This window comes from Chitinophaga jiangningensis, from assembly GCF_900142605.1.
In the GTDB taxonomy this organism is placed as follows: Bacteria; Bacteroidota; Bacteroidia; order Chitinophagales; family Chitinophagaceae; genus Chitinophaga; species Chitinophaga jiangningensis.
This window is the reverse complement of the sequence record NZ_FRBL01000004.1, coordinates 461,372-519,042: the sequence shown is the minus strand read 5'-3', so window position 1 is coordinate 519,042 and position 57,671 is coordinate 461,372. Positions and strand designations below refer to the sequence as shown.

At 47.2% G+C, this 57,671-nt stretch carries 51 protein-coding genes and 1 pseudogene (2 of these 52 running past the window's edge); 37 read left to right on the top strand and 15 right to left on the bottom strand.

Annotated elements, in window-relative coordinates:
* Positions 1-1,273: the 5' portion of an acyl-CoA carboxylase subunit beta gene (locus BUB18_RS12375; RefSeq protein ID WP_073081151.1), read on the bottom strand. The gene continues 266 nt to the left of window position 1, outside the view; the window shows 1,273 of its 1,539 coding nt (coding positions 1-1,273); its start codon is at positions 1,271-1,273; its stop codon lies off the left edge, out of view.
* 144 nt (positions 1,274-1,417) lie between these two features.
* Positions 1,418-1,864: a hypothetical protein gene (locus tag BUB18_RS12370; RefSeq protein WP_073081149.1), complete on the bottom strand. Its 447-nt coding sequence runs from the start codon at positions 1,862-1,864 to the stop codon at positions 1,418-1,420.
* Between the two features lie 150 nt (positions 1,865-2,014).
* Between BUB18_RS12370 and BUB18_RS12365 the strand changes: the two genes are divergently transcribed.
* Both BUB18_RS12365 and BUB18_RS12360 read left to right on the top strand, forming a co-directional pair.
* Positions 2,015-2,998, top strand: coding sequence for a LuxE/PaaK family acyltransferase (locus BUB18_RS12365; RefSeq protein ID WP_073081148.1), 984 nt, complete (start codon positions 2,015-2,017; stop codon positions 2,996-2,998).
* A gap of 56 nt (positions 2,999-3,054) precedes the next feature.
* Positions 3,055-3,912, top strand: coding sequence for a hypothetical protein (locus BUB18_RS12360; RefSeq protein WP_143159924.1), 858 nt, complete (start codon positions 3,055-3,057; stop codon positions 3,910-3,912).
* Here BUB18_RS12360 and BUB18_RS12355 read toward each other — a convergent pair.
* Positions 3,887-4,606 (bottom strand): hypothetical protein, encoded by a 720-nt coding sequence (locus BUB18_RS12355; RefSeq protein ID WP_073081145.1) that lies wholly within the window; start codon positions 4,604-4,606, stop codon positions 3,887-3,889. The two genes, BUB18_RS12360 and BUB18_RS12355, sit on opposite strands and share 26 nt — an antisense overlap.
* 229 nt (positions 4,607-4,835) lie before the next feature.
* On the opposite strand from BUB18_RS12355, the gene BUB18_RS12350 reads away from it, so the two are divergent.
* The 5 genes from BUB18_RS12350 to BUB18_RS12330 all read left to right on the top strand — a co-directional run bounded on the left by BUB18_RS12350 (position 4,836) and on the right by BUB18_RS12330 (position 7,754).
* Positions 4,836-5,423: a sigma-70 family RNA polymerase sigma factor gene (locus BUB18_RS12350; protein WP_083549846.1), complete on the top strand. Its 588-nt coding sequence runs from the start codon at positions 4,836-4,838 to the stop codon at positions 5,421-5,423.
* Positions 5,423-5,686, top strand: coding sequence for a hypothetical protein (locus BUB18_RS12345; RefSeq protein WP_073081144.1), 264 nt, complete (start codon positions 5,423-5,425; stop codon positions 5,684-5,686). Before BUB18_RS12350 ends, BUB18_RS12345 begins: the two co-directional genes overlap by 1 nt.
* 96 nt (positions 5,687-5,782) lie before the next feature.
* Positions 5,783-6,127, top strand: a complete 345-nt coding sequence (locus BUB18_RS12340) for an HvfA family oxazolone/thioamide-modified RiPP metallophore (protein WP_073081142.1) — start codon at positions 5,783-5,785, stop codon at positions 6,125-6,127.
* A 63-nt stretch (positions 6,128-6,190) separates the two neighbouring features.
* Positions 6,191-7,018, top strand: coding sequence for an HvfB family MNIO-type RiPP peptide maturase (locus tag BUB18_RS12335; RefSeq protein ID WP_073081141.1), 828 nt, complete (start codon positions 6,191-6,193; stop codon positions 7,016-7,018).
* Positions 7,002-7,754, top strand: a complete 753-nt coding sequence (locus tag BUB18_RS12330; RefSeq protein WP_073081140.1) for an HvfC/BufC N-terminal domain-containing protein — start codon at positions 7,002-7,004, stop codon at positions 7,752-7,754. The genes BUB18_RS12335 and BUB18_RS12330 overlap by 17 nt, the downstream gene beginning before the upstream one ends.
* A gap of 60 nt (positions 7,755-7,814) precedes the next feature.
* On the opposite strand, the gene BUB18_RS12325 is transcribed toward BUB18_RS12330, so the two are convergent.
* A complete protein-coding gene (locus BUB18_RS12325; RefSeq protein WP_073081138.1) occupies positions 7,815-8,570 on the bottom strand; it encodes an NAD(P)H-dependent oxidoreductase in 756 nt (251 codons plus the stop codon).
* Positions 8,571-8,662: 92 nt separating this feature from the next.
* Here BUB18_RS12325 and BUB18_RS12320 point away from each other — a divergent pair, with 92 nt between their 5' ends.
* From BUB18_RS12320 to BUB18_RS12310, 3 genes are all read left to right on the top strand, one after another.
* On the top strand, positions 8,663-9,520 hold the full coding sequence (locus tag BUB18_RS12320) for an AraC family transcriptional regulator (protein ID WP_073081137.1): 858 nt from the start codon (positions 8,663-8,665) through the stop codon (positions 9,518-9,520).
* A gap of 247 nt (positions 9,521-9,767) precedes the next feature.
* The gene (locus BUB18_RS30095) at positions 9,768-9,896 is read left to right on the top strand and encodes a hypothetical protein (RefSeq protein ID WP_262487681.1); all 129 of its coding nucleotides are present in this window, start codon (positions 9,768-9,770) and stop codon (positions 9,894-9,896) included.
* Between the two features lie 99 nt (positions 9,897-9,995).
* Entirely contained in the window at positions 9,996-10,538 is a 543-nt protein-coding gene (locus BUB18_RS12310; protein ID WP_073081134.1) for a GNAT family N-acetyltransferase, read from the top strand.
* Between the two features lie 229 nt (positions 10,539-10,767).
* Here BUB18_RS12310 and BUB18_RS12305 read toward each other — a convergent pair whose 3' ends face one another.
* Positions 10,768-11,133: a DoxX family protein gene (locus tag BUB18_RS12305; RefSeq protein WP_073081133.1), complete on the bottom strand. Its 366-nt coding sequence runs from the start codon at positions 11,131-11,133 to the stop codon at positions 10,768-10,770.
* A 115-nt stretch (positions 11,134-11,248) separates the two neighbouring features.
* On the opposite strand from BUB18_RS12305, the gene BUB18_RS12300 reads away from it, so the two are divergent.
* Positions 11,249-11,623 carry a winged helix-turn-helix transcriptional regulator gene (locus BUB18_RS12300; RefSeq protein WP_073081131.1) on the top strand — a complete coding sequence of 125 codons (375 nt, stop codon included), beginning with the start codon at positions 11,249-11,251 and terminating at the stop codon, positions 11,621-11,623.
* A gap of 176 nt (positions 11,624-11,799) precedes the next feature.
* Here BUB18_RS12300 and BUB18_RS12295 read toward each other — a convergent pair whose 3' ends face one another.
* Positions 11,800-12,225, bottom strand: coding sequence for a ribosomal maturation YjgA family protein (locus BUB18_RS12295; RefSeq protein WP_083549842.1), 426 nt, complete (start codon positions 12,223-12,225; stop codon positions 11,800-11,802).
* A 132-nt stretch (positions 12,226-12,357) separates the two neighbouring features.
* Here BUB18_RS12295 and BUB18_RS12290 point away from each other — a divergent pair, with 132 nt between their 5' ends.
* The 7 genes from BUB18_RS12290 (at position 12,358) to BUB18_RS12260 (ending at position 18,257) form a co-directional block, all read left to right on the top strand.
* Positions 12,358-14,016 carry a glycosyl hydrolase family 18 protein gene (locus BUB18_RS12290; RefSeq protein WP_073081129.1) on the top strand — a complete coding sequence of 553 codons (1,659 nt, stop codon included), beginning with the start codon at positions 12,358-12,360 and terminating at the stop codon, positions 14,014-14,016.
* Between the two features lie 389 nt (positions 14,017-14,405).
* Positions 14,406-14,837, top strand: a complete 432-nt coding sequence (locus BUB18_RS12285; RefSeq protein WP_143159923.1) for a hypothetical protein — start codon at positions 14,406-14,408, stop codon at positions 14,835-14,837.
* 9 nt (positions 14,838-14,846) lie between these two features.
* Positions 14,847-15,509 carry a hypothetical protein gene (locus tag BUB18_RS12280; protein ID WP_073081126.1) on the top strand — a complete coding sequence of 221 codons (663 nt, stop codon included), beginning with the start codon at positions 14,847-14,849 and terminating at the stop codon, positions 15,507-15,509.
* Entirely contained in the window at positions 15,467-16,255 is a 789-nt protein-coding gene (locus tag BUB18_RS12275) for a sensor histidine kinase (protein ID WP_073081124.1), read from the top strand. Before BUB18_RS12280 ends, BUB18_RS12275 begins: the two co-directional genes overlap by 43 nt.
* A 2-nt stretch (positions 16,256-16,257) precedes the next feature.
* Positions 16,258-16,914 (top strand): response regulator transcription factor, encoded by a 657-nt coding sequence (locus BUB18_RS12270; protein WP_073081123.1) that lies wholly within the window; start codon positions 16,258-16,260, stop codon positions 16,912-16,914.
* Positions 16,915-16,950: 36 nt separating this feature from the next.
* The gene (locus BUB18_RS12265; protein ID WP_073081122.1) at positions 16,951-17,508 is read left to right on the top strand and encodes a GNAT family N-acetyltransferase; all 558 of its coding nucleotides are present in this window, start codon (positions 16,951-16,953) and stop codon (positions 17,506-17,508) included.
* A 65-nt stretch (positions 17,509-17,573) separates the two neighbouring features.
* Positions 17,574-18,257 carry a hypothetical protein gene (locus tag BUB18_RS12260; RefSeq protein WP_073081120.1) on the top strand — a complete coding sequence of 228 codons (684 nt, stop codon included), beginning with the start codon at positions 17,574-17,576 and terminating at the stop codon, positions 18,255-18,257.
* Positions 18,258-18,505: 248 nt separating this feature from the next.
* Here the strand turns inward: BUB18_RS12260 and BUB18_RS12255 are convergent, their stop codons facing one another.
* From BUB18_RS12255 to BUB18_RS12240, 4 genes are read right to left on the bottom strand one after another with little or no spacing between them, the layout of a single operon-like run.
* Positions 18,506-19,177: a response regulator transcription factor gene (locus tag BUB18_RS12255; RefSeq protein ID WP_073081119.1), complete on the bottom strand. Its 672-nt coding sequence runs from the start codon at positions 19,175-19,177 to the stop codon at positions 18,506-18,508.
* Complete coding sequence (locus BUB18_RS12250) at positions 19,174-19,971, bottom strand: sensor histidine kinase (protein WP_073081118.1); 798 nt, start codon at positions 19,969-19,971, stop codon at positions 19,174-19,176. The genes BUB18_RS12255 and BUB18_RS12250 overlap by 4 nt, the downstream gene beginning before the upstream one ends.
* Positions 19,961-20,674, bottom strand: coding sequence for a hypothetical protein (locus BUB18_RS12245; RefSeq protein ID WP_073081116.1), 714 nt, complete (start codon positions 20,672-20,674; stop codon positions 19,961-19,963). Before BUB18_RS12245 ends, BUB18_RS12250 begins: the two co-directional genes overlap by 11 nt.
* A 39-nt stretch (positions 20,675-20,713) precedes the next feature.
* Positions 20,714-21,193 (bottom strand): hypothetical protein, encoded by a 480-nt coding sequence (locus BUB18_RS12240; RefSeq protein ID WP_073081114.1) that lies wholly within the window; start codon positions 21,191-21,193, stop codon positions 20,714-20,716.
* A 621-nt stretch (positions 21,194-21,814) separates the two neighbouring features.
* Between BUB18_RS12240 and BUB18_RS12230 the strand changes: the two genes are divergently transcribed.
* From BUB18_RS12230 to BUB18_RS12185, 10 genes and pseudogenes are all read left to right on the top strand, one after another.
* The gene (locus tag BUB18_RS12230) at positions 21,815-24,259 is read left to right on the top strand and encodes a mechanosensitive ion channel family protein (RefSeq protein WP_178372132.1); all 2,445 of its coding nucleotides are present in this window, start codon (positions 21,815-21,817) and stop codon (positions 24,257-24,259) included.
* A 98-nt stretch (positions 24,260-24,357) separates the two neighbouring features.
* On the top strand, positions 24,358-26,943 hold the full coding sequence (locus BUB18_RS12225; RefSeq protein ID WP_073081111.1) for an alpha-L-arabinofuranosidase C-terminal domain-containing protein: 2,586 nt from the start codon (positions 24,358-24,360) through the stop codon (positions 26,941-26,943).
* A pseudogene (locus tag BUB18_RS12220) lies at positions 26,943-29,075 on the top strand (family 43 glycosylhydrolase). Before BUB18_RS12225 ends, BUB18_RS12220 begins: the two are co-directional and overlap by 1 nt.
* 233 nt (positions 29,076-29,308) lie before the next feature.
* Positions 29,309-30,007 carry a hypothetical protein gene (locus BUB18_RS12215; protein ID WP_073081110.1) on the top strand — a complete coding sequence of 233 codons (699 nt, stop codon included), beginning with the start codon at positions 29,309-29,311 and terminating at the stop codon, positions 30,005-30,007.
* Between the two features lie 66 nt (positions 30,008-30,073).
* Positions 30,074-30,676 carry an RNA polymerase sigma factor gene (locus BUB18_RS12210; protein ID WP_073081108.1) on the top strand — a complete coding sequence of 201 codons (603 nt, stop codon included), beginning with the start codon at positions 30,074-30,076 and terminating at the stop codon, positions 30,674-30,676.
* Between the two features lie 74 nt (positions 30,677-30,750).
* A complete protein-coding gene (locus BUB18_RS12205; protein WP_083549835.1) occupies positions 30,751-31,914 on the top strand; it encodes a FecR family protein in 1,164 nt (387 codons plus the stop codon).
* Between the two features lie 119 nt (positions 31,915-32,033).
* A complete protein-coding gene (locus BUB18_RS12200) occupies positions 32,034-35,612 on the top strand; it encodes a SusC/RagA family TonB-linked outer membrane protein (RefSeq protein ID WP_178372131.1) in 3,579 nt (1,192 codons plus the stop codon).
* Between the two features lie 10 nt (positions 35,613-35,622).
* On the top strand, positions 35,623-37,086 hold the full coding sequence (locus BUB18_RS12195; protein WP_218588036.1) for a RagB/SusD family nutrient uptake outer membrane protein: 1,464 nt from the start codon (positions 35,623-35,625) through the stop codon (positions 37,084-37,086).
* A 27-nt stretch (positions 37,087-37,113) separates the two neighbouring features.
* Positions 37,114-38,274: a TlpA disulfide reductase family protein gene (locus tag BUB18_RS12190; protein WP_073081104.1), complete on the top strand. Its 1,161-nt coding sequence runs from the start codon at positions 37,114-37,116 to the stop codon at positions 38,272-38,274.
* Positions 38,275-38,443: 169 nt separating this feature from the next.
* Positions 38,444-39,019, top strand: a complete 576-nt coding sequence (locus BUB18_RS12185; protein ID WP_073081103.1) for a DUF4256 domain-containing protein — start codon at positions 38,444-38,446, stop codon at positions 39,017-39,019.
* 1,030 nt (positions 39,020-40,049) lie between these two features.
* Here BUB18_RS12185 and BUB18_RS12180 read toward each other — a convergent pair.
* Positions 40,050-40,493: a lipocalin-like domain-containing protein gene (locus BUB18_RS12180; protein WP_178372130.1), complete on the bottom strand. Its 444-nt coding sequence runs from the start codon at positions 40,491-40,493 to the stop codon at positions 40,050-40,052.
* Positions 40,494-40,657: 164 nt separating this feature from the next.
* On the opposite strand from BUB18_RS12180, the gene BUB18_RS12175 reads away from it, so the two are divergent.
* From BUB18_RS12175 to BUB18_RS12145, 7 genes are all read left to right on the top strand, one after another.
* Positions 40,658-41,500, top strand: coding sequence for a hypothetical protein (locus tag BUB18_RS12175; RefSeq protein ID WP_143159922.1), 843 nt, complete (start codon positions 40,658-40,660; stop codon positions 41,498-41,500).
* Positions 41,501-41,679: 179 nt separating this feature from the next.
* Positions 41,680-42,213: an RNA polymerase sigma factor gene (locus BUB18_RS12170; RefSeq protein WP_073081100.1), complete on the top strand. Its 534-nt coding sequence runs from the start codon at positions 41,680-41,682 to the stop codon at positions 42,211-42,213.
* A 29-nt stretch (positions 42,214-42,242) separates the two neighbouring features.
* Positions 42,243-43,007 (top strand): hypothetical protein, encoded by a 765-nt coding sequence (locus tag BUB18_RS12165; protein WP_073081099.1) that lies wholly within the window; start codon positions 42,243-42,245, stop codon positions 43,005-43,007.
* A gap of 135 nt (positions 43,008-43,142) precedes the next feature.
* Positions 43,143-44,156, top strand: coding sequence for a metallophosphoesterase family protein (locus tag BUB18_RS12160; RefSeq protein WP_073081098.1), 1,014 nt, complete (start codon positions 43,143-43,145; stop codon positions 44,154-44,156).
* Between the two features lie 113 nt (positions 44,157-44,269).
* Positions 44,270-46,498 carry an alpha-L-fucosidase gene (locus tag BUB18_RS12155; protein ID WP_245805657.1) on the top strand — a complete coding sequence of 743 codons (2,229 nt, stop codon included), beginning with the start codon at positions 44,270-44,272 and terminating at the stop codon, positions 46,496-46,498.
* A gap of 276 nt (positions 46,499-46,774) precedes the next feature.
* Complete coding sequence (locus BUB18_RS12150) at positions 46,775-50,209, top strand: SusC/RagA family TonB-linked outer membrane protein (protein ID WP_073081095.1); 3,435 nt, start codon at positions 46,775-46,777, stop codon at positions 50,207-50,209.
* 35 nt (positions 50,210-50,244) lie between these two features.
* Positions 50,245-51,936: a SusD/RagB family nutrient-binding outer membrane lipoprotein gene (locus BUB18_RS12145; RefSeq protein WP_143159921.1), complete on the top strand. Its 1,692-nt coding sequence runs from the start codon at positions 50,245-50,247 to the stop codon at positions 51,934-51,936.
* A 52-nt stretch (positions 51,937-51,988) separates the two neighbouring features.
* On the opposite strand, the gene BUB18_RS12140 is transcribed toward BUB18_RS12145, so the two are convergent.
* From BUB18_RS12140 to BUB18_RS12125, 4 genes are all read right to left on the bottom strand, one after another.
* Entirely contained in the window at positions 51,989-53,944 is a 1,956-nt protein-coding gene (locus tag BUB18_RS12140; RefSeq protein ID WP_073081093.1) for a M1 family aminopeptidase, read from the bottom strand.
* 52 nt (positions 53,945-53,996) lie between these two features.
* The gene (locus tag BUB18_RS12135; RefSeq protein ID WP_073081091.1) at positions 53,997-54,791 is read right to left on the bottom strand and encodes a helix-turn-helix transcriptional regulator; all 795 of its coding nucleotides are present in this window, start codon (positions 54,789-54,791) and stop codon (positions 53,997-53,999) included.
* Positions 54,792-54,839: 48 nt separating this feature from the next.
* Positions 54,840-55,508: a flavin reductase family protein gene (locus BUB18_RS12130; RefSeq protein WP_073081089.1), complete on the bottom strand. Its 669-nt coding sequence runs from the start codon at positions 55,506-55,508 to the stop codon at positions 54,840-54,842.
* Positions 55,509-55,569: 61 nt separating this feature from the next.
* Positions 55,570-56,136, bottom strand: coding sequence for an RNA polymerase sigma-70 factor (locus BUB18_RS12125; RefSeq protein ID WP_073081086.1), 567 nt, complete (start codon positions 56,134-56,136; stop codon positions 55,570-55,572).
* Positions 56,137-56,252: 116 nt separating this feature from the next.
* Here BUB18_RS12125 and BUB18_RS12120 point away from each other — a divergent pair, with 116 nt between their 5' ends.
* Together BUB18_RS12120 and BUB18_RS12115 are read left to right on the top strand one after the other, a co-directional pair.
* Positions 56,253-57,407 (top strand): FecR family protein, encoded by a 1,155-nt coding sequence (locus tag BUB18_RS12120; protein ID WP_143159920.1) that lies wholly within the window; start codon positions 56,253-56,255, stop codon positions 57,405-57,407.
* Positions 57,408-57,473: 66 nt separating this feature from the next.
* Positions 57,474-57,671 carry the beginning of a SusC/RagA family TonB-linked outer membrane protein gene (locus tag BUB18_RS12115; protein WP_073081082.1) on the top strand. 3,171 nt of this gene lie beyond the right edge of the window, so the window shows 198 of its 3,369 coding nt (coding positions 1-198); its start codon is at positions 57,474-57,476; its stop codon lies off the right edge, out of view.

Here is a 57,671-nt window from a genome sequence, read left to right as displayed (position 1 = left end):
TTTCTGCCTGTGGGAAAGCGAAGTTGAGGTCGGCCCCGATATGTTTGGAGTTCATTACACAATAAGCACCGCCATAGGCTTTGCGGGTGGTAACGGTCAGTTTGGGCACGGTAGCTTCGCTGAGCGCAAACAGCAGTTTGGCGCCGTTGGTGATGATACCGTTCCATTCCTGGTCGGTGCCCGGCAAAAAGCCCGGTACGTCTACCAGTACCAGCAGCGGCACATTAAACGCATCGCAGAAGCGGGTGAACCTGGCTCCTTTTACGGAAGCGTGGATATCGAGTACGCCTGCCAGGTGTGCCGGCTGATTGGCTACAATGCCAATACTGCGGCCTGCAATGCGGGCAAAGCCTACAATAATGTTTTCAGCAAAGTCCTTATGCACCTCAAAGAAACTTTCGGCATCCGTTAATTCGGCTATTACCTCCTTCATGTCATAAGGCTGGTTCGGGTTGGCCGGGATCAGCGTATTTAACTTCTCCCTAACCTCATTACCTAACGTGTAAGGGTATACGGGCGCTGTTTCTTCGCAGTTTTGCGGGATATAACTCAGCAGTGTGCGGATGTTCTGGATGCATTCCACCTCATTGGCACAGGCGAAATGGGTAACGCCGCTTTTGGTAGCGTGGGTTTGTGCACCGCCCAGCTCTTCGGACGTAACTTCCTCATGGGTTACTGTTTTCACCACGTTAGGGCCGGTCACAAACATATAGGAGGTTTGTTCCACCATGAGGATGAAGTCAGTAATAGCGGGAGAATACACCGCACCGCCGGCACAAGGTCCCATGATAGCGCTGATCTGCGGAATCACACCGGAAGCCCGGGTGTTGCGGTAAAAGATGTCGGCATAGCCTCCCAAACTTACCACTCCTTCCTGGATACGTGCGCCGCCACTGTCGTTGAGGCCAATTACAGGGGCACCGTTTTCCATGGCAAGGTCCATCACTTTGCAGATCTTGCGCGCATGTGGTTCGGACAAGCTACCTCCGTACACGGTAAAATCCTGTGAAAATACATATACCAGGCGGCCGTTGATGGTGCCATAACCGGTCACCACGCCATCGCCGGGAAATTGTTCCTGTTCAGTGGTGATACCCTTGTTGCGGTTGGTCACCAGCATGTCCAGCTCTTCGAAGGAACCTTCGTCCATCAGCAGCTGCAGCCTTTCCCGGGCAGTCAGCTTACCTTTTTTATGCTGGGAAGCAATTCTTACTTCACCGCCGCCTAACATGGCTTCGGCTATCCTGGTCTGTAGTTCATCTATTTTATTCATCTCGGAAATATATGGTGTACAAGGTGGTAATTTAAGGATAAAATAGACGCCGCAGGGAGGCGGCAGGAATATTTTTTCGGCAGGGCATAAAAAAACGCCGCTGTGGAGCGGCGTTCCGGTATCTTATAAATTTACAGCAACAGCTTACTGCCGCTTGTAAATAGGAATTTTAGTGGTTTGAATGGTATCACTGATATGACCAGCCCTGTCCTGTACAAAAACTTCCATCCATAAACTGTCGGGCCTTGTGCCGGTATGTTCTACCCAGCGTACAAAATCAATTGCTTCCAGCGTCACTTTTACCTGTGCATTTACGCTTTTGCCGGTATTCTGACCGATATTGGGCATTCGGGCATTGGCCTGTTCCTCCAGCGTAGAAGGAATATAGTAATGAATAGTATAAAAAATAGAGGAGTCAATATCGCCGTCACCGTCTTTAACCCGGAAAATAGCTTCAAAAGTGGTGGTGTTGGAGTCTATGGAAGGCACGGAATACCCTTCGAATGATAAAATGGGTACGGGTCCATAGGAATCCTTGCCACAGGAGGCTGCCAGGGCTACGACCAGGAATAAAAACAGGAATTTCTTCATAAAACAAACCTACATTAATTTAAGTAATATACAAATATATCAGGGATGTTCGGGTACTGATGTAGTAACGTTTTTTTAATCCAATTGTTACTTACTGCGGGTAAATTTATTCTTCTCCCTACCTTTGTGCTGTTTTAAAGCAACAATCAGATGAGTGGAGTATCAACGGATCAGATATTTTCTTTAACGCCGGAAGGCCTGGAAGCTACGGCGCTGGAGCTTTTTCATTTCCAGTACCGGACCAATGCTATCTATCGCGCCTATACGGACGCCATACACGTGCGTCCGGAACAGGTGAACAGCATCCTGAATATCCCTTATCTGCCGATACAATTCTTTAAAACACACCGGGTGGTATGTGGTGATTTTGAGCCGGAGCTGATTTTTGAAAGCAGCGGTACCACACAAACCATCAATAGTAAGCACCTGGTGAAGTACAGTAATGTGTACACGGAGAGCTTTATGACCGCTTTTGAAATGTTTTACGGGCCGGTAGAAGATTATGTGATTGTGGGGTTACTGCCGTCGTACCTGGAGCGGCAACACTCCTCGCTGGTGCGCATGGTGCAGGAGATGATTGAACGCAGCGGTAAACCCGAGAGTGGTTTTTATCTCTATGAACATGACAAGCTATACCAGGCACTCCAAAGCCTGCATGCACGCCAACAAAAAGTGCTGCTGATCGGAGTAACCTTTGGCCTGCTGGATTTTGCTGAGAAATATGAGCTGCAGCTGGACCATACCATCGTGATGGAAACCGGCGGGATGAAAGGCCGCCGGGAAGAATGGACCCGCCAGGAAGTACACCAATACCTGAAAGAACGATTGGGCGTTAACGTGATACATGCAGAGTACGGCATGACCGAACTCTTATCCCAGGCCTATTCCAAAGGTAACGGCCTGTTTATGACCCCACCCTGGATGAAAATACTGCTCCGGGATGAAAATGATCCTTTTGACCTCCGCGCTGGAAAAGGCGCCGGTGTTATTAACGTAATCGACCTCGCCAATATTTACTCCTGTGCCTTCATTGCTACGGAGGATATCGGCAAAATCCACGATGATGGCCAGTTTGAAGTGCTGGGGCGACTCGATAACTCCGCGCTCCGCGGCTGTAGCCTGATGGTCAGTTAAACTGTTTTATTGTAAAAAATTTTAATGTAAATTGCCCGGGTATAATTCCTATGCCTATGAAACGGGTGATCCTGTTACTCGTATGTACCCTTGTGGTGGTGCAAACCCATGCCCAGCAAACGCTTTTTAAGAAAGTAAAAGCCAGCTTCCGCCATCTTACGGAAAACAGCAGCGATACTTTCCAGCTGGACGACGGCCCCTACGAGCGACCTTTTACCAACACCGGTAAAACCACGTCACAGCTGGTGATTGCCGGGGAGGAAAGTGCGCAGGTGGACTCCACATATCCCTTTGATATTGCTATTTACCAGCAGATAATAGCCGTGAAAGCGGGCGACAGCAGCAAGCAGGACGTCACAGTGCTATACAGCAGCGAGCAGCCATACGTAGGTGTGTTGATTGACAACAGCACGAATGGAGCACGCTATCAGTACTTTGCTGATTTCGTACATGCGTCGCGGTTAAGTATGACCGCCATTAACGGCGTTGGGAGCGGGGAAAAGGGAAAACTGGACCTGGAAGCCGTAAGTCCCGTATATCCGGGCGAAACGGATTACCTGGAAAGGCTGCATAAAACGGGGCAAACAGCAGAAATTGCCGGTATTTTATGTGAGGAGTATGCCTTTGATGCCAGTATGCTGGCCGACAGCAGCGGCACTGCTGTGCTGGTAAGCGCCCATACCTGGCTGCCGGCTAAGCTGCACGAACTATTTGGCGGATATATTCATATACCTGAGCCCTACCGGCAACAACTGCGCGACATGGAGGCCTCACCGCTGGCTATGCCACTGGCAGCAGAGCTGCTTTACAGCGATGGGACGGTAGTATCTACCAGTACCACCACCATCATTACGGCTGAACCAAGGGATGTGCGTACGGCAGATATCCTTATTCCTGTAAAGCGCCATTCTTAGCTACCTGCAACAGGGCGGGCAGTTTGGCGGGATTGTGCATGATGGTGATCAGGGCAGGCATATAAGGAAAGCTGTGGTGATCCATCCCAAACCTGTTCAGGAGGTATACATCCAGTTGTTCCGGAGAGGTGTGGCCTTGTATGTAGTCGCCCAGATAAAAGAGAAAACGCTGCTGCTCCTGTTCGGTAAGTAAAACGAGCGCTACTTTATCTTTCAAAGACTGATGTTGTTGATTACTGAAAATGGCGAGCGCTTTTTCCAGTTGTTCGGGTGTAAGCTCCTGGCCTGATTTAGGCAGCAGCTGGGTGCAAAAGTAGTCTACCGCAACATCATCAAAGAAACCTGCGCCGCTGTCGGTGCCGGGTTCATTGTGCCAGGTAGCCCATTCGATAAAGTCCTTCCGGGAAATTTCCTGGTGAAGCAGGGCCTTGAGTTGGTGCACCATGCCGGCCCGTGTGGGAGTGGTATCGGCTGCATGTGTCATTTCCGTGATCACCTGCTCATAGAAATCTTCATTCACCGTGCGGGCAGCTTCGATCACTACCTGCGTCACCTCTTCGTCTGCCAGGGTGGTGGCGGGCAGAACAGGGGCTATGTCTGAAAAAACTTCCGCTTTTGTTTTGAGTCCGCGCAGGTAATCCTTCACCAGTGCAACAAAGAAGGTGGAAGTTACAGGAGGCGTTTGATTGTTCATGGCCTGATAAATTAGTTTTAGCAATTCACCTGAAACTACCCGTAAGGTATAGTATATGGATGTACGTTATATCTCATTCTCCGGATTAACTATCGCTAAAATTCCGGGTTACTGTCGACCAAAAATAGTATAAATATGATTATTAACATTTTTTTGCAGGGGGGTGCAAACTAAAACCTTTAAATTTCCGTAAGCTATCTACGGCAGGATCTCCATAAAACAGCTAAATATGCCGGGAACAGCGTTACATATGAATGAAGAAAAGGCGAATGATTCTTTATCTCCGAAAAATTGGGTAAAGCGGTATGCGGATGATTTTTTCCGCTTTGCGATGACAAGGGTCAGCGATAAAATACTAGCACAGGACCTGGTACAGGATACTTTTTTATCGGCTTTACAGTCGGCAGCCCAGTTCAAGGGCCAGAGCAGCGAGCGTAACTGGTTGATGGCCATTCTGAAAAACAAGATCATTGATCATTACCGCCGGCAGGGAAAGGTGGGAACCCTGGTAAGCCTGGATGATGGCGACAGTTTTTTTGACGAAAAAGGACATTGGCGTAAGGATGCCGCACCACAGCAATGGCCGGACAGCTGGCAGGCGCCGGGCGAGCAGACAGAGTTTTTACGGGTGCTGCAGGAATGTATCCACAAGTTAAACGGTATGGGACAGGCAGTGGTTAACCTTAAATACCTCCAGGAAAAAAATAGCAAAGAAATTTGTAAGGAATTATCAATAACAGCGTCTAACTACTGGGTGCTTATGCACAGGGCTAAGCTGCACCTTCGCAGCTGCCTTGATAAAAACTGGCTGAAGTAATGGATACACACAAGCAAGGCTGGATACCCTGTTGTGAAGAGGCTACTTTACTTGCCGAAAGAAGTCTGCAGCAAAAGCTGCCCTTTTGGAGGCACATGGGTTTGCGGGTACACTTACTTTACTGTAAGTATTGCCGCAGGTTCCTGAAGCAAAGCAGGCAGATAGCGGAGGCTGCGGCAAAAATGCAGCAGCACGAAGATTTTACCCTTGACCCGCAGGTAAAGGCTGAATGGGAAAGTCTTATCTCCCGAAAAATTAATTAGGCGCTTAATGGTGCCTGGATGATTGTTTGTATTTATTGTTAGGATACCTAAACGTATATATTTCACATCTGTAATTCATCTTTAAATCCTCCGATCATGGAAAACAAAAAAATCAGCAAAAAAGTACTTTTTAGTGGTTCTCTTGTGGCAGGTGCTATTATGGGACTTACTGCATTTGCGAATGCTAACCCTGTTAACTATTCCGATATGGGCAATGGTGCTGCTGTAAGAACCGCGCTCACAGGTGCTTCCAGCCATGTTAACGCTATTGAGTTGGCTTGTGGTGCTACCAAAGATTCTACCATGAAATCCAAGGAAGGGAAATGTGGGGAAGGTAAATGCGGAGAGGGAAAATGTGGAGGTAAAAAAGGTAGCAAAGAAAAAGGTAAAACAAAAGACAAAGCTAAGAAAGGAAAGGATTCCACCAGTACTGGCAATTAATCCATCGGGAGGTTGTATCCATGCAGATACAGCCTCCTTTTTACTCACTTAAAAGCATACCTTATGGTGGGCATCGGATTTAGGAGAGACTTTGCTGCCGAGCTGCTCAACGGCGATCAGATCCGGCCGGATTTTATTGAGTTTGCACCGGAAAACTGGATGAATATCGGTGGTTACTGGAAAAAGCAATTGCATAAAGCGGTGGAAAAATACCCGGTGTTATGCCATGGACTTTCCTTATCTATAGGGAGTCCTGAGCCACTTGACCTGGATTTTCTCCGTTATGTAAAGTCGTTTTTAAACGAATATCGTGTGCAGTTATATTCTGAGCACCTGAGTTATTCCAAATGCGATAATGCGCATATGTATGATTTGTTGCCGATACCATTTCGCAAGGATGCGGTGGCACACATTGCAGAGCGTATTATGCAGGTACAGGATTTTCTGCAACGCCCGCTGGTGATGGAGATCGTGTCGTATTACACGCCTGTGGCGGCGGAAATGAGTGAAGTGGATTTTATCAGGGAGATAGTAAAGGCCAGCGGATGTCAATTGTTGCTGGATGTAAATAACATCTATGTAAATGCCTTTAATCACGGGTATAACGCCCGGGAGTTTATCAGTCAGCTGCCGCTGGATAAAGTAGCGTACATCCACATGGCGGGGCATGAGCAGGTGGCGCCGGATTTGATAATTGATACGCACGGGCAGCCGATTATTGACCCGGTATTTGAGTTGTTTGAATGGACGGTGCAGCGCTTACATCCTGTGCCGGTGCTGCTGGAGAGAGATTACAACATTCCGCAGATGGGAGAGTTGAACGGGGAATTACAACGATTGAAAAATATTTGTCAACAACATTGGCATAAGCATTATGAAACTGTCGGCTGATACTTATCGCATCCAGCAGGATTTTTCCCGCTTTATCCGTACGGGTAGGCAGGTACCTGTTCCGGGGGTAAAACCTGCGGCGATGGCGCATTACCGGCGGCTGGTGTACAATGTGGTGTGCGATGCGCTGGAAACCGGTTACCCGATTGCGTTTGCAAATTTGCCCCGAAAAAAGTGGGAGCGTATGGTGTATAAATTTTTCAGTACCCATGCTTGTACAGCTTACCAGGTATGGAAGCTGCCGTTGGATTTTTATACCTGTGCGGTCGAAAACAGTTGGGATGAGCAATATGATATTCCATATCTGTACGATTTATTGAGTTTTGAGTGGGCGGAGATGGAATTGTATAATATGGAAGATCAGGCGCCACCGGCTTATGTTCCCGGGGGCGATTGGTTGTCGGATCCAATTGCTTTTAACCAGGAATACCGGTTATTGCATTTCAAATATCCGGTGCACCGGGAGGTGGGACGCAGGCGGTTATTGAATCAGGTGGGCGCTTATTTTGTGCTGGTATATCGGATGCCTGACTCCGGGGACATTCATTTCACGGAGTTATCGCCGTGGCTGGCTTTTGTAACGGAGCAGCTGCTGGCGGGTATAACGTTAACGGATATACTGGCTTATGCGCCGCAGTTGAATATGGTGGTAAATAATAAGTTACAGGAAGATACCATTGCTTTTTTGCAGCATTTGCGGGAAAAGCAGATGGTGATGGGTTTTATAAAGCAATAGCTATTTTATAAGTCGATGCAGATAAAAGCAATGCCACCGCCGTCGGCGGTGGCATTGCTTTTAATGTAACCGGGTATGTGTATTCAGTGTTGATGTAGGGAGATGCAGGTGTGCCTTCAGCAGGCTATGCTCGTCATAATCACCGTTGGGCACTGAATAATACGGGATGGTGTCAGTTGTTTCCAGTGTGGATAATCTTTCTTTCAATGCTGTTATTGATTTATCGACGTCTGCTTCGCTGATGTGGTTGGCGCTATGCACGAGGAATGGCGGTAGTGCAGCCATGCCTGTGTACCACATAATACCGTGGTGTATGGGAAACAGGAGGTCGTTGATGTTGCCGTGGATACCGCTGTCGGTAAAGGTATTAAAATCGCCGCCGGTAGTGATGAGCAGCATTCCTTTTTTCCCCGCGAGTTTACCGCCGCCATAACGCTGGCCGGTGCCATAGCCGAAGCCGTTGGTGTATACCCGGTCGAACCATCCTTTTAAGATAGCGGGCATGGTGAACCACCAGAGGGGGAACTGATAGATCACGAGATCTGCCCACATAACTTTTTCCTGTTCAGCGGTAATATCCGGTGATTGTAGTTGTTGGTGATAGGCTTCTTTGGCGGCCTGTGCTACGATGAGGCGCTGATCAGGCGTGTATTGCAGGAAGTCGCCTCCATCCGCCTGCGATTTCCATTTTTGCTGATAGAGGTCGGATACGATTACCTGGTGGCCTGTGGCTTCGAGGAAGCTGACAGCTGCATTTTTGAGGGTTCCGTTAAGAGAGCGGGGCTCAGGATGGGCAAATACTATCAATATGTTCATAAGTTAATATCTTTGAGAGTGTAAAATTGTACAATTATTATGTTTGTTTTCTTGGATGATTTTACCATAATTTTGTATGAAATTGCCATACGATGTACAGGAATAATATTTTTCAGCCATTTGAGATCAGGGAGTTGGTGACGGATGAATGTCCGATGGAGGCGCATTTGCATAATTTTTTCGAGTTGGTATTTATAGTGGAGGGGCGGGGTGTGCAGCGGGTGAATGAGAATAGGTTTACCTATGGTCCGGGGCATTTGTTTTTGCTGACGCCGGCGGACAGTCATTCTTTCACGGTGACGGAAACGACGCAGTTTTTCTTTCTGCGCTTTACGGATATTTATATTAAGGAGTTGACGGATCGAAAGGCATGGGTGCAGCAGATGGAGTTTATACTGCATCATGCGGGGCATGCGCCTGGGTGCATTTTGCATTTATCTTCCGATAAACCGCTGGTGCAGCATTTGGTGGAGGCGCTGCAAAGGGAGTATCATGGTGAAGCGTTGTACAGGCAGGAGATTATATGCCAGTTGGTGAATACGCTGATTGCGATTGTGGCGAGGAATATAGCGCTGCGTTTGCCGGCTACTTTGCCCCAGCAGGCGGATCGTACCTTCCAGGACATTGTGCATTATATACAGTCCAATATCTATGAACCGGAAAAGCTGAAGGCGGAGAAAATGGCGGACCAGGTGGGTGTTTCCGTGAATTACCTGGGGCGTTATTTTAAGAAGCATGCCGGTAAGAGCATGCAGGATTATATTATGCAGTACAAGCTGAAGCTGGTGGAAACGCGTTTGTTGCATAGCAGTATGCGTATCAATGAAATTGCGTGGGAGTTGAATTTTGCGGATGAGAGTCATTTAACACGTTTATTTAAAAAGCATAATGGGTTAAATCCTTCTGCATTTCGCAAGCAGAAAATGAAAATTGAATATTCAAATTGCTAATTTTTTTACCTTTTTAAGGTATGTTGTTATTTTGATAATACTATTATCAGTAAAGGGTTTGGTTGTAATCTTTACAGAAAAAAATATTTGGTAGTTCAGTTAGGAATGCTAAATTTGTTAGTATATTATTTATGACTAAAACTTTTACAAGATGCTTAGTTATTTGAGGAAATTATTGATAAAGTTATTGTTGCCGGAGGAGGCAGATCGGGCTGAGGATGAATTATTGGGTAATCCCGCGCCATACATGCCTTGTTTGAAAGGGAAGGATGTGGAATATTTTAAATCACAGTTGCGTAAGCAGAAGCCTATGACTCCTGAAAGACTGAAACGGATACAGGAAACAAAGGCATTCTTCGATTCTATCCGGCAGTAACTTGCAACTAAACTAATGTAGTTTCAGGAAACCAATCCCCATCTTTACTCATTTCCTTCTTGATTTTGGCTATTGTTAACCTACGGTAAAAATTGACATATGGAGTCAAGCCAATTATCATTAGTAAAGCTGGTGGATAAAACGCAGCTCAAACCTTTCGATTGTGGAGATGAAACGCTTAATACTTTTCTGACAGACAAAGCATTGGCTTATCATGAATCACATCTTGCGACAACTTACATACTTCAGCAGGGACAGCAGCTGATAGCCTATTTCAGCATCTTCTGTGATTGCCTAAGGTTACAGCCTGAAGATTTTCCTACCCGCTCTGCCTATAAAAAATTTCTTTCAGAGGTGCTGGTGTATCCTAAACGACATCTGAAGGAATTGCCAGCCATAAAAATCGGGAGGTTAGCGGTTTCCAAAGATTTACAGGCCGCTGGGATGGGAAGAAGGATAATTGAATACGTAATGGCAATGGCTATGGAACAGAATACTATATGTGCTTGTAAACTGGTTACTGTGGATGCTTATAGGGAATCTATTCCATTCTACGAACGGTTGGGATTCAATTTTGCTTCACAGACAGACACCAACAGCCGTACAAGGATTATGTTTTTTGACCTGGCACCTGACCAGTGATAGGCCCCTTTAAATTACGGGTTGAAAATTACGAGGTGATATTGGATTTGTTACATCATGGTTGCTGGATTCGTTTCAACATAAAAGGTTTCGTTGCTACTTATTGGATATGTTATATCAAGATTAGATTCAATTCAATTCAATTCAATTCACAGGAATTGCCTTGTTGTTATATATAGATATTTCAGAAGGGTAGCAATCACCCTTCTGAAATAACTCCCTTGCAACCTTACGCAACCTGAGTAGTTTTTGCAGGCAAAAAAATGCTGCTGTCCCGCAGAAATGCGGCAATCCATACCAGTACCAGTGGCAGCAATGCATGAAACTCCATCGCTCGGGATAGTTCCACCGCCAGTGCACCGGCAAAGTAGCAACTGAGCAGTATGAATCCCAGTTTGTACGTTTGTGGTATGACGAAGAGTGCGGCAAATGCAATCTCCATGATCCCGAGCATTGTAACGTATTTGCCAACCCCAATGGCGGACATCATTTTAACGATTTCCTCGCTGGCCGTCAGCTTCATTATGCCGCTCAATGCAGCCATGCCTGCAGCCAGAACAATAAAAATAATAGTGAGGATTTTCCTGATTTTCATTTATCCGATGAGTTTTAAACCAGCGCAAAACTATATACATTTGCTTCTTATTTATTAGTAGTATTCTAAAGGTTAGCAGTAACCTTTAGGTTAGTGGTTTAAACCGGATAAACAAATGAACATAGTAACACCACCACCGGCCCATACGGCCGCCGGCTGCAATGCCGCTCTAAACGCCGTTGGGGACGCATTATACGTTATCGGAGGCAAATGGAAAATGAGGATAATCGTGGTGCTGCGCGATGGCAGCAAGCGATTCAACGACCTGCAGCGCAGCGTTACCGGCATCTCCGCCAGAGTGCTGTCCAATGAATTGAAGGACCTTGAAATTAACGGATTTGTAAAAAGAGTGGTAGATGCAAACGCCACACCGGTAGTAGTAACCTATGAACTCATGCCCTACGCAGATACCCTGAAAGAGGTAATTGCCTCCCTGCATAACTGGGGCGTGATGCACCGGAATAAGCTAATGCAGAAAATAACGCCGTGAGTCCGGTCAAGGGGTAATATGAACTCATGCCGCACCTGGGTACCTTGGAAGAAGTAATCCTCCTCACCCTGGTTACCCGTCATGTACCGTAAAACAGGATGTAAACGTGGAGGAAATTAATGTGGGCAGTTATGTAAGTTATGCTATCATTCCGGAAACCATCCACCGCAAAGAACTTACTGCTGCCCTTTAACGGCTGTACGCCCGCGCAACACCAATATCTCCCCAATCATACAAACTACATACCCCAGCAAACTACCCAGCCCGTAACAAACCAGATCACTCCACTGAAAACCATAACCCAGCACCAGCCCAAAGGGAAAGGTATGCCGCAAATGCTCCAGCCATGCTACATCAATCAGCTGCTGTAACTCAATCAGCACACAAAATATAAAGGCCCAGGTTGCCACCTTCCATAACCGGCCCCCGGGAAAAGTACAGCGCAAACCAAATACAACAAAGGTGGCGTAGAGTATATCGCCGCCGTATATACGCAGCAACGGGGGGAATACACAATCAGGGTCACGCGTGGCCAACCCCAGCCACATGGTAAGGGGTATAAGGGTAGCATAAAGTACTCGTAGCGTAGTATTTCGGGTCATCGTGGGCCAAATGTACCACTTATATTCACCATTGACGTAGTAATGTAGTACTCGATAAATATGATCCCAAACCTGATTCTGATACTTTTGTGGCGAACCTTCTTTCTTATTACTCACTGTAAAAATTCCCTTATGAAAGCAAATCTATTCAGTTTGTTTTGCCTGCTGTGCTGCCTGCTAACGGCCAGTGCGCAAACTCCTTTCAGAGTAGTGGGCTACATGCCATCCTGGGCAGGAAGTGTAAGCACTGTCCAATACAGCAAATTAACCCACATCAATTATGCGTTCCTGTTACCCACTGCAACCGGAGGCCTGCAGGCCATTGAAAATCCAAGCAAGTTGCAGAGCCTTGTTTCCACGGCACATGCTAATAATGTTAAAGTCCTGATCTCCGTTGGCGGTTGGAACGATGGTAACGACAGCGGCTTCGAAGGCCTCGCTGCCAACGCCACCTATCGCACTAACTTCGTTAACAACATGGTCAACTTCGTGAACCAGTATAACCTGGATGGAGTGGACATCGACTGGGAGTACCCGGACGCCGGCGCTTCCGCCAATAACTATATCTCGCTGATGACACAACTCAGCACCGCCATGCACAACCAGGGGAAATTACTGACAGGGGCCCTGGTAGGCACCGGTGGAGCCAGTATCCTCAGCAGCGCCTTTGCCCTGGTGGACTTCTACACCCTAATGGCGTACGATTACAACAACTTCGACCACTCTACATATACCTACGCTACGCAATCAGTTAACTACTGGCTGGGCCGCGGTATGCCCGCCTCCAAGCTGGTACTGGGACTGCCTTTTTACGGTCGTCCTACCTGGGAATCCTACGCACAGCTGCTGGCAAGGGGGGCCAGTCCCAATGCCGACGTTTTTGATAATGTTGGCTACAACGGAATACCCACCATCAAAGCCAAAACTAACCTCGCCTTTGATCAGGGTAGCGGTGTAATGATCTGGGAGCTGTCGCAGGACGCTACCGGCGCTAATTCCCTGCTCTCCGCCATCAACGATGTAGTGGTAGCCCGCAGCGGCGGCGGTAGCAATCCGGCCCCGATCGGTAAGGTGATCACCCTGCGCGGCAATAATAATTTATATGTAAGCGGTGAAAATGGTACTACCGCCATGACCTGCAACCGTGCCACCTATGGCAGCTGGGAACAGTTTTCTGTACTTGACGGCGGCAATGGCAAAATCGCCCTGCGCTCCATGGCTAAATACGTATCCTCTGAAAACGGTACCCAGCCCATGACTGCCAACCGCACTACTGCGCAGGACTGGGAAAAATTCACCTGGGTAGCTAACAGCAACGGAACCATTTCTTTGAGAGCCAGCAATAACTTATACGTGAGCTCCGAAAACGGTGCCGCCCCTATGAATGCCAACCGTACCACCGCCGGTGGATGGGAGTCCTTCAATTACACAGTGGTAGGTAACGTAGTAGGTTCTGTAATTGCACAAACCACCGGCCTGGCCGACAATACATCTGCTGTTACGCTGTCCGCCATGTCCGCTGACATAGGCGACAAAACAACGGCCACCAAATTCAGCGCCTATCCCAACCCGGTAGCTGCCGGAGGCAACATTTTCGTAAAGGTGCCCGCGTATAATAGTAAGTCGCCCGTTAAAGCCGTGCTCCTCAGCGCCGGCCGGCAGGCATTGGTACAACAGCAGGAAACCAGCGGCAGTTTCACCGTGAAAGCAGCAAACGTACCCGCCGGTACTTACTTCCTTGAAGTGAGTCATAACGGTAAAGTATACACGCAAAAGATAATTATTCAATAGCCTTTCTTTTATCTCAGCAGTTACAGGCCCTCCCGCCGTGGAGGGCTTGTGCATTTACGGAGCCTTACGCACTCGCTATTCTGTAATCTCTCCCTAAAAACAAAAGCTGTTTTTCACCTTTTTATTGTGGCCATCTCCCTGCGAAAATATCCGGTGCTTCCTGTAGATTGCTGAAAATTTAGATGACTATGAAATTATCCCAGGCCATTTTAGTTGGCATTATCTCTTGCGCCTTTGGAGCAGGAGCTACCTATTTTCTGATGAGGACAAATAATAAGCCTAGATATGCGGATGATTGTCCACTTCCGATACCTGTTCCAGGTGACGAACTGCAGCCTGATTCAGCCAAAAAGTATGTTAGCAATTATGGGCACCTAAAAATGTCAGTAATGGGCTGGGTTGACACGACCGGCGGTTGGAAAATAGTCAAAGGACAACGCAATACGAGATGCATATGGTTTCCTAAGGCGGAGATTCAAAATATGGCCTCCATTATTTGTCGCAACGATAGCCTGGATGGGGTCCGTTTTTACCTGGCCAATTATAATTTAAAGTATACGGATACCCTTCCAACCCGTGAGTATGAAAATGCCCCTCCCATGGTATATAGGAATAAGACTACATTGATCATGGTGCCTACATGGGATTCTGTGCCAAAAGGAGATACTACTCATTACCACAGAGATTTTATTGTACTGGATTCAAAAGGAAAGGTGATTAAGGGAAGAACATTCCTTCGTGCGATCAATCCTGAAAATAAAGGAGAACTATGCCCACCGGGAGATTGTGGTCCCGATGGTGCCCTGCTATTGCTCGAATAAACCTACTTCATGCTGCTAACCGTTAATACTACCATTGAACTTATCTGCTTCCTGGTGGCGTGTATTTGTCTGCATCGCGACAATTCCGCTGCCTGGAGGCTCATGATACCCTACCTCGCCCTTGTTTGCCTCACTGAAATGACCGGGATTTACCTGAGTAAACACCTGCACGTCAGTAATACATGGCTGTACAACGCCTACCAGTATATAGAACTGACTGTTATCTGGTCTTTCCTATACTTTAATCTCAAACCTTATGTAAAAACGAATAACTGGTACTATATCATTCTCGCCGCCCTATGGGTGATTTTTGTAACGGAAACGTATATACGGGGCTGGTTCGTGTTTGCTAATATATCCGCATCTGTGATGTCGGTGGTATTTATCATCACTTCTCTTTATTACTTTTTGCTGGTAATCCGGGATGAAGCTTACCTGCAGCTTAGTGTACATGCTCCTTTCTGGTGGGTGAGCGGCACGTTGCTGTACTATTTCGGCAGTACTGCCTCCAATGTATTTTTCGACTTCCTGGTATCCGGCGCCATCATGAGTTTACCGTTTCCGGTTCGCTACATCGTTTTCAATATTCTGAATGTATTGTTATATTGCTGTTGGTCATACTCGTTTATATGCAGATATCGTCAAAGGAATTCCTTTTCCTCTTTAGTCTGATAACCATTATATTTCTCATCGCCCCGTTATTCCTGATATTTTATATCTCCCTGTATAACAAGCGAAAAAAGAAATACATAGAGGAAAAGGAGGAACTTAAAAAAGCCTTTGAACATGAGTTGCTGAAATCGCAGATGGAGGTGAGGGAGCAAACACTGAAGACCATCGCACTGGATCTACATGATAACATTGGGCAGCTGCTGGGACTTACCATCATGACGCTGAGTGCTGTAAATGTGGAGGACAAGGAAAAAGCGAAAGAAAAGATTGGCGCCGCGGAGGAATTTGCGAAACGCTCCGTGAAAGAAGTAAGAGCGCTGGCCCGGCTGCTGCATGGGGAAGAGCAGATCAACCGTGGCCTGGTAGCTGCTATAGCACTGGAACTGGAATGGATGGAGAAGGCCCGTCAATACCAGGTGACCTATGATCATAACGTACCGGAAATACCTGGTAGTAAGGATAAAGAAACGATGTTGTATCGCCTGTTCCAGGAATCGCTCAACAATATTTTCCGGCACGCGCAGGCGAAGGAAATTCATATTAATTTAGAATATAGTAACCAACGGCTGCTACTCTCCATCACCGATGATGGCATTGGCTTTAATGTAAACGAGGTGCTGAAGCTGCAGAAAGGTATGGGTTTGCATAACCTGCACAAAAGGGCAGGTATGATTGGGGGAGAAGCTATTATTCACTCCGCCCCGGGTGCCGGTACCCAGGTCGCCATTTCAATTCCTTATATATAACCATGAATACGAGCAATCCAATTCCCATAGCGATTATAGACGACCATACCTTGTTCAGGCAGGGACTCATAAGCCTGCTCTCTGAATTTCCTGAGGTAGATATTATTTTCGAAGCGTCTGATGGCCAGGACATGCAGCAGCGTTTTTCCACTGCACGTACCATTCCGGAAGTGCTCCTGATGGATATCACCATGCCGGTAATGGACGGCTTTGCCGCCACTGCCTGGGTAAGGCAGCATTACCCGGATATCCATGTGCTGGCACTTTCCATGCGGGAAGATGACAAAGCCATTATCCGCATGCTGCGAAGCGGCGCCGGCGGCTATCTGCTCAAGGAGTCCAAAGCACTGGAACTGCTGAATGCCATTAAAACCATCCGGGAACATGGGCACTTTTTAAATGACCTCGTAACGTTACGACTCCTGCGCAACCTGCAAAGTAATGCCGGCAGCGGTGCAGACCTGGAGCTAAGCAACAATGAGCTGAAATTCCTGCAATTATGCTGCTCAGAGCTTACTTACAAGGAAATTGCCGACCAGATGAACCTCAGTCCACATACCATTGATAACTACCGCCAGGAAATTTTTCAGCGGTTTAACATAAAATCACGGACAGGATTAGTTTTATTTGCGCTGCGGAATGAGTTAATTTCGCTCTGACCTATATTAAGCGTACTATAAAAACTAATTGCACGTATGAACAAACTGCCCGACATTTTCCCGCAGTTGACTACGGACCGTTTGCTATTGGAGCCGGTAACGATGGACATGCTCGAAGATATTTTCTTCCTTTTCACAGATCCGCATGTAGTGAGGTTTTATCATGTTATGCCTTTTTCTACCATGGGCAAAGCCATGGAGTTGATCAGGCATTTTCACAAGGCATTCAGGGAAAAGGAAGGTATCCGCTGGGCCATGATTCTCAAAGGCAGCCGCCAGGTGATTGGTACCATCGGCTTACATCAATTTAATGCCAGTAACCGGGCAGCCTTCAGCTTCGATATTTCCAGCAATTGGTGGAAAAAAGGGTTTCTGACAGAAGCCATGCATGCTGTGTTGCATTATGCCTACCAGGAACTGCAGCTGCATCGTATACAGGCCGAGGTAGTAAACCTGAAATCGGACGTAACTGCCATTCTGGACTTATTTGGCTTTGTTAAGGAGGGGCAGCTGCGGGATTGGCAGCGCCACAACGATGTTTATGGAGATATGCACGTGTATGCGTTACTGAAAAATGAATACCGGGGATTATAAATGTTGCCCATGTATGGTAATGGTTTGTTTTTTGTTGGCCTTTAGGTGTACTAAACATACCAAACATGAAAGCTGCCACTACAAGGAAGAAGCCGGTAACGAAGCGGAGAAAGGCCACTGCCAAATCCGGGAGTTACAACAGGGTTAAGGAATTCGAAGGCCGGCAGTATACTGGCGTTCAGGTAGGCAGAGGCCACCATTGGCATTACGACCAGGGCGACTGGAAGGAGACCAAGATTACACCCGATTTATGGGAAATTTCCTACAAAGTGATGAAGCGCCGCACAGGAAAGGCGCCGGAGGGCTCCGGCGTACCGGTAGGCACTGCCTATCACTGGTATATTTTGGCGCATCAAAGTGCGGTAAAGGAAAATGCCAATGATTACATGACCACCATGACCGGCCTCAAATTTAAAATCGCACATAAACGGGCGGATAAAGCGAAGTGGAGCACTTCCGGAGCTACCCAACGCAAACACCTGATCGCTTTCCTGAAACAGTTTATCGCGCAGTTGGAATCAAGTGTAATACCGCTGCAACTGGAGGTAAAGGGCGTGAAATATAAAGGGGAGGCGGTGCCTATTGCAGATACCTGTACCAAAGGCGTTTGTTACCAGGCGGAGGTAATGCTCAATGATGAGAGCCTGGGCATCATCCGCTGCGCAAAAAGTGGTTGGAAGATGGACCTGGTGAAGGATCAGCAATTAATTGATGCAATCGGGAATGAGATTATGCTGTGGTTTGAATAGCACTTTTGTTCTCGCAATGTTGCATAAGTTTGCATAAGAGGCAAAGCATATAATCTTTTGCCCCCAGGGACAACTTATGCCACCTATGTTTGCAATAAACAACAAAACACAAGCCTTAGCTACTTCACAAACAACAAAACACCAGTCTTTGCTGCTTACCTGCTTTGCTGCTTTGCGAGCAAAAAAGATCGCCCACTAATTTCTTCGCGGGCTAAAACCCTTTCGCTTCCTGGCGGGAAAAAACGCCGCTATGGTAACTTATCCAGCAGTACAATCCCGTGTTTGAGTGCATACGTCACCAATCCCACTCTTGTTTTCACCTGCAGTTTTGCAAACAGGTTATCGCGGTAGCCGTCGATGGTGCGTGCGCTGAGGCACATCTGGTCTGCTATTTCCTTATAGGTAAGCTCTGTGCATACGAGCTTAAGGAAAGTAATTTCTTTTTCGGAGAGGTTGGTGGCAAACCGGGTGGTATTGCCTTCTTCTTCTGCTTCGTTGATGGAGTGGATGAGTTTTCCGGTCACCATTTCCGAATAGTAGAATCCTTTGTGGATGAGAGAGCTCATGGCTTCGCGCAGTTCGGAGGGCTCACTGTCCTTTAAGATGTAGCCTTTAGCGCCGGCTTTGAACATGCGTACGATGGATTGCTCGTTGTCGTACATGGACAATGCGAGTACTTTCACCCCAGGATAGTTTTTCTTCAGCCAGAGGCAGGTTTCATAACCATCCATTTCGGGCATGTTGATGTCCAGCAGGATGATATCCGGCAGGTTGTCGGGCGACAGTGCATTGATGAGTTCCTTACCGTTATTGGCTTCGAACAGCAGGTTATAGTCATCAAAACTGGCGATAAGCGTGCCCAGGCCTTTGCGGAAAAGCACGTGGTCATCTACCAGTACTATGCTGATTTTCTTATTCATATAGTTTGTTGTGGCAGCAGGTAGGGCAGGTTGACTGTCACGATGGTGCCGCTGGGCACATTATCGGTGATTTGCAGTGCTGCGCCGATAAGGCTGCTTCGTTTATACATGCTGCGCAGGCCTATGCCGCTTGTTTCCTGTTGTTGCAGTCTGGAGGAGATGCCTTTACCGTTATCTGCTATTTCCATGAGGCACTGGTCGGGGCGGTAGTCGAGCAAAATCCGGATAGAGGTAGCTTGCGCGTGTTTGATAATATTATTTAAAACTTCCTGAAATATACGAAATAGTATCAACTCTTTATTGGCTTCCACGCGTACCGGATTACCTTCGATATGGAAATCGATTTCATAAGCGCCGGTGCGGCGCAGTATTTCCACTTCCTGGCCAATACCGGCGCAGAGTCCTTTGTCGGTGATGAGGTCCGTATCAAGGCTGCGGCTGAGATTACGGAGGTCGTGAATAGCTTTTGTTAATAGTTTCTTGGAGTCGGTAATTTTTTCCTGCAGATCGTTGGTGTTGCCGGCGTCCATGGTACTCACGTGGAGTTTGACCAGGCTGAGTACCTGACCGATGTTGTCGTGTATTTCCTGTGAAATGTTTTTTTGTGTTTGTTCTTTAATTTCCAGCTGAGCCCGGAGTAATTCCTGGTCGTAGGTGGATTTTAACTGTTGTTTCTCCTGTTGATGTGCTGCTCTGCGGCGCAGGTATATCATCCAGAAGGCGATGATAAAGCTGATCAGCAGCAAGAACAGCAGGGTGGCCATTACGATGCTTAAGATGATATCATTTTCCATTTTCACGGTGATGAGCTATGTTGGCGGCGTGTGCACGATGATCCTTCCATATTCCGATGGTGAAGAGGCCATACATAGTGATGTTAAAAATACTCTGGATCACCCAGAGCCGGGTAATAACTGAATCCGGGTGAATCTTTATATACTGCCATAGTGAAAATACCAGCATGGTGCAGGGGGCGTACAGCAGGATCCCGGTGAGGTACCAAAAGAAGGGCTGGGAGGGGGAGATCCCGTCCGTAACTTCGTACTGATCGAGGATGATGAGCAGTATCCAGCCGGTGTATACCAGGTTGTTGACGGATACCGCTTCGCTGAGGAACCGGGTGGATAACCCGCTCCAGCCGAATATGCCAATATTGAAGAGCGTTACTAAACACGTTGTGATAATAAATAACCGTTGCCGGTGTTTGTGGATAATTTTTGGGTACAAAAGCCAACCTATAAGTGCTATTTCTGCTAAAGTGTACAGATTGTATGTTGTATTCAGCATGGGTCCTTTAAGGATGAAAGCTCTCATAAGCTGAGGGATAGTAGCAAGGGCTACTATCCCCAGAATTATTTTGGTATCAGCCGACGTGGATCTGAAACAATAAATACCCAGCAGTAGCGGGCATATAACGATCCAGATGGAGATTTCGCTCAAAACTTCCTGTAGATGCATAAGGCCATTGGTATAGTACGCAAATGGGGGTGTAGTCATGCAAAATACTGAAGTTATCGCGAAATACCCTGATCATCGTCAGGCATTATTAATTTGGGTCACGTTGGTAGCAGGCGGATGTTCCAGGCCTACATACGGCGGATCGCCGGCAGCCACTAATGCTTTGGCCTGTACCGTACCATCTTTCATGCCGGTGGCTTCCAGGATAACGCCGTCTTCCCTTACCGCGTTCATATCCTTGGTAACAGGGTCCAGGCAGGGAATGATCATTACTGTTGGATCACCAATTTTGAAGTTTCCGCTAGCCTCCGGATGGGCGCCTTGTACCACGCTAAAATAATCAGCGCCGCTGTCTAATAGTTGCTGCAGTTCAGTTCTTGTAAACTTAAACGCATTCTGGTCACTAAGAAAATAGTTGGTAACTGCCTCGTCGTGCAGGATGCCGGTGGCAATCCGCAGTCCGAGCTCCATTTTACGGTAATAGCTTTTACGTGCTTCCATAATCCGGCGGGCCTCTTCGAGGTTGATTTCTTTACCGGCTTCGAATTGTTGTTCCATTAACTTGAAGTTTTAGGGATTAGTATAATTCTGTTTGTTAATTGCATTCCGAAAAAGGGAGGTGCCCACTAGTGGAGCACAGGAGCACCGCCCGGTTCTTTGGGGAACGATACTGCGCTAATATGAAAGCGCTGGATAAGGAAAATATTGATCAGACCCAGTGAAGCGGGCAACCTGTGTTTCCGAATCTGAAACAGTGGCCGCCTGCAGATTGTTGTAAGGAACTACATACGAATTATAATCGGGGAAAACAGACCTCGGATGGTGTAAGTATAAGGCCAGTTGTACGGATACAAACAGCAGGAAAACGAGAATAAATTTCATCTCTCAGTAATTTGGTAACAGTAGTTTCGGTTCAGAAGCCAAATGTAAAGAGGGACCTGACATTTAGCAATGTGGAAAACAACCGGGGCTATACCGTGTTTTAACGGTATTTAACGGGTACGGCTATATGTTACTGCAAATAAAGCATTGGAAATGAGGTGTAAGGAGACTAAACTTTTCCAGTGAACACCTGCCAGGGAGCCCTGACATCTCCCCGGAATAATATGGACATAAAAACAACTGAACAGCATGATAACCAGTAGATATTTAGTATCTTTTACTATAAAACCGATTATTTTGGCATTCAGAATTTTACGGCGCCTGCCTTTTTATCTAGTACTGGTTTGCTGCCTGTTGCTAAGAACAGCAGCCAGTGGCGCTGCTCCAAAACGTGATACTACCATCAATGTGCTTGATACCCTCCGCAAGGTCCTGCAAAAAGAAGCTGTTACCAGTGTGGAAACGTATAAAACCCACCAGGTATCTGTACAACAGGATGCATTGTTAGAGGCGCTGCTGAAAAATATCCGCAGCACCCGCGATTTCCTCAAAGCCGGCATCGACACCAACGGCATCAACCGGGAATTAAAAGACCTGCGTGCTAAATATAATATAGCCGTTGACGGTATTCTAATAAATCAGGGGTCGATACAAACCGAACGAAACCTGACTACCTCCTATAAACTGTTGCATGAGCTATTGAGTCGCGCCCAGAAAAGGAATCAACAAGCCGCCCAGATCAAGAGCAAACTGGTTACTTACCGGAATAATTTTGACAGCCTGGGTGCTGATTCCCGCCTGTATATGTTTTCGAAAGATTCTGCTGAGTTTATGGGGTATATGCAGCAGCTGGTAGTGGCGGCCACCGAGGTGCATCCGATCGACAGTACGCTCACGGCTGCATTGAAGCATATAGGGCTCTGTAAAATGCGTGCTGACCTGCTGGTATACCAGCTGCAATCCGCCCTGGAACAAATAGATCAGTATGAGCGGCAGTTGTCTGCAAATACTTTCACACAGGAAGTTAACTACCTGAACAATGCACCACTTAATGCCAGGCCTTTCCGGGAAATACTGTCAGAGTCCTGGAAAAAAGAACAACTGATCCTCAGCTTTTATCTGCGGAATAATGCGACCCTTTTGGTGGTAATTGTATTACTGCTGGGGTTTGCGGTTATCTTCCTGCGTTCCTTAAGAAACAAAGTCAGGAACGGACATATTCCACCGGAAGATCAGAAAAATTACCTGGTGCTTAAGATGCCGGTTGTGTCGGCCTGGATTGTTGTGCTTAGTATTTTCCAGTTCATCTTTCCTAATCCGCCGTTTATTTTCAGTGCTATCATTTGGGTTAGTACATCCGTATGCCTCACCATTTTGTTTGCCAGCTATATTACGCGCTACTGGATGGTGTTCTGGGTAGGTATGTGGCTGCTGTTTATCCTGGCCTGTGCGGATAACCTGGTGTTACAGGCCAGCCGTACCGAGCGCTGGATCATGCTGTCGCTGGCCCTTGCTGGCGCCATATGGGGTTTAGTTTTTTTATTAAAGGGGAGAAGAGAAGTGCTCCGGGAAAAAGCCATTATTTATTTCATTACCTACCTGGTAATCATCGAGTGCCTCTCGGTACTGGCCAATGTTTATGGGAGATATAACCTGTCCAAATCACTGCTGACGAGTGGATTTATCAGTGTAATTGTGGCCATTACTTTTTTGTGGACGGTGCGATTGATCAATGAAGCCTTAACCCTGGCATCGGATATTTTCGAAATACCGGAGCGCCGCCTGTTCTTTATCAATTTTGATGTGGTGGGGAAGAAGGCACCGACATTCCTGTACGTGTTTCTCGTGATTGGCTGGTTTATACTGTTTGCACGGAACTTTTATGCATTTAAGCTGGTAACAGCGCCCATACTGGACTTCCTGTTTCAACAACGCACGCTGGGCAGTTATAACTTTTCGTTCTTTAACCTGCTGGCTTTCTTCGGAATATTGATCTTATCATCCGTAGTATCGCGGATTGTGTCCTTTTTTGCTTCCGATACACCTAATGCGCATGGGGAAAATAAGCCGGGACTGGGCAGCTGGCTGCTGCTGATCCGCATTTCCATAATTGTGCTGGGTGTGCTGCTGGCGTTTGCTGCTACCGGAATTCCGCTGGATCAGGCGATGATCGTGTTGGGAGCGCTGGGTGTAGGTGTGGGCTTCGGTTTGCAAACGATCGTTCATAACCTGGTAAGCGGGGTGATACTGGCTTTTGAAAAGCCGATTAATGTAGGCGATATGGTGGAAGTAAAAGGAAAAACCGGTACCATTAAAAATATCGGCTTCCGCAGCAGCGTACTGGAATCAATAGATGGCTCCCAGATAACGATTCCTAACGGTGAACTGTTAAATGATCACCTGGTCAACTGGAGTAAAAACAATGCGCTTCGCCGCAGTGAAATAGTGGTGGGAGTGGCCTACGATACAGATTTAAAGGCCGCGGAGAAGCTGTTGCTGACGCTGATGCAGGAACATCCACAGGTAGTGAAACTGCCGGCGCCGCTGGTGTTTGTAAATGCCTTCGATGAAAGTGCGATACAGTTACAACTCTACTTCTGGACGATAGGGGTGCGCACGCCGAAGGCGGTAAAAAGTCAGCTGATTATGGGGGTACAGCAGCTATTTAAAGAAAACGGTATCAGTATTCCTTATCCACAATCCGATCTGCATATCTTCAATACGCCACCGCCGGAAAAATAATTAATCCGCCGTTTATAAATGTATTAATGACAATTATAAATAAAAGTCTATTTTAGTGTTTCCGATTTAACACGTTATTTACCTATTCCACTAGCGTTATGAAAAATAGATTTTTAAAAGTCTTTTTTACAATTATTGCGTTTTATATAGCAACCAACAACACCACAGCGGGTATACGGCCGGATCACCCGGACTCCATATACCTGTTTTCTTACAGCACCGCAAAAAATAATAACCACAACGGGTTGCATTTTGCGTGGAGCAATGATAAGCTTCACTGGACGCCGGTAGGCAACGAATTCAGCTATGTACGCTGCGACTATGGCCGCTGGGGTAGTGAAAAACGGATGCTGCAACCTTTCCTTTTCCTGGATCAGCAAGGGCAATGGCAGCTGGTATGGTCGCTCAATGAACACGTGCCGGCATTCGGTCACGCGTCATCAGCCGACCTCACCTACTGGGGGCGGCAGAGCTACCCCACCGTGGCAGCAGGAAAGAATTTTCGCAACCCCGTGGTGACTTACAACAGGAACACCAACGTCTACCAGATAACCTATAACGACAGTACCCAACAATATTTTCAGGTTACCACCACTAACTTCAAGGACTATACGACACCGAAACCAATAACCGCTGTTCCTAATCCCAGCATTGAACTGGAGCTGCCTACAGGAAAAGGTTATGGCCAGTTGCATCGCGTGCCATGGAGGGTACTGGAACAACTGCAACATACCTACGAAATTGAACAGTTCAGCAGATCACAGGATGCTGAAAGCACCAGCAACGATGCTACCCGCTTTGTCAAACTGAAATCCCTGCAGGCGACCATCACCGCGCAGCCACAACAGGCAAAAAGTATCAGCGACGTACTCATGGGCGTGTTCTTCGAAGATATCAACTACGCCGCCGATGGAGGACTCTATGCGGAACTCATCCAAAACCGTGATTTTGAATACGCTTTATCGGACAGGGAATACCACGATAAAACCTGGAACAGCACTCACTCCTGGACGGCCAGCGGTCTGCAGTTTAGTATCGACAGTGTAAATGCCATTCACGAAAATAATAAGCACTATGCAGTACTTACCGCCGCACAACCCGGTGGTACCCTGCAAAACAGCGGATTCGACGGCATCAATGTGCCTGCCGGCAGTCAATACATTTTTTCAATTTTCGCTAAACCAGTTGGCAGTAAGCAAGCCAGCTATACGGTGAGTCTGGTTGGTGCCAACGGCACCATACTGGCCAGTGCTAACCTGCGCTTTAACGGCAGTAACTGGGCTAAACAACGTACTGTACTCAAAGCCGCCACTGCTGATGCAAATGCCCATTTGGAAATAAAACCGCTGCAAGCCGGTACCAGTGCCATTGATATGGTATCCCTTTTTCCACAAAATACTTACAAAAACAGGGTGAATGGCCTCCGTGCAGATCTTGCTGCCAGCATTGCCGTCCTGCATCCACGCTTCGTGCGCTTCCCGGGAGGCTGCGTGGCACATGGCGACGGGCTCGCCAACATCTACCGCTGGAAAAATACCATTGGCCCACTCGAAGCACGTAAGCCCCAGCGCAACCTCTGGGGGTATCATCAGTCGGCCGGACTAGGCTATTTCGAGTACTTCCAGTTTTGTGAAGACATAGGCGCAGCGCCGCTACCAGTGATAGCTGCCGGTGTACCCTGCCAGAATTCCGGCATCGGTGGCGGTGGGCAACAAGGCGGCATTCCTATGGCGGATATGCCTGCCTACATCCAGGATATACTCGACCTGATAGAATACGCCAACGGCAGCGCCAGTAGCACCTGGGGCCGGCAACGCGCTGCCGCAGGACACTCGGCACCTTTCAATCTTAAATACATCGGCATCGGCAATGAAGACCTGATTACTGACCTGTTCGAAGAACGCTATGCCATGATCGTTAAGGCTATAAAAGAAAAGTATCCGGACATTACCGTGATTGGTACAGTAGGGCCATTCTGTAAAGGAACAGATTATGAAGAAGGCTGGAAGCTGGCAGATAAATTGCAGCTCGACTGTGTGGATGAACACTATTATCAGCCACCGGGGTGGTTCATCAACAACCAGGATTTCTACGATAAATACGATCGCAATAAATCCAAAGTATACCTGGGTGAATATGCCGCACATGCGGCAGGCAGGGTGAATAACCTGGAGTCCGCCCTGGCTGAAGCATTGTACCTGACAAGTGTGGAACGCAACGGGGATGTAGTGTCTATGGCATCCTATGCACCACTGCTGGCTAAGGAAGGCCACACACAATGGCGCCCGGATCTCATCTACTTCAACAATCAGGAAGTAAAAACTACCGTCAACTACGAAGTACAGCAGCTGTTTGGTGCCTACGCCGGTACCACCTATATACCGGGAACGGTTACACTCTCGGATGCCGGTGAGGCAGTGCGCAAACGTTTTGCCAGCTCCATTACCCGCAATAAAACAGGGGACGTGATGGTGAAAATAGTTAACATGCTTCCTGTGGAAACTACTACCAGCATAGATTTGAGTGGCATCCTTACGAAGGAAGTAAGGGCGGAGAAAACGGAACTCTCCGGTGACCCTGCAGGTACAGGCGCAAAAGCAATACCAACTGGCATCTCCCTGAACACAAAAACGAACCTGACGCTGGCACCTTATTCCTTAACGGTGCTGAAATTTAAACCTTAATGCCACGTATGAATCGATTAGTTCTTTTTCTTGCCGCTATTCTATCAGCGCCAACAGCTTTGCTGGCGGCCAATGCCGACAGTGCCTATCTGTTTGTTTATTTCACCGGCAACAGGAAAAGCGAAGAGGCGGTCCGGTACGCGGTCAGTACGGATGGATACCGGTTCAGATCTCTCCATAACAATGAACCTGTGATATCTTCAGCAGTGATCAGTTCTACGGGCGGTGTGCGTGATCCGCACATCCTCCGCGGGCAGGATGGCAAAACCTTTTACATGGTAGTAACAGACATGGTATCTGCCAACGGATGGAACAGCAACAGGGCTATGGTGCTGCTGAAATCCACCGACCTGATTAACTGGAAGTCTGCCATTGTGAATATCCAGCAACGGTTTCCCGGCCATGATAGTTTGCTGCGTGTATGGGCGCCACAAACCATATACGATAAAAAGGCAGGGAAGTATATGATCTACTGGTCCATGAAACACGGACAGGATGCGGATAAGATCTATTACGCCTATGCAAATAATGATTTTACGGACCTGGCCACCGAGCCTAAACAGCTGTACTTTAGTCCGAATAACGGCGCCTGCATCGATGGTGATATTGTGGAAAAAGACCATCGCTACTACTTGTTTTTTAAGACCGAAGACGGGCATCCAAGTATTCGTGTAGCCGTTTCCGATAGCGTGAATGGCGGCTACCAGCTGCGCCCGGGAGAAGTGCAGCAAACGCAAAACCCGGTGGAAGGCAGCGGTGTATTCAAGCTCAATAACAATGAGGGTTACATCCTCATGTACGACATGTATACCAGCGGAAAATATCAGTTCACCAAAAGTAAGGACCTGCAACATTTTGAAGTGGTGGATAAGGAGGTGAGCATGGATTTTCAGCCGAGGCATGGAACGGTGATGCCAATTACTGCGGCAGAATTATCGCGGCTGGTGTCCAAATACGCTACCGCAGCAGGTTTTATGGGTACTATTCATGATCCGGGGATTAGGAAGCTGAATATTACTATGGATACCCTGGCGCATATAGTACGGGTGATGGTAAAACCAGGAACGGATATAAAGCGGATGCAGCCTGCGTTTCAGCTGGTGCCAGGGGTGAGCATTACAAAAATCGGCCGGTCGGATTTCTCCAAAGGAAAGGTGGATTACAAAGTAAGTATCCCGGGAAGAGCGCCTGAAACCTGGACAGTAGAGGCAGTTGCCAATAATAACACGGTGCTGGATGGATTTTATGCGGACCCGGATATCATGTATGCCGCCAAAACAGGTAAGTATTACATTTATCCTACCAGTGATGGTTTTGCGGGATGGTCAGGTACCTACTTTAAATGTTTTTCTTCCCCGGACCTGGTTACCTGGAAGGATGAAGGAAAAGTGCTGGACCTGGAAACTGATGTAACCTGGGCCCATGGCAAAGCCTGGGCGCCTTGTATTATTGAGCGTAAGTAAGGCAATGCCTATAAATATTACTACTATTATACGGGAGAGCAAAAGATTGGACTGGCTATCGGAGATGATCCGAAAGGGCCTTTTAAAGATATAGGGCATCCGTTGATTGATAAGTATCCGGCGGGCGTAAACCGGGGACAGGAAATAGATCCGGAGGTTTTTCATGATCCGGTGAGTAATAAATATTTCCTTTATTGGGGTAATGGTTATATGGCGGTGGCGGAGCTGACTGCCGACATGCGATCTTTAAAAGAAGGTTCATTGCAACTCATTACGCCTGACAAAACTTTCCGTGAAGGGACCACCGTATTTTACCGCAAGGGAAAATACTATTTCCTCTGGTCCGAAAATGATACCCGTAGCGAAGATTACCGCGTGCGCTATGGCACGGCTGATTCACCGATAGGCCCTATCAGCATACCTGCGGAAAATATGGTGATTGCAAAGGATCCAGCAGCTGGTATTTACGGCACGGGGCACAATTCCATTATTCAGGTGCCAGGGAAGGATGAGTGGTATATTGTTTACCATCGTTTCAACTATCCGAATGGGATTCATTGGGGGCGTGCTGCGGGATATAGCAGGGAGGTGTGTATCGATCGTTTATATTTTAATGAAGATGGAAGTATTAAGCAGGTAGTGCCCACGCATAAAGGAATTGGGAAGTAGAGACGCCTCGCAGGCGTCTATTCGCGTAAATCCTTTTTACATAAAGGAGGAATTAACGCGGAGATTTTAGCGGAGATTGTGGTTTGATAGACGCCTGCGAGGCGTCTCTACGCCGCTGTTACAAGTTTTAGCTGATTGGATAGTTGGCATTCACGAAAGTAGGTATTCTATCCGTGTTTTAGCTGCCTGCGTATGGAATGCACGCAAATTGGCATCTTTCTATAAATGTCTTTATGCAGAAAATATTGCTTTTTATTTGTGCTGCGCTCTTGCTGGTATCCTGCAGCCCTTCTACTTATAAGCCTTGCCCATGTGATACTAAGGATGTGTATTTGCGCGCATATCAGGATATTATTGTGGAGCTGGTGGAGCAAAAGTTGAATTGGTATTATCTGGGCGAGTATAGTGACGAGCTGGAGAAAAAGTATTTTGGACATACATTGTATGAAGAGGCGGACTGGGAAGGACTTAAGGAGGATATGATCAAGGCGCAGCATAAACTGTATAACGACAGTGCAAGGTTTGTTGACCTGTACCTGGACACCCTCAAGCCACATTTGAACGCTGAAGTATTTATGAAGGAGGAGTATCCGAAGAATTTGGACACGTTAAAGTATTATTTTCAGGAATTCCCACACACCACGCAGGAAATTATTGATAGCCTGAATACCTCGCAAACAGATTACCAGCCATCTGATTTTAAGTTATGCACCTTTCGTATGCAGCCTTTAGGGGCAACAATTGATACAAGCAAGCCATGGATTGGTAAGTTGCGATTATCAAAGTTGGTTTTAGACAAAGCACAGCGTAAAGGACTGCTTTATTATTCATTTCGTTGTGGTCGCACATGCGGAAGGGATGCATTATTATTAATTACTAATGACGGTACTACCTGGAAAATTGATTATGTCATAATGCAATCAGTGAATTAGGAGGTTGCTACCCCCGTTGGCAATTCTTCCTGATTTGCCATCTTTTTTACTATTTTTACCCCGACTATGTCCGCCGATTCCAACTATAGTGAAATTGAGATCTTGCGCCTAATTGCGGAGGGGGATGAGCAGGCCTTTACGGTCCTGTATAATCGCTATTGGAATAAAGTATATACCTACCTGTTGCGGATGACTAAATCCCATGAAATAGCAGAGGAGCTACTCTACGATATCTTCACCAAACTATGGACAGGCCGTGAATTGATTACGGAAATACAGCATATGGATGCCTTCCTGTCGAAAGTGGCCTACAATAAAGCCATTAGTTTTTTCCGTTATACTGCGAGCCAGCGTAAGATGCAGCAGCTCGTAGCGCAGCAAATGGAGCATGCCCGGGTGGATGATGCCGCCGATAAGCTGCTGGACAACGAAGCCAGGGAACTGCTGCAGGAAGCCATCCGGCAGTTATCACCACAGCGGAAGCTGGTGTTTACCCTTTCCCGTGAGCAGGGCCTCACCCATGAGCAGATTGCCCGTCAGCTGAATCTTTCTACCCAAACGGTAAAGAAAACTATGTCCAACGCCCTGAGCACTATCAGGGAATTTCTGCATAAGCGCGGCATGGAAGGGGCTGTGCTCCTGTATTTTTATATGGAGTCAAAAAAATAGAAAATATTTTTTCTGTCCCAATACCTCCTGGCTTTTTTACATGCGTCTATAATATATAAGCCACTTTTCTAAAGATGACTGACCAGTTGAAACGATTACATGATTTGTTCGGGAAATATGCCAGCGGAGATGCCTCCGCTGCGGAGTTGCAGGAATTCTGGCAGCTGGTGGCTACCCATGGGGAGGAGGACTTTTTATCGGAGCAAATGCAGCAATGGTGGGGTCAGGAGGAAGATCTGCAACTGGGCGTAAGCGGTGAGAAAACCTTGCAACGTATTCTGTCTAAGATGCCGGCGCAGCCCAAGGTTCGCCGTTTGAAGCCGCTGTGGGCCGCTGCAGCCGCCATTATTATTATGGCCTTTGCGTTGTTCTACTTCCTGCATCAGCCGCCAGCGTCAAAGCTGCCGGTTGCTAAAGTGACTAATCCTTCCTTTAAAAATGATGTAATGCCCGGTGTAACCGGGGCTACCCTCACGCTCGCGGATGGCACGGTAGTGCCGCTTGACAGTGCTGGTAGCCAGTTGTCGCTCCTACAGGGAGGTACCCGGGTTGCTGCGGTCAACGGAACTATTTCGTATAACGGAGCACCAACATCTCCCGAAAAAATAATTTATAATACCCTTACCACCCGCAGAGGCCAGCAATACCCGCTGCGACTCTCCGACGGATCACTGGTGATCCTCGATGCCGGCTCTACAATCACCTATCCGGTGGGATTCCCGGCAGACAAGCGGAAAGTACAGGTGCATGGGCAGGCCTGGTTTGAAATTGCGGCAGATGCAGCCCGGCCGTTTATCGTTAAAAATGAGCAAAAAAGTATAGTAGTATTAGGAACATCTTTCAACGTGAAAGCTTATGAAGAAGCTGACCTGGAAGTGACGCTGGTAGCCGGTTCTGTTAGAGTCAGCAACGGCAGCAGTAACAAAGTGCTCTTACCAGGGCAACAAGCTGTTTTATCAGGTAACGACATTAATGTGAATGGCAATGCTGCCATTTCGGAAGCCATCGCATGGAAGGACGGCAATTTCGAATATAAGAGCCGTAGCCTTACCCATGTAATGCAGGATGTAGCAAGATGGTACGATATCGACATTGTGTACGAGGGCGCTAAACCAACCGATACCTTTACCGGTGGCTTTAGTCGCACGATTACATTAACCGAATTACTGACTATTCTCGAAATGAGCCGTATTCATTTCAAACTGGAAGGAAGAAAATTAACGGTGTTATCCAGGTAGTATCCGGAACAGGCCGACGCACCGTATTCGACCAAAATTTTATAAGTCTAAAACCAACCAAAATTATGCAGTCATCTGCTAAGGGAACAACCTGTCCGCAAAAAATGGGCAAAAGGGCTATGCTGTCACGCAAACAATGCAGGCGTGCGATGTTATTGTTGGTAGTGCTAACCTTTTCTACGCAGGCACTATTGGCACAGTCGATCAGTATCAATGCTAAACAGCAGCCGCTTTCGAGCGTACTGCCGGAGCTGAAGCGGCAAAGCGGGTACCAGTTTTTTTACAACGACGCCATGTTGAGAAAGTCATCTCCCGTATCGCTGGATGTAAAAGAAATGCCGTTGCAGGACGTGCTCCGTATCATCTTCAAAAACCAGCCGCTTACCTATGCAATTGTGGCCAAAACCGTGGTGGTGAAAGATACCACGATTGCTTCCATGATTGATGTAATGGGTGTGGTGAAAGATGAAAACGGCATGCCCGTTTCCGGCGTAAGTATCCAGGAAAAAGGGAAGTCGAAAGGCGCCGTATCCGCTGGTGATGGCCGCTTTGCCATCAATGACGTGGCGCCAAACGGAGTTTTAATGTTTTCCGGCCTGAACGTAGAGATAATGGAAATTAAACTCAACGGAAAAGGCGACCTGGCAACCATTACCCTTCGCACAAAAGTGACAGCGCTCAATGAGGTGAATGTGGCCGTTTCCACCGGTTACCAAACCATTTCCAAAGAGCGCAGTGCCGGCTCCTATTCCAAACCCGACATGAAAGTCATTGCAGACCGTTCTACCAGTATGAACATTCTGCAACGATTGGATGGGCAGATTCCCGGCCTGGTTATCAACAACTCACCCAGTGCTACCACCGATGGAAATACTTTTCTCATCCGTGGCCTGAACACCGTCAACTCCGATAAAAACCCGTTGGTAGTAGTGGATGGTATAGCCATCGACGTTAGCCGGATCGGGACCATTAATCCGCAGGATGTGGCAGATATTACCGTACTGAAAGATGCTACAGCAGCGAGCATCTGGGGGGCGAGAGCTTCCAATGGTGTGATCGTTATCACCACCAAAAAAGGAAAGGCGGGTAAACTCAAAGTGAGCTACGACGGATTTGTGAGCTTCCAGGGAAAACCGCAATACGATTACTTCCCAATGATGAACAGCAGCCAGTATATCCAGGCAGCTAAAGAGGCATTTGACCCCGTATATATGCCGTATACCCGCGCTACGACTTATGATCCGCTAAACTCCGTATACGGCCTTGCGCCGGACCGGCAGATATTATATGATATGAGTCGCGGTGCACTCACGCAGGAGCAAGGCAACGCCAGGCTGGATAGCCTGTCCCGCATCAGCAATCTTTCCTCTATTGGAGATTTGTACCGCCCGGCCCTGCTTACCAACCAAACAGTAGCGGTGAGCGGCGGTTCTGAAAAGCATCAGTTCTACAACTCTTTTTCCTATACCGATAATAAGTCCTATACCCCCGGCAGCAGCGATAAAACCTTTAAGCTGAACACCCGCCAGGACTTTACTTTTAATAAATGGCTGAAAGTATTTGTGAGCGCGGATCTTACCAATAACAATACGACGGATAACCGGTCCGTTACCGCTGATAACCGTTATATCCCTTACGAGCTTTTCAGGGATGGCAATGGTAGTCCGATTGATATGCCATTCATGGGGTATCTGAGTGAAAGGCAGCGTCCTGATATTGAAAAGACCGGTAAAATTGATATGAATTATAACCCTATCGGGAATGCCAATACCGGCTATACGAAAAGTAATACGTTTAGCGGCAGGTTTAATACCGGCCTTACCGTAAAGCTGTATAAGGGATTGAGCTTCGAGGGAATGTACGGCTACATCAAGGAATCCGGCAGGCGCCGTTTATACGACGACGTTAGTAATTACCTGCAACGGGTGAATATACTTAATTACGCGGTGGCGGCCAGTAATGGTACGGTGACTTATAACATGCCTACCAAAGGTGGCAAGTATACGGTTTATAATTCTTCCCTGGATAATTGGGTGGTGAGAAATCAACTTCACTATGATCAGAGCTGGAGAGGTGGCAAACATCAGCTGACAGCGCTGGCCGGCGCAGAAGCGCAGCAGCAAAGAACGATCATGAACAGAAGCACCGTATACGGGTATGATGTGGATATGCAAACCTTTCCGGTGCTGGATTACAAAACCCTGACTACCACCGGTGTGATGTATCCGATATTACCGAACCAGATTGATAAAGTAAGCTCCAAATTATCCGCCGGTGATAGTGAGAGTGGAGCCTACTTTGGTGAGTCCGAGTCGGTGCCGCTGTCGCGCTTTACTTCCTATTATGGCAATGTGGCGTATATGTTTAACCGTAAGTATAACCTGAATGCCAGTTGGAGAAACGACCAGAGTAACCTGTTTGGACTAAATAAATCCGCACAGCGTAAGCCGGTGTGGAGTGTGGGTGGCAAATGGAATATGGCCAATGAGGCTTTCATTCAGCAGCTCACATGGATTGATGCGCTGAGCATACGGGCAACCTATGGGCTTACGGGCATGTCGCCCAGGCCCGGCTCTGCATCTTCCTACGATATTTTTAACCCTTCCATCGTGAGATATGTGCCCGGAGGGCAGGCGCTGGCCATTGCCACGCTGAGCAATCCCGACCTTACATGGGAAAGTACCAAAACGTATAATCTGGGAATCGACTTCGGTGTGCTACACGGCCGTTTGAATGGTTCCATTGATTTGTATAAAAAAAATACCGAAAACCTCCTGGGCAACCTGCCTGTGAATCCGCTTGCAGGCGCCAATTATATCTACGGTAACGTGGGATCGCTGAATAACAAAGGGATAGATGTAGCACTTAATTCCATTAACGTGCAAACGGGCAATTTTATCTGGAGCAGTACGCTGAATCTCTCCTATAACAAAAATAAGCTGACTAACCTGGGCCTGCTAACGGCGCCGATTACACGTGGTGATCAGCTGGTGGGCAAAAACTATGTGGCAGGCTATCCTGCGTTTTCTGTGTTTACGTACAAATACGCAGGCCTGGATGGAATGGGTGACCCGCAGATCCAGCTGGCCGATGGAAAAGTAACCAAAGCGCAGAACGTGACCAAGCCGGAAGACATTGTGTTTAAAGGGGTATATCAACCTTTGTGGAGTGGTGGATTCGCGAATATGTTTAACTACAAAGGGTTTACACTGTCGGTCAATACGATTTTCAACATGGGCAACGTGATGTACAGAAGTATGAATACCCTGTATTCCGGCACGGTAAACATATCGGCACTGAATTTCAGGAGCGGTAATATTCATGAGGAATTTGCCAACCGCTGGAAGCAGCCTGGCGATGAGAAAATTACCAATATTCCTGGTTTTATTGCCAATTCCTCTACCAGTAGTACCCGCAGGTTTACGGGTTATTATACTAAGGGAGATGTAAATGTTGTGGATGCTTCATATATCAAGGTACGGGATATTACCCTCTCTTACCAGGTGCCACAGAAAGTGCTGCGTATGATTCGCGCGGAAGGACTCTCTTTCCGGGCGCAGCTTTCCAATGTGATGCTGTGGAAAGGAAATAAGTATGGCCTTGATCCGGAGTTTTCCAACAGTACAGCCACCGGTGCTTCCAGTGCGATGCCATTTAACCAGAAAGCCATCACCATTGGCGCTCACTTAACGCTCTAAAATGATCTGCATGAAAAAGGTTGCAAAAAATATACTAGCACTTTCACTTTCTATTATAGGCCTGGTGCCGATGAGTTGCAAAAAGGATTTTCTGGAGGTAACGCCTAAGGGTAAACTGATTGCGCAGAAGACTGCCGACTATGACCTGATCCTCAATCAGTCGTCTCTGCATCAGTTTCAGACTTTTTCTCCCGGGGTTATGGGAGATGAAGTGACGGGTTCGCCCAATTTTAACACGCTGGGCTTTGGTATTATGTCGTTAGCGGACCAGGAAGCTTTTAAGTGGGCAGATGACATTTACCTGTCGACTAACACCGACTCCGAGATTGCTACGATGGTGAAGCAGATTTACCTCTACAACAAAGTGATCAAAGAAGTGATGAGTTCCACCGGAGGTACCGAAGCACAAAAGAAATCTATTCTTGCTGAAGCATTGGCCGGCAGGGCCTGGGTGAATTTTATCCTGGTAAACCTGTACGGGAAGCCTTACAATGCGGCTACAGCCAAAACTGACCTGGCTTCGCCGCTGTTCATGAATGCAGATGTAACGCAAACGACTTTTACCAGGGCTACGGTACAGCAGTTGTATGATCAGATTATTGCCGATCTGACGGAGGCGATACCATTGTTGCCGGCAAATATCAGCAACAGGGCAAGGGCTGCAAGGCCTTCTGCGCAGGCGATTTTGGGTAAGGCATATGTGTTTATGCAACAGTGGGAGAAAGCAGCACCGTTACTGAATGCATTTATTGCTTCGTTGCCGGCGGCAACTACCAATGTGGGGTTATATGATTATCATAAGGAGTTTGCGACTGGTGGTACTTTCCTGCCTATTGATCCTATGTATGGTCCCAGTCGCCTGATGGTGGATCTGGATAAGGAAGTGGCTTACATGAAATCCGCTACGAGGATGTATGCTTCCGGCCTGGATGGTGTGATATTGAGTCCGGCTACCGCAGCGCTGTTTACTGCCAGCGATGAGCGGTTAAAGTTTTACAGTCCGCAAACCTGGCTGACGTTTGAAACTTATCCTAACGGCATGATGCGTGCTTGGGGGCAGTCGTACGCCAATTTTGGGGTAACCGTGCCTGATGTATACCTGTTGGCGGCCGAGTGTAAAGCACGCCTGGGGCAAACTGCCGAAGCTGCCGAGGATTTGAAGAACTTCAGGTTGACCCGTGTATCCGCTGCGGATGCGCCGGTACCTGCTGCTATTGTTGCCGACAAGGTAGCGTTGGTGAAGTATATCATGGAAGAACGCATCCGGGAGATGGCGGTAACGGGTCACCGTTGGTTTGATATGCGCCGGTTGTCGGTGGACCCGGATTTTGCAGGTACTATTGGCCATACTCATCAGGTAATTGATATTAAAGGTAATATAACCAGTACGTATACACTGAAGCCGGACCGGCTTACGATGCGTTTTCCGATTTATGTGATGGACAACAATCCGGGCATGACCAACAATCCGTAATAAACCAATCATTAAAAACAATCTGCGATGAAGAAGTATTTTTTGTTACTCAGTTGCCTGGTGATGGCGGCTGTGAGCTTTGCCCAGAAAGGGTATACACTGAAAATAAAGCTCAGTAATAATAAAAATTATATGCCATGGCTGGTGTATGTTGAGGGAAATAAGCGAAAGGTAGACAGTACGTATACCCTGGAAAAGGGGTATATGGTGATGAAGGGTTCCGTTAGTGAGGCGGTGATAGCATCATTAAGTCTGAAAGGTAATCCGGCGCTGGAGTTGCGTGTGGATGGGGAAACGCTTCCGGCACCTTACCTGTCATTTGTATTATCCAATGAGGTGATTACTATCAGTGGGGATGCAGATAAAATTTTTGCAGCGAGTGTAAAGGGAGGGAGAGGTAATAAGGAATGGGAGGCTATCCGTCCGGCGCAGCAAAAGATGGAGGAGGCTACGTGGACGGCTATCTGTAAAGCGGCTGGGGAGTATACTCCCGGTACTACACCTGGTTTCAGGAAGATAGCCGGTAAAATCAACTATGCCAATGCGGAAGAGGAGCGTGCGTTGCAGCAGTCGTTTACGGCGCAATATCCCAATTCGATCCTGAGTATGTACTATCTGTACCGCACCCACGTATTTATGCCGGAGGACACGCTGAAGCTGGCTTACAACAAGTTGGGCCCTGATGCGCAGCGAAGTTATTATGGCCGCATTGTAGGAGATAAGATTAAAAGCCTGGAAGCTACAGCCATTGGTAAAACGGCTATAGACTTGCGTAAGAAAGATATGAACGGGCAGGAGGTGAGTCTGGCTACGCTGAAAGGTCGCTATGTGTTATTGGATTTCTGGGGTACCTGGTGTCATCCTTGTCGCGCATCGCATCCTCACCTGAAAGAGTTATACAGTAAATATAAGGCGGATGGTTTGGAGATTGTGGGGATCGCTTCTGAAAATGGCTCCGACCTGGAGAAGAACCGCAAGGGATGGCTGGAGGCTATTGAGCAGGATGGTATTAACTGGGTGAATGTGCTGAATAATGAGGGTATAGCGCAGTTTGATGCGGTGACTGCTTATGGTATTTCAGCGTTTCCGACTAAGATTTTATTGGACAAGGAGGGGCGTATCATTGGACGCTGGATAGGGGATAGTAAGGATGTGGATGTGAAGCTGAAGGAGGTATTTGGAAAGTAGCGTGAAATTTTATTATAGTGAGATTGCCTGCCAGCAAAGCTGGCGGGCAATTTTATTTTAGGGGAGGAGATGTTTTGGAAGCCTATTTTAAAATTATAATTTCGTATAAGCAGGTGGGCGCGGCAATTTGCTGAGTCTGTCTGGTGTTCCACCTATAAAACTGTATGCTATGGCAAAAAGTAAATCCACTGGAAACCACCTATCAGCCTTAGAGCGCGAGGCGTTGTTAAATACGCTTCAAACCCGTTTTGAGAAGAATGCGTTGCGGCATAAAGGAATCACCTGGGATGCGGTGCAGGAGCGGCTGGATGCTGCACCTGGTAAGTGCTGGTCGTTGCAGCAGATGGAGGAAACCGGTGGAGAGCCGGATGTGGTTGGTCGGGATGAGGCAACGGGCGCGATTATTTTTTGTGATTGTTCGGCGGAGACGCCGAAGGAGCGTCGGAACGTGTGTTATGATGCGGAGGCGTTGGCGTCGCGTAAGGAGCATAAGCCGGGTGATAGTGCAGTGGCGATGGCGGAGGCGATGGGGATAAGTTTGTTAACGGAGGATCAGTACAGACATTTGCAGGAGTTGGGGGAATTTGATTTGAAAACTTCCAGCTGGGTGGCGACGCCAAAGGAGATCAGGAAGCTGGGTGGTGCTTTGTTTGGGGATCGTCGGTATAACCATGTTTTTATTTATCATAATGGGGCGTCTTCTTATTATGGAGTGCGGGGTTTTAGGGGAAGGTTGCTGGTGTAGAGTATGCGGCATAGGCTTAAAGGTAGGTAGCTTTGCTGCCTGGTAGGTTATGTTGCCTGTGATCGGTAAAGAAATGAAGCCTCGCTGACAATAGAATTTTTATTCCTTGGCAAGGATTATTAGTGAAGGCATGGTACTGTCACTTCGCCGATTGACTGGACGGTTATTGGTTATCGTTATCTTACTGGCATGTTTCCATTGATGACTATGGTCATCGGTTATTGTAATCACTGCCACCCACGTCGCCGATTGATGGGACGGTTGTTGGTTAACGTTATCTTACTGGCATGTTTCCATTGATGACTATGGTCATCGGTTATTGTAATCACTGCCACCCACGTCGCCGATTGATGGGACGGTTATTGGTTAACGTTATCTTACTGGCATGTTTCCATTGATGACTATGGTCCTCGGTTATTGTAATCACTGCCATCCACGTCGCCGATTGATGGGACGGTTATTGGTTAACGTTATCTTACTGGCATGTTTCCATTGATGACTGTGGTCCTCGGTTATTGTAATCACTGCCACCCACTTCGCCGATTGACTGGACGGTTATTGGTTATCGTAATCGTACTGGCATGTTTCCATTGATGACTATGGTCCTCGCTTATTGTAATCACTGCCACCCACGTCGCCGATTGATGGGACGGTTATTGGTTAACGTTATCTTACTGGCATGTTTCCAATGATGATAATGGTCATCGGTTATTGTAATCACTGCCATCCACGTCCAATGATGAAAAGGTCCTCGGTTATTGTAAATTACTGATACTCCACCATTCCTTCCCAGCTCCTGGCTCCCGCTTCTAACTCCCTGGCTTCCGACTCCTGACTCCTGACTCCTGGCTCCTGACTCCTGACTCCCTGACTCCCTGACTCCCTGACTTCCAACTTCCAACTTCCAACATCCTATTCAATACCTTCACCAGTACCAATCTTTATACGATATAGATTATGCATGTTTACCCACCTTCCTCAGCAACCCCGCTGCGCGCCGCGAGGTGTGCATTGTTGGCAGGTATGATTGCTATTGTTTGGTCATGATAGTGGTCATCCTGTCGCCTTTTACAAGCGTGTTTTCAATGTAAAAGGTGAGTGTTTTACAGTCGTAGGCGGTAATGGTGCCGTGTACAATACCGTCGATTACCAGGTTACCGTTTTTGATTTCCCAGCTGCCTGTATCGTTACCATCGGGATCGCATTGAATACCGAGGTCCTTGTAGTTGTAGGTGCCGTCGCTTTTCAGGGTTAACAGGTCATCTTTTTCACATTCATCCTGGAATGGCAGATAGTCGATTGGGGTTTTGGCAGCACTTTCCCGGTACTGCAGGCCGGTTAATTTATAGTTGCCTGCCAGGCCGGTTACGCTGATTTCACAGCCATTGGATGGTTTACTATCTTCTTTCTTGCAGGAGGAGAAAAGTGTTCCGCATACAAGGGCAGCTACGGCCAGGGTAATGGTGTTTTTCATATTCATCTTTTAAATTGATATACCAGTAGTACCCCTCTCAAATTGGTAATGGTTGGGTAAATCTAAAAAGAAATATTTTTTTGGACTTACCCAACCCTTTGAAAAAAACGGAGGTATTATTGACAGACGGAGTCATTTAGTTCCCGTTTAATATTACTTTCGACGTGAAAAGAGTTTATCATCAGATGAGCAGCAGGTTATTATTAATTGGCCTGGTATTCATGGCGGCCTGTGGGCCCTCCATGAAACTGACCGTGCCAGAGCGTTTCCGGGAGCAAGCTACTATGCAGCATGTCAAAGGTGCGCATCAGAATAAGATGTCGTTTGCCAATTATAGTACCTCCCGTATCAAGAGAGGAATGCAGATTAAGTACCCGGGTTGGGGCAGGCTTTTTTTCCTGGATAATCTGGTCCTCAACCAGTTTGGTATATCTAAGTCAGAAACGGTGGAGAATGAGAAAGCCCGGTTCCGGTTTTCTATCAGTGATGGAAATAACAGCCTGCAGGTATTTGGAGCGGAAAGGGAAGTTGAAAAGCGTCATGAGTATTCCATATTAAATAGCAAGAGTGTACTGAATGGCATCGGCATCGTGCAACAGTATGAGTATGTTTTTTCAGCGCTTATTAGTGGAGATACAACCTCGGAAAGTAGTAAATGGGAAGTGCTGATGACGAACTTGTATGACCGCAAGGCATCCAAAGACATGAATCCATTTGGTCTGATCAAACAGGAAGACAGTGGCCTGGCTACCAATGGGACAGATACCATCTTTATAAAACCACTCAGTATAAAAAAGACGGAACTGTCCAATGGTAAAAGTGGCAAGCTGCCTTTTAAAGTGCTGTCCGGCTACGAATTGAGTACAACCGGTGGCGTTATTGGTATTGTAGACCTGATCGATCATAATATCTGGTACTATAATGAGCTGGATAATGCAGAGAAATTAAGTATCAGCGCTATTTCTACCGCATTACTGGCCAGGCAGGTGAATGATGCGAAATGGTAAGCTGCAGGTAATGAACAAAAATAAATGCATTACCGGTCAGGCAGGTGAATGGTAGGTTGTAGGTAATGAATAAAAACAACTGCATTGCCACGGCATTAATGGACAGGCTGGTGAATAATGGCACAGGTTAAGATGCGTGTAATGTATAAAAACAACCGTATTAAAGGACTTTAGAACATCTGGAACAGGATTTAAGTAATATTATCACCGCATGCCGGGGTGGCGACAGAAAGGCGCAGGAACAGCTGTACAGACAGCTTTACGCGTTTGGTATGGCCATTGCCATGCGTTATGCCACTGATGAACAGGAGGCCGCTGATATATTAGGACAATCTTTCGTGAAAATGTTCCGAAGCCTCCATACTTTCGATAACACAAAAGGTAACTTTCATGGCTGGCTGAAAAAGATTGTGATCAACGAAGCACTGGACCATATCAAACAACGCAGCCGCTTCACTAGCCTCGAACTGGAATCAGCAGAGGAGCCATATGTGCAAAACAGCGTCATCGAAAAAAACGATGCCGCCGCAATTTTACAATTGGTACGACAATTACCACCCGCAACGCATGCCGTGTTCGTTTTATACGCAATTGATGGCTATACGCACCGGGAAATTGCCACCCAGCTGAATATCAGCGAAGGTACCAGCAAGTGGCATCTCAGCGAAGCAAGAAAAATTCTTCAACATAAACTAACGGCAACGAATATATAGTGAATTCAACCACACCATCCGAAAAATTAATGGCAGCAGTGCTGAACCAGATGCCCGTTCCCGACATGGCGGATAGCATCTGGGCGGCTATTAGTGCCCAATTGGATGTGGTGGAAGAACCTGGTGACGGAACAAATGAAAATCCGGAAGTGGAAGGGATAGAAAAGGAGGGGGAAGGTAATGATCCGGAAATTCCAGCAACTCCTGGGGAAACTGATCTAACGAAGGATAGTAATGGATCAGTAACTGCTGACAACACAAAAACCGATCTCCCGGCAGCTCCTGATAAAAACGAATCTGCCTGCAACTCCAAAATAGTCAGGATATTCGGAAAAATCAGTACAGGAGGATGGATAAGCATCGCCAGCGCCGCCGCCGCCGCCGTAGCCAGTACGGTAATGTATAATGTTAATATCCGCCCCGTAACGCCACTGCCAAAGGCACCTGCCGGGCCAGTACATCAAAAGACTGTGATAGCACCGACGCCCGATAGTATGATTATCTCCCCGGATATAATATTTACCCTGCCGCCTATACAAATGCCAGTGCAGTTTGATCCGCCACCACCGCAACCAGATAGTATCAGCATTGCTCCCATGAAGATCGATAGCGCTGAATTGCTACAGGTCCCAGGCGTGCCCGATCAGCCAGCATCCCCGGTTACTGAGCCATCTGTGCCTCCAATGCCTACTACGCCTGCATCAACAACCAAAAAAGTAAAAGGCATAAAAGGTATTACAGAAGATGACTACCGCATTGGCGTGAAAAAAGATTCAACTGCAGCTAACCACTAATTAACTTCGACCACTCATGTAATAATTATTTTCCCTAAATGAAATATTGTTTCCTTTAGGGAAAATAAATTAAATTGCTATGGATATGCTGCCGCAGCATTAAAGTGAACAATAAAATCATTAATTCCCAAAGTTATGATCCTCAATAACAGCACGGGCTTTAGGTCCGGCCGCAGAGCATTTATCAGAAATGCCGCTGCGGCACTGATGACAATGGCAATTCCGGATGCCGTCCTGGCGGCCTACGGTCCAAAACTTAAAACATTGTCCCTCGGCCTTATAACGGACCTTCACCATGATATCATGCATGATGCCCAGGACCGGCTCAATGTCTTCCTGGATGCCATGAAAGCTGCCCGCCCCAATGCGCTGTTGCAACTGGGAGATTTTGCTTATCCTTCGGAAAAGAATAAACCGCTGATCAACAAATTCAATCAGGCCCACCCTATACCGTTACACGTAATAGGCAACCACGACAACGATAACGGCTTTAGCCACCAGCAATGTGTGGAAGTCTGGAAAATGCCTGCCACCTATTACTCAAAAGTTATAAATGGATATAAGCTGATTGTCCTAAATGGAAATGAAAAGGGTTCGCCCACTCATAAAGGTGGCTATCCTGCCTATGTGGGACCGGATCAAACCAACTGGTTGAAAAAGGAACTCGCAGCTTCAAGGCAACCGGTGATCGTTATATGTCACCAGCCACTGGTTGGGTATGGCTCATTAGATAATGCCGCAGAGATTCAACAAATACTTACTTCCGCAAAACATAAGGTAGTGATGACCATTAACGGACATACCCATGTGGACAGGCTGGATTACGTAGGTGATATTCCCTATCTGACTATTAACTCCGCTTCCTACTTCTGGGTGGGTGGACATTTCAAGCATGATAGCTTTACACCGGAAATACATAAGGCACATCCATATATTTGTTACACCTGTCCATATGATCAGTCTTTATTTACACTGCTGAAAATTGATCCGGTTAAGAAAGTAATCACGCTAAGCGGGAACCAGGCCAAATGGGTTGGGAAGTCACCGGAGGAGCTGGGCTTTAATGAACAAAAGCCATTTGAGGCGGGAAAGGATATTGTGCCGTTTATCCGTGACCGTAGCATTCCTATGGGCAACATAAAACTTTGAATCAGTAATAGCAACATTTATTTACCTCCTGTTTTTACAGGAGAATTAATTTTATACAGCTATAAATATCTTGCAGCCTTCAAGGCTGACTCATCACCTAAATCAAACAGAACGTGAACAAATTTTTTTCCCTGGTGTGTTGTATGTTGTATCTATCCGTTCATGCACAGCAAAAAACAGAATTACCCGTTAAAAATACTTATCCTATTGTAGCAGGTGATACCCATGAGGACATCCTCCTGAAAGCTGCTCATGTGGTGCCAACACCTAACCAATACCAGGCAATGAAAAATGAATTCATTGCATTTATACATTTTGGTCCGAATACTTTCACCAGGATGGAATGGGGTAACGGTAAAGAAGATCCGGAAATTTTTGACCTCAAGGAATTGCATACCGATCAATGGTGTGAAGCCATGAAAGCTGCCGGCATCAAAATGGTCATCCTCACTGTTAAGCATCATGATGGTTTTGTACTCTGGCAGAGCCGGTATACACAGCATGGTATTATGTCTACTCCTTATAAGAATGGAAAAGGTGATGTTCTGAAAGACCTGGTAGCTTCCTGTAAAAAATATGGATTGAAAGTAGGGGTATACCTGTCACCGGCTGACCTCTTCCAGATAGAAAACGAGCAGGGGCTGTATGGTAACGGCAGCGCCTATACGAACCGAACCATTCCCCGCCAGGTTCCCGGCCGTCCGTTTGCCAACAAAACCACTTTTAAAGTAGAAGCAGATGACTATAACGAGTACTTCATGAACCAGTTATTCGAATTGCTGACGGAATATGGACCTATTCATGAAGTGTGGTTTGATGGTGCACATCCAAAAACCAAAGGCGGACAAAAGTACCGGTATGCTGATTGGCGCAACCTCATTCATACCCTTGCCCCTAAAGCAGTGATATTTGGAAAAGAGGATATTCGCTGGTGTGGCAACGAATCTGGCCGAACCAGACATACGGAATGGAATGTGATTCCTTATCAACAGGATCCCGCCGGCCTCAATAACTTCGGGGATCTCACACAGGAGTCACTGGGCAGCAGGGAAGACTTGTACAAAGGCCAGTTTCTCCACTATCAGCAGGCAGAAACCAATACCTCTATCCGGGAAGGCTGGTTTTACCGGGACGACAATTTCCAGCAGGTACGAAGTGCGGACGATGTATTTGATATTTATGAGCGCTCTGTTGGCGGTAACTCTACCTTCCTGCTGAACATTCCTCCCAACAGAGAAGGTAAATTCTCCCTGGCAGATGTAAACTGCCTGAAAGAAGTAGGCAAGCGGATAAAGGAAACGTATGCCCATAATTTGTTTAGCCACGCAAAAGGTCCCGGAGAGGTACTGGATAACAGTCCGGATAGTTACATGCTGTTAAAACCAGGTGTAGGGGAGATAGTTATTTCCACTGCATCACCAGTCACGATCAACCGGTTGGTGCTGCAGGAGGCTATTGCCACCCATGGGGAACGTGTTGAAAAACATGCCCTGGATATATGGGTGGATAACCAGTGGAAGGAAATTGCCAACGCAACTAATATCGGCTACAAACGCATTTTGAGATTCCCTGAAGTAACTGCAGATAAATTCCGGGTACGGGTGTTGGAATCCCGTGACATACCCGCTATCAGTAATATCACGGCGCATTACTACCCATCACGCCCACCACAGTTGCAGCTGGAAAGGAGCCTGAACGGAATGGTAAGTATTGATGCTTTCCAGCCGGCATTTAACTGGAAACCGCACGGCGAAAATGCAACTAAAAATATCGGCGGCGCCTACCGTATTTTCTATACTACGGACGGCTCGCTTCCCGGCCCACAATCCCGCGAATACACCGGCGCATTTAAACTGGACGGAGGCGAAGTGAAAGCGATTGCTATTGATAAGAAAGGCAGTGGTCCGGTAAGTAGCCAGCGATTTGGACTGGTTAAGGAAAACTGGAAACTGGAAGCTGCCACGCCATCTGACCCCAGGCATCCTGCTACGATGGCATTTGATGCCAATGCTAAGACTTTCTGGCTCTCCAACGCGGACGGCGCTACACCATTTTTTACCATTGACCTCGGTACGGAGCACATCCTGAAGGGATTCGCTTACACACCGCAGCGCAGCTTCCCTGGTGGTATGATGGCTAAAGGCAAAATAAAAGTAAGTCCCGATGGTAAAAACTGGGAAACTGTCGAAGCGTTTGAATTCGGTAACCTGGTAAATGATCCCGGTACAAGAACGCACTATTTTAAACAGCCCACAGCCGCACGATATATTCGCGTGGAGGCAACAGATATAGCCCCTGCAGGAAAAGCAGTGGCGGTTTCAGAACTGGATTTCTTTGAGTAGCCGGCAACTGTTCTTCCTGAGGTTTTAATACTGTAAAAAGGCTGTACGTAATGGTGTACAGCCTTTTTTTATTTTCTTATGATCATTCACCTCCTAGGTGAATGATCTATCAGCTTTATAAACTATAAATTAATTATATTTAGTTGAACAATTCATCACATAAATCGTTTTAGTCAGCCATTATCAACATCCCTGTAATCAACCAATTATTCGATCGCACGCAAACATCAATCAATTTATAGGCAATCATTTTTATCAACCTTAAAACCAGAACGTATGTGGACATGTCGTTACTGCTGCCAGCGCGGGGTATTGTTTTTATACCTCTTCCTATGCTGTAGCTACCTCCTATCAGCACAAAATATTAAAGTCACCGGTAAAGTCACCTCCCCAAAAGGAGAAGTACTGCCCGGCGTAACCGTGTTGGTCAAAGGCACCAAAACAGGCGCTATTACAGACGGACAAGGCGCCTATACCATTACCGCCGCAAGCAACGGCACACTTGTTTTCAACGCTATTGGCTTTATTCGCCAGGAAATTCCCGTAAACGCACAATCCACTATTAACGTAACTATGGTGGACGACAACAAACAACTGGGTGAAGTATTGGTAACCGCCCTCGGTGTATCAAAAGCTAAAAAGAGCCTCGGCTTCGCGGCCACCGAAATCAAAGGCGCCGAACTGGCTACCACCAACGAAGTAAATCCGGTAAACGCCCTTCAGGGTAAAGTAGCCGGTGTGCAAATCGACCAGGGGGCCGGTGGCCTCTTCGGCAGCACCAAAATCGTCATCCGTGGTAACTCCACCCTCGGCAACAACAACCAGCCCATCTTCGTTATAGACGGGGTGATCATGGATGATGGTACCTTCAATGGTACCGGCCGCGATTTTGGTAACGACCTTAAAAACCTGAACATGGAAGACTTTGAAACCGTTACCGTGCTCAAAGGTTCCTCCGCCGCCGCATTATACGGATCCCGCGCCATCAACGGCGTTATCCTCATTACCACCAAAAAAGGGAAGGAAAGAAAGGGTTTAGGCGTCAACGTTAGCCAGACCTTCAATGTGTTTAAACCTTACGCCGGACCCGATTTTCAAAATGAATTCGGAGGTGGCACGGTAGGTGCCTTCTTCACGGATAACCGCGACCCCAACTACCTGCCTACGGATAACTGGCGCACTAAAGTATTTCCCATCGACCCGGCTACTGGCAAACCCTACATTGACCGTGGCATCGGCAGGGAACTGGAAAACTGGGGACCCCGCTTAAACGGACAGGAGGTAATCAACTACGATGGCACCACCACCCGCTATGTAGCACAGCCCAATAACTTCCTCGATGCCTTCCAGACCGGGAAAGGCTCCGCTACCAACGTGGCCATCGACGGTGGTAACGACCGCTCCACCTTCCGCGTTTCGTACAGCCGTAATTCCAGCGAAGGAGTAGTGAGGAACAACAGCCTGCTTAAAAACAGTATAGAAGCCCGTGTTACACACACGATTAACAAATACCTGAGCGCGGATGTAAGTGCCAATTACACCGATTTTAGCGGAAAAAATCCGCCCCGATTAGGTGGCCTTGACGCCTTCGCCTCCTATAACTTCGGTAAATTATTTACCTGGCTGCTGCCACGTAATTATGATACCAAATACTGGATGCAGCAGGATAAGTACACCAGCATTTTCGGCGGCACCCCCAACCCGGCCGATCCTAATGAACCCAACAAGGTACCTGAATCCCGGTTCTGGTTCAATCTCTTCGAAAATGAATACCTCCAGAACGAACAAACTATCCGTGGTCGTGTAGCCCTCACCGCTACCCTCACCCCATGGGCTAAAATGGTGATGGAAGGAAACGTCAACAACCTGTATACCCGCAACGAAAATAAAGAACTGGGACAGGGACAAAACTTTTCGGGCGGCCTCTACGGACTGGGGCATACCAGCAAAGAAAGTTACTTCCTAAAATGGATGATGATGATCAATAAAACACTCACCAAAGACCTTGACCTCAGCGGTTACATCGGTGGGGAAACCCAGCGCATGCAAACCACTTACAACTACAGCGAAACGGTGGGCGGTCTCAGCTATCCAGGCAACTACTTCCTCGCCAACTCTGTAGAAAAGCCTAAAGCAGAAGGAGGCTTGAAAAGCAAAAAAGCGTTTAACTCCATTTATGCCAGCGTGGATCTGTCGTGGAGAAATCAATTGTTCCTGCAGGGGACTTTCCGCGGTGACTGGTCGTCCGCACTCACCTATACCAATGGCACCGGTAACAACTTTTATGCTTACCCGGCTGTCAGCGCCTCCTGGCTGTTTAGCGAAACCTTTAAGATGCCGGAATGGATCACCTTCGGTAAGCTGAGAGGGAATATCGCCGGCCTGGGTAGTGATACGGACCCATTTACCATCAATCCCGGCTTTGCATTCAACGGCTATACGATGTCGAACGGGCAGGATCTGCCTATATCCACCTACAGCCGCTACCCTGATCCACTGACGGGTAAGTTCATCGCCATCGTACCAGGCCTGAAACCTCAGCGTAAAATTGCCAAAGAACTAGGCCTGGAAATGCGCTTTTTCAAAAGCCGCTTAGGATTTGACTTCTCCGTTTACCAGGATAACACCAAAGACCAGATACTGGACATCGGCACTCCGCCGGAAACAGGCCTGGAAGGTATTATCATCAACGCGGGTAACATCCAGAACAGAGGGCTGGAATTGATGATAGACGCGATTCCTGTTAAGACTACAAATTTCGAATGGAATACGAGCGTCAACTATTCATTTAACCGCAATCTCATCAAATCGCTCTATCCCGGCAGAACAGAGTATGACCTGAAGGCGAACATAGGGGAGATCAGTACCTGGGCGATTGTAGGCAAATCCTATGGTACCCTTCGCACTACCATTCAATCCAAAAAATACCAGGCCACAGATGCCAATGGCAACCCTGTTGCTGATCCAAACAACGGGAAGATAGAGCTGGCCTGGCGTTCAGATGCACGCGCCGGATTTCCTGCCCGAAGCAATACCCTCCAGGATGTAGGTGATATCAACGCTAAATTCCGCGCGGGATGGAATAACACTTTCCGCTATAAAGGCCTTTCGCTGAACGTATTACTGGATGCAAAAATCGGTGGCGATTTCGTACTGCTCACCTACCGTTACGGTACACATACCGGTGTGCTGCCTAACACGCTGGCCGGCAGAGATGCTGAACATGGTGGCATCACCTGGACCAGCAAGTACGACAATCAAACCTATGATGATGGCCTGATTCCTGATGGCGTATTTGCAAAAGGACAAAAGGTAACCATGCCTGATGGTACACAGGTAGATGTAGGTGGCCTAACCTATCAACAGGCGTATGAAAAAGGATATGTGGAACCTACGCATGCACCGCAATTCTACTACCGTTATGGTTCTTCCTCCACCGGCGTTGCCGATTACTGGATCAAAAAGAATTCCTGGATATCGCTCAGACAGGTATCCCTGTCGTACCAGCTTTCACCGGCCTTTTGCAAAAAGCTGATGCTAAACAACCTGAGTGTGGGTATCGTAGGCCGCGACCTGTTATACCTCTATAATTCACTGCCCTACAATTATAACCCGGCATCCAATAACTCCAACAATACGGCCTTCTCCGGTGAAGAAGGATTTTTGCCGATGGTTCGCTCCATTGCAGGTACAATCAGAGTAGGTTTCTAACGACGCATCTTTGGTAAACACAAAAACAATCGCTCATGAAAAAGACTATTCCTCAATATATAAAAGCTGCCTTGCTACTGGCTATACTGGGTAGTAACGCCTGTACAAAAAACTTCGGGGACATCAATACTAACCCCAGCCTGGTTTCCAAACCGGATGTGAAATTTCTGCTGAGTTACGTGGAAGATAAGATCGTGACATACCAGGGCACCGAATGGGTCTGGGAAAGTATGGAACAGCTGATGCGCTTCACGCAGCATGTCACATCCAGCCCCTATGAAATTACCAACAACGTTAACACACGTTACAATAACTATTACCTGCAAATTTTGCCAAATCTCTATGAAATCAGGAGGCAGGTAGATGCCATGGCCAATAAGAACGAGTACCAGAAAATTGCGCAGGTCACCTATGTATTGCAGGTACTGCACGGTTTGAAAGTAACGGACATGAATGGGTCAATCCCTTACTCACAAGCGATCCAGGGACGTTATGATGCAAAGTATAGCCCGGTATACGATGAACAGCAGGCGCTGATGAATAATTGGTTGTCGCAGCTGGATAACGCAATAAAGGTACTATCCGATAATACCCTCCCCACCCAGGTGAGCTATGGCGCCAATGATATCTATTACCAGGGCGACTGGGTAAAGTGGGTGAAGCTGGCCAATACCCTGAAGCTTCGTATAGCCGCCAGGTTGGAAAATGCCGACAAGGCTAAATGCCAGGCAGTATTCCAGGAAGTAATGAAAGATGCAACTGGGCCGATTAATGCGGACGATGCGCAGGTAAAGTTTGTTAAAACTGAATATACCCCGTTTGGTAGTGGCGCGGATATTGATTACCGCAGCCGCCGCTATGCTACTACTTCCATCATGGCTTTCATGAAAAAGAGCAATGATCCGCGGTTGCCGGTTTACTTTGAGCCTAACGACCTGGTGGGAGCCTATAAGGATACGCTGGCAAAGTATAATGTAACATTGCCAGCCTTCATTAATCCTGCTGATCCGCTGATACAGTTCCAGGGTGGCCCGGCCGACTGGACAACCAACCCTACCGTGGCAGGTTATATTAGCAATGGTTTTATCGTTAGTCCGTATACGAAGTATAATTTGATTTCGCCGATTAACCGCAAATTCTTCTCTCCCAAACTAAACCAGGCCACCGGCAACTTTATGGATGTACCGGTTACCTACGCTGAAACCTGCTTTTACATTGCAGAGTTTATACAAAAGGGATATGCAGGGGGAGTAGATACTAAAGGTTCCGCAGAAGATTGGTACAAGAAAGGAATTACATCTTCCATTCAAACAATGAATCAGATTGCCATTGCTGCCGGTTCTACCGTGGCTTATACCGGTACCGGACTTACGGAAATCAATGCTTATTTAAATCAGCCTGATGTGAAATTTAATGGTATCAATAACCTGGAAAGAATTTATATACAGCAGTTCCTGGGAATGTATCGCCAACCCAATGAAGCGTATGTTTTTTGCAGAAGAACAGGGTATCCAAAAAATAACTCCACGTATTATGCAAGGGAAACTTTTAATGAGCTGATTCCACGCCGTTTCTGGCTTACGGACCCGGGAGAAGTAAACCGCGCAAACTGGAATACTGCGATGCAGCAACAGGGCTTTACGCCGAATGCGCAGGATTTGCCAACACTGAGTTCACAGCGTATCTGGTATGATAAATTAGCGCCGGATTTTGGAAAAGGAAACTAAAATAAGAAGGAGGATGTCATATGATTGACATCCTCCTTTGTTATATGCCTTATCATTTCCATTGTCGGACTTTGATTTCCATGCCATCGGCGCCATTGTTCAATTTATCGGCAGCCACTGCATTTTCTGCGGCCGAGTGCAGTAAAACGGAATCGCCTGTAGAGGCCGCTAGCTGCGCGATCCGGTAGTAAGTATATGCCAGTTGCTCCGGAACCTTAGTGGCACATTGTAATGATTGCTGGTAATACTGTAAGGCTTCCGCCGGTCTGTTTTGTAAAGCGGCGATACGGCCCATATGGTTTAACAGGGCGTATTTTACGCCATACAAATCTTCCGTAGTACTGTCTTCCACATAGGTTTTCGCCAGTGCAAATGCTTCATTGTTTTTACCGGCCATGCGCAGGTTGAGTACACGCACCACTTTTGCCTGTGCTATAGCATTGGGTTTCAGCGCGGCGTCCCAGTGCAGCACTTTGAAGGCAGGGTCTATTGCTACGGCGGTTACCTTTCCGGCTACCGGCAGCAGAAAGGAGGCGTCGCGTTCCCGGAGGCTGATTTGCTGGCTGCTGGTTTTACCGTTTTCGTAAGTGATCAGTACTTCCAGCGCGAGGTTATACAAACTGTCAGGTTGTTGGATGGTGAGGTGCAGCTGGTTTTGCTGCTGTTGCCATTGACTTTCCCAGGATGGTGCGCCGGTACGTTCGAACCATTGTTGGAATACCCAGTCTACCGGCTTGCCACTGGCTTTATTCACTTCATTTACAAAATCTTCCCAGGTGAGTCCGGTGGTGGCATATCGCTCTCCGATGGTACGCAGCGCCTGGTGAAATGCCTGCTTGCCCACCGTGTTGGAAAGGAACTCCAGGGCCATGAAACCTTTGCTGTCTGCCAGAATATGATCGTTGGCGCCGGACAATGCTACCAGTGGCTCATCATTTCCCGCCGCTGCATTTTTCAGGTACCCTATGCCGCTTTGGTCTTTGAGGTAGCCAGGATAGCCTGTCATCCGGTAATCACGGGCGCGGACGGGGTCGAACTGCATTACCACCTGCAGGGAGCCATATTGTGCCATGGCTTCTGTGAGTATGGCTTTCCCTTTTTCTCCTTTAGCCCTGATCTTATTTCCCCACCACTGGTGGCCTATTTCATGGCCAAATAAAGCATAGTTGAATTTTTGTAAAGCAGCAGTTGGCATCACCACACCCCCGAAGATGCTGGCGCCACCAATGCCCAAACGCTCTGCTACCGCATCAGGATACTCGATAATGGAGAAGTTGGGAATAGCGAGCGGTCCGAATTGCGTGCTCAGGAAGTCCAGTACCGATGCGGCTTTCTGGCATATGTCTTTGCCATCTACCTCTTTACTCAAACGGTAAGTGTAAAAGTTTCTGGGTCCTTTAATTTCCTCCCTGGTGTATTTTCCGATGTATACTGAAAGGATGTCCGGCTGGGAGTACTGATAGGTATAGCTGTTGCCAGCCGTGGTAATATTAGCTGAAGCCATCACCGGCATCATGGGTGCAGGGGTAGTGATGGTAATGGAACCCGTGGAACGTACCGTATTGGTAGAGCCGTCAGTAGCCAGCTCCTGCAACTGTGGATACCATGCGGAGCCATAGCCGCTCGCCCAGCAAAAGCCGGAGTCCAGGTAGTACTGGAAGGCCGGGGAGCTTCCCCGCTCATAGGCGAAGGAAAGCCGTATAGGCGTCCCAGTGGCCAATGGTTTGCTGAAATGCCAGCGGTAAATCACATCCCCGCTTTTGCGGTTGCTGGAATCCAGCCTTCCTTCGCCGCCTTCGAGTTGCAGCCGGCTGAGCTGTTCCACCTTTGCAAGGCGGATATCCAGGGAGTCGGCCATGGTGGCATCTGTAATAAAAGCGGCATTTCCTTCTACTGTAAATCGTTTGGTTTCCGGATTAACCTGCAAATGAAGTTGGTAGTTCAGCTGATGTTGGGAGAAAAGCTGCACAGGGACTAAAAAGCAAAATATTATGATCAGCAAACGCATTGTCTTTTTTTTACAAAGTAATAGGATTGGACACGCAAAAAATTGTACCGGATTAACTATTTAGCAGCTGCCGGTATTTTCTGGGTGTTACATGATAGAAAACCCGGAAGGAGCGGATCAGGTGTGGGGCGTCCGTAAAGCCGCAGGCAAAGGCGATGTCGTTTATGGCCATGCTGCTGGTAAACAGTAGCATAGTAGCTTTACGTAACCGCATACGTAACTGGTACTCACCCACGGTCATGCCTACACGTTCCTTAAAAGCCCTTGCCAGGTAAATGGGATGGGTGAATACACGCTGTGCGAGGGACTGAATAGTATGGTGACCCTCGAACTCATTTTCGAGAATAGCTTTCACCTTCGGCAGCCATTGCAATCGCTGCGGCACCGGGGTGGTAGCATAATTGCCCAGCCAGCTGATGATATACTCTTCCGGCATGTGTGAATGGGCGTCCGCCAGGAAGGAATATAACAACCGGTACATTTCTTCAAAGCTGCCATTTTTAAATATGGCTACGGATTGAGGTAAGCCTGGCCGGAAATCCAGCTGCTCCATCCATTCCTGCTTGAATTCAATATTCAGGCATCTGCCGGTGCCATGGAAGTGATTGGCATGTGAATAACCGGAAGGCCGGAACAGAATTTCCCCAGGCTGAATAATGTTATCCCCTTTTTTATGTACTTCGTTGTAACGGCCGTTAATGAGTAAACTAACGTAGGCATTTTCATGATAGTGCTCATGGATAACTTCATCCTGCTGATAAGTGGTGATGTTTATCTTGCAGGACGCGTTGTCGCTGGACTGGCGTTCAGTGCCGAAGTAATGACCGGGCAACAAAATGATACCCATGGGGGGAGTTGGATTTAGAAATTAAATATACGATGAATGTGTAAATATTTATTTACGCGCCAGTGCTCTTGTGTAATCAACTGTTCGGTAAGAAGATTCCGGGATTTGTGCCAAGGTAGATGCTCCTGCCTTGCTCCCCAGTCCATAAAATTCCTGGAAGCTCATAATAAGCGGCCGCCATTTGTCCGGGTCAACATGATCGGTTTTTCCGCTCATTAATATGCTTTCTTCCAGGTGTACCTGCTGTATGCGCATTTCAAAAACAATGATTTTTCCACGCATAGCTTCGTCATGAGCTGCCAGCTCGTGAATACCTTCTACTACCGCTTCCAGTTGCACGGGGCATTCCAGCACCGATGGCGGTTTAACCGTTGCTGACTTTACCGGTGTAAGGCCAGCCCTTTCAAATTTATCGGGTTCATAGAAATATCCTCTCGATACTTTAGCCGCTGGTACTGGATTGCTACCGGTGGTTCTGGCCAGTTTATTGACGGCATCAGCCTGGTCAACCGAAGGGAGATTGATGACACATTCTTTTTCGCGCAGCAGGTTTTGCGTTGTTTTTGAGGAGGCGGCCAAACCTACCATACACCGCCAACCTAGCCAGAATACGGAGGAACTGGGAGCAAGATTAAATGTGCCATTTTCATTGGTAGTGCTGATTAGCATTACGGGAGTGCCGAAATATAGGATGGATGGATGTGACTGAATGTGCATACTGAATTATTTGTTGTCACAAAACTACGTGGAGTCCATGTAGAGGGAAACCCGAATCTTGCTAAAACAACCAGCTTATGCCCAGCTGCTTCCGTAGTGTATGCAGTGCCTTAACGATATGCTTCTCCACCGTACTGACCGAAATATTCATACGGTCTGCGATCGCCTGGTGCGAAAGCAATTGCAGCCGGCTCAGTAAAAAAGCTTCTCTGCATTTATCCGGCAGGTTGTTCACTACCCGGTGGATGCGTTCTTCGAGTTGCTTGCTATCGATACTGATATTGTTTTGTACCGCCGGTTCCCCCTGCATTAATTCCCGGATTACATGTTGTTGTTTTTCCTGTACCAGCTTCTGCCGGTAACGATCAATCATTCCATTCTTTAATAAGGTATGCATATACGCCAGCAGGTGCGACGTATGTTCGATACGATTCCTGTTATTGTAGAGGCGGACAAATACATCCTGCACCACTTCCAGCGCATCTTCTCTGTTGCCCATGCGTTTGTAGGCAATATTCAACAGGCTGATAAAGTATTTGTCATAAATGAACTCAAACGCCTTCAAATTCCCAGCTGTTATCAGCTGGAAAAGTTCACTGTCGGTAGCGTTTGCAAAGGACTCCTTCATTTGATGAATGCGTGGTAAACAAAATAAATGAAAAAAATATTGAAATGCAATAGCGGTTATCTTTTTTTCGCTCGTTTAATACTATATATCCGCAGTAACAATAAACAGGAATTTCTTTGGGCAAAGCGTTAAATATGGCGGTGTTGGAGCGGTACCTGGATGGTACTGCGACCATGGAAGAAATACAGCAGGTAGAGGATTGGCTTCATGAAAATGATGGAGATGAACCTTTGTTTAAAGACGAGCAATCTCCCGATGCCATCATATTGAGGGAGGAGGCAAAAACGATGCTGCTAAACAGACTGGAATTACCGGATGAGCCGGTAACCCGCACGCATGTACGCAGATTAACCTACCTGCGCCGGGCAGCAGCTGCCATAACGGTAGGTCTGCTGATCACATCCCTGTTATGGTACTTCCAGGATAAGCGTACGCAAACATCTCCCCAAAAAAATAAAATACTGGCAGATAACCCATATGCCGACAATGAAAAAGCATGGTTATACCTGTCAGATAACAGGAGAATAGCACTGGACGCTGTGCCGGTAAATGCAGTAGTGGCGGATGGTAACACACGTATTACCAAAACGGCATCCGATGAAATTGTATATACAGCAACAGATGAACGGAAAAATTCATTTCATAAAATTAGTGTGCCTAAAGCAGCACACTATAAGGTAGTATTGGCAGATGGAAGTAAAGTGTGGGTAAATGCCATGTCTACCATCCGCTTTCCCGTTGGTGTAGTGGCAGCGCGACAGGTAACCATTACCGGAGAGGCCTATTTTGAAGTAGCTAAGCAAATGATTGCCGGTAAACGTCAGCCATTTACCGTACAGGCCGGCGCTGTAAAAGTGGAAGTATTAGGTACGCACTTTAATGTGAATGCTTATGAGGATGAATCAGGCATAAAAACAACCTTACTGGAAGGAAGCGTTCATGTAAAAGTGAATAATGAAAATAGACGGATCAGACCCGGTGAACAAGCCAGCGTAAACGCTGCCGGCAAACTGAAAGTGACACAACCAGATCTGGAATTGGTAATGGCATGGCAAAAAGGTTACCTGCAATTCAACGATGCTTCTATCGTGGAAGTTTTCCGGCAGGTATCCCGCTGGTACGATGTGGAGATAGAAGCAGACGGCGCTACTGACCAGGGCACCTTCCATGTAAAAATTCACCGCGGCATGAAGTTGTCGGCCATTTTAAGCGGGCTCAAAGCCAATGGAGCAAGGTTTCATACTGTAGGCAAAAAAATCTTTATTGAATAAACTAAAACCATGATTTTTTAGGCTGTTACTGCCTGTTACCCATTTTACCAATTTAAAATCTAAAGAATGAGATCATTTTTTAAAAGATCGCTTGCACGCCTGTTGCAAGCCGGGAAGCCTATGCTCTTGCTCTTCAGCCTGATGCTATCCTGTAGTTTGACCTTTGCCAAACAGCTGCATGTGCGCCTAAGTCTGGATATTACCAACCAGCCGCTTGAAAGCGTATTCAAAACGATGGAAGAAAAATCAGGCTATGCATTTTGG

Excerpts from the sequence above, each read along its gene's own strand:
- BUB18_RS12300 (WP_073081131.1), top strand. The coding sequence starts at position 11,249 with ATGAACATAGTAACACCACCACCGGCCCATACGGCCGCCGGCTGCAAT.
- BUB18_RS12145 (WP_143159921.1), top strand. The coding sequence starts at position 50,245 with ATGAAAAAGACTATTCCTCAATATATAAAAGCTGCCTTGCTACTGGCT.
- BUB18_RS12355 (WP_073081145.1), bottom strand. The coding sequence starts at position 4,606 with ATGAACAATCAAACGCCTCCTGTAACTTCCACCTTCTTTGTTGCACTG.
- BUB18_RS12150 (WP_073081095.1), top strand. The coding sequence starts at position 46,775 with ATGTGGACATGTCGTTACTGCTGCCAGCGCGGGGTATTGTTTTTATAC.
- BUB18_RS12135 (WP_073081091.1), bottom strand. The coding sequence starts at position 54,791 with ATGGGTATCATTTTGTTGCCCGGTCATTACTTCGGCACTGAACGCCAG.
- BUB18_RS12190 (WP_073081104.1), top strand. The coding sequence starts at position 37,114 with ATGAAGAAGTATTTTTTGTTACTCAGTTGCCTGGTGATGGCGGCTGTG.
- BUB18_RS12205 (WP_083549835.1), top strand. The coding sequence starts at position 30,751 with ATGACTGACCAGTTGAAACGATTACATGATTTGTTCGGGAAATATGCC.
- BUB18_RS12240 (WP_073081114.1), bottom strand. The coding sequence starts at position 21,193 with ATGGAACAACAATTCGAAGCCGGTAAAGAAATCAACCTCGAAGAGGCC.
- BUB18_RS12125 (WP_073081086.1), bottom strand. The coding sequence starts at position 56,136 with ATGAAGGAGTCCTTTGCAAACGCTACCGACAGTGAACTTTTCCAGCTG.
- BUB18_RS12295 (WP_083549842.1), bottom strand. The coding sequence starts at position 12,225 with ATGACCCGAAATACTACGCTACGAGTACTTTATGCTACCCTTATACCC.
- BUB18_RS12330 (WP_073081140.1), top strand. The coding sequence starts at position 7,002 with ATGAAACTGTCGGCTGATACTTATCGCATCCAGCAGGATTTTTCCCGC.
- BUB18_RS12360 (WP_143159924.1), top strand. The coding sequence starts at position 3,055 with ATGAAACGGGTGATCCTGTTACTCGTATGTACCCTTGTGGTGGTGCAA.
- BUB18_RS12210 (WP_073081108.1), top strand. The coding sequence starts at position 30,074 with ATGTCCGCCGATTCCAACTATAGTGAAATTGAGATCTTGCGCCTAATT.
- BUB18_RS12325 (WP_073081138.1), bottom strand. The coding sequence starts at position 8,570 with ATGAACATATTGATAGTATTTGCCCATCCTGAGCCCCGCTCTCTTAAC.
- BUB18_RS12140 (WP_073081093.1), bottom strand. The coding sequence starts at position 53,944 with ATGCGTTTGCTGATCATAATATTTTGCTTTTTAGTCCCTGTGCAGCTT.
- BUB18_RS12215 (WP_073081110.1), top strand. The coding sequence starts at position 29,309 with ATGCAGAAAATATTGCTTTTTATTTGTGCTGCGCTCTTGCTGGTATCC.
- BUB18_RS12265 (WP_073081122.1), top strand. The coding sequence starts at position 16,951 with ATGAACAAACTGCCCGACATTTTCCCGCAGTTGACTACGGACCGTTTG.
- BUB18_RS30095 (WP_262487681.1), top strand. The coding sequence starts at position 9,768 with ATGCCTTGTTTGAAAGGGAAGGATGTGGAATATTTTAAATCACAGTTG.
- BUB18_RS12310 (WP_073081134.1), top strand. The coding sequence starts at position 9,996 with ATGGAGTCAAGCCAATTATCATTAGTAAAGCTGGTGGATAAAACGCAG.
- BUB18_RS12185 (WP_073081103.1), top strand. The coding sequence starts at position 38,444 with ATGGCAAAAAGTAAATCCACTGGAAACCACCTATCAGCCTTAGAGCGC.
- BUB18_RS12365 (WP_073081148.1), top strand. The coding sequence starts at position 2,015 with ATGAGTGGAGTATCAACGGATCAGATATTTTCTTTAACGCCGGAAGGC.
- BUB18_RS12260 (WP_073081120.1), top strand. The coding sequence starts at position 17,574 with ATGAAAGCTGCCACTACAAGGAAGAAGCCGGTAACGAAGCGGAGAAAG.
- BUB18_RS12165 (WP_073081099.1), top strand. The coding sequence starts at position 42,243 with ATGGCAGCAGTGCTGAACCAGATGCCCGTTCCCGACATGGCGGATAGC.
- BUB18_RS12275 (WP_073081124.1), top strand. The coding sequence starts at position 15,467 with ATGCAGATATCGTCAAAGGAATTCCTTTTCCTCTTTAGTCTGATAACC.
- BUB18_RS12255 (WP_073081119.1), bottom strand. The coding sequence starts at position 19,177 with ATGAATAAGAAAATCAGCATAGTACTGGTAGATGACCACGTGCTTTTC.
- BUB18_RS12370 (WP_073081149.1), bottom strand. The coding sequence starts at position 1,864 with ATGAAGAAATTCCTGTTTTTATTCCTGGTCGTAGCCCTGGCAGCCTCC.
- BUB18_RS12130 (WP_073081089.1), bottom strand. The coding sequence starts at position 55,508 with ATGCACATTCAGTCACATCCATCCATCCTATATTTCGGCACTCCCGTA.
- BUB18_RS12245 (WP_073081116.1), bottom strand. The coding sequence starts at position 20,674 with ATGACTACACCCCCATTTGCGTACTATACCAATGGCCTTATGCATCTA.
- BUB18_RS12345 (WP_073081144.1), top strand. The coding sequence starts at position 5,423 with ATGGATACACACAAGCAAGGCTGGATACCCTGTTGTGAAGAGGCTACT.
- BUB18_RS12340 (WP_073081142.1), top strand. The coding sequence starts at position 5,783 with ATGGAAAACAAAAAAATCAGCAAAAAAGTACTTTTTAGTGGTTCTCTT.
- BUB18_RS12350 (WP_083549846.1), top strand. The coding sequence starts at position 4,836 with ATGCCGGGAACAGCGTTACATATGAATGAAGAAAAGGCGAATGATTCT.
- BUB18_RS12195 (WP_218588036.1), top strand. The coding sequence starts at position 35,623 with ATGAAAAAGGTTGCAAAAAATATACTAGCACTTTCACTTTCTATTATA.
- BUB18_RS12280 (WP_073081126.1), top strand. The coding sequence starts at position 14,847 with ATGCTGCTAACCGTTAATACTACCATTGAACTTATCTGCTTCCTGGTG.
- BUB18_RS12335 (WP_073081141.1), top strand. The coding sequence starts at position 6,191 with ATGGTGGGCATCGGATTTAGGAGAGACTTTGCTGCCGAGCTGCTCAAC.
- BUB18_RS12160 (WP_073081098.1), top strand. The coding sequence starts at position 43,143 with ATGATCCTCAATAACAGCACGGGCTTTAGGTCCGGCCGCAGAGCATTT.
- BUB18_RS12305 (WP_073081133.1), bottom strand. The coding sequence starts at position 11,133 with ATGAAAATCAGGAAAATCCTCACTATTATTTTTATTGTTCTGGCTGCA.
- BUB18_RS12225 (WP_073081111.1), top strand. The coding sequence starts at position 24,358 with ATGAAAAATAGATTTTTAAAAGTCTTTTTTACAATTATTGCGTTTTAT.
- BUB18_RS12320 (WP_073081137.1), top strand. The coding sequence starts at position 8,663 with ATGTACAGGAATAATATTTTTCAGCCATTTGAGATCAGGGAGTTGGTG.
- BUB18_RS12285 (WP_143159923.1), top strand. The coding sequence starts at position 14,406 with ATGGGCTGGGTTGACACGACCGGCGGTTGGAAAATAGTCAAAGGACAA.
- BUB18_RS12250 (WP_073081118.1), bottom strand. The coding sequence starts at position 19,971 with ATGGAAAATGATATCATCTTAAGCATCGTAATGGCCACCCTGCTGTTC.
- BUB18_RS12290 (WP_073081129.1), top strand. The coding sequence starts at position 12,358 with ATGAAAGCAAATCTATTCAGTTTGTTTTGCCTGCTGTGCTGCCTGCTA.
- BUB18_RS12270 (WP_073081123.1), top strand. The coding sequence starts at position 16,258 with ATGAATACGAGCAATCCAATTCCCATAGCGATTATAGACGACCATACC.
- BUB18_RS12200 (WP_178372131.1), top strand. The coding sequence starts at position 32,034 with ATGCTGTCACGCAAACAATGCAGGCGTGCGATGTTATTGTTGGTAGTG.
- BUB18_RS12180 (WP_178372130.1), bottom strand. The coding sequence starts at position 40,493 with ATGAAAAACACCATTACCCTGGCCGTAGCTGCCCTTGTATGCGGAACA.